This is a genomic window from Salinimonas profundi, assembly GCF_014750655.1.
Lineage (GTDB): Bacteria > Pseudomonadota > Gammaproteobacteria > Enterobacterales > Alteromonadaceae > Alteromonas > Alteromonas profundi_A.
In genome coordinates this window covers 57672-115342 of record NZ_JABBXD010000004.1, presented here as the reverse complement: position 1 = coordinate 115342, position 57671 = coordinate 57672, and the positions used below count along the sequence as shown (strand labels likewise).

Genomic DNA, 57671 nt, shown 5'->3' with positions numbered 1-57671 from the left:
AAGATCAAGAATGATTAAGTTCGGTTGTGTGTCCAATATACTGACAATTGCCTGCCGTGCGGTTTCGGCCCCAGTGCATACAAAGCCTTCTGCCTGAAGCGCGATGGTGAGCATTCGCCTTAAATGAAATTCGTCTTCTACTACCAAAATGTGTTTTGTCATACCGTATCTTTCAAGCTTGCGGGCAATGTGATGGTGACTACACAACCCGGGTTCGCCGATGCCATGGTGATTGCACCCTGATGCGCCTCTATAATTGCTTTGGCTACTGTCAGGCCAAGGCCCAGGCCACCTTCGCCACTGTCTTTATTACGAGAAGTGACAAAAGGCATAAACCATTGCTGCACCTCAGTTTTCGAGGCATTTTTACCACCGTCCCGCACGATAATTTTTACGTGACCATTTTCACCGGCTACCACTATTTCAACAGTCTTATTGTCAGGGCTGTAGCGAAGGGCATTATCAATAATGTTATACAGTGCCTGCTCCAGCACCGGTGCAAAACACAATACAGTCAGTTCATTTTGTAATGTGTTGGAGACGTTCAGGCGACCGGTCCGGAACTGACTGGTGACTGTGTTGATGAGCGTATTAATACATACCTTATCTTGTTGTTCTTGTTGTTCTTGTTGTTCTTGTTTTCCATCATGGTATGAACGGCTGGCTTGCAGCAAGTTTTCGATATAATGGTGTAGTCGCTTGCTCTCGCTCAGCGCACCCTCAACGAGTTCAGTGTGTTCAGATGCCGGGAGCTGTCTGCCAAAGTGTTTAAGCGTATCCAGTGAGCCGATAATGGTGGAAAGCGGCGTACGCAAGTCATGAGACACAGACATAAGCAGGCTATTTTGACGTTGCGCACGGCGTAACGCACTTTGCTGATTGCGGTAAACCTGAGCCAACTGTGAGGCAAGTAGTGAGGTAATGATAAAAATCGCCAGGTTGCCGATATCCTCGGCCTGATTCATCACAAGAGAGTAGTGTGGCTCGGTGAACAAAAAGTTGAATGAAAGAGCGCCTAACAATGCCGCAAATAGTCCACAAATCCGATCGTACATTAACGCAACGATGATTAACGCAAGTTGCAAAACCAGCAGAAAACCACTCAACGGCGCTGACACCAGGGATAACAGAGAGCAACTTGCGGTTGCGCCCGCCATAATGGCAAAGGTGATCAGAATGCGATTAAAAAATGACGATGTTTCAGTAGTTAACACGGAACGGAACGATATTCATCTTAAACCTGACAACACTTTAACAATCTATCTGCCAGAAGTAGCGTAAAAAAACCGTAAAAGACTTATCGCATCACAGAGCGGGTTTATGCATAAACATTTCCTCCTTATCATATTGTTACTTTTTTTGGTCAGCGGTTGCTCCAGCGGCGACTGGCGTACGGCAAGTCGTGAACCGGCGGGCATTGCACCGGCACCGTCACAGACCCCCCAGGCGGTTATTGAAGTGTACGCGGCTGATGCGTTTAGCTGGAAAGGCTGGTTTGCAGTGCATACCTGGATTGCCACAAAGGCACCGGATGCTCAGGAGTACACGGTATATGAAGTGGTGGGCTGGCGCACCGATCGCGGATTGCCAGCGCTTAAGTCCTATCGGACTACGACGCCTGATCGGTTCTGGTATGGTGCAAAACCAGAAAAAATACTGTCATTAAGCGGTGATAAAGCAGCATCGCTGATTCCTGACATTGAGCAGGCGGTGAATGCCTATCCCTGGGCTGATGAATATCAGGTGTTCCCGGGCCCTAACAGTAATACGTTTCCGGCATGGGTGGCGCGTCAGGTGCCTGAGCTGGGGCTTGAAATGCCGTTTCGGGCCATCGGCAGTGGCTATGCAGACAATTAAAAAGGGAGTAATTACTCCCTTTTTTGTTACCGGATAAATTTACTTCAGTGACGTAATGGTCATGTGAGGTGAGCGGTAAACAATATCATCGTTTAACTCAATGCCTAGTCCGGGTGTATCCGGTGCGCTGATGTATCCGTTCTCTGGCTGGAAATCCTGTATACACAATTCCCGGTTCCAGTGCTTGGTAGCATAGGTGTGATGCTCGTGAATCAAAAAATTCGGAATGGCGGTTTCCAGATGCAGGGCGGCGGCGGTGGCTACCGGCCCGCCACACACGTGGGCCTGAATGCGAACATCGTAAATATCGGCATAGTCACAGACTTTCTTGGTTTCGGTGAAGCCACCACACAAACCAACATCGGGCTGCAGTACATCCAGTGACTGGTCTTCCAGATAAGGGCGGATATCCCAGCGATTGTATAGACGCTCACCACCGGCAATAGGCACATTCACGCGGCGCGCTACCTTGTCATGCAGTTTGGCATTCAGATAATTGACGGGCTCTTCATAGTACAAACAGCCGATGTCTTCAACGATATCAGCAAGTTGAATGGCGGTTGATGCACCCAGCAAGCTATGACATTCAAATATGATGTCGCCTTCATCACCCATAGCATCACGAATGGCCTGTAGTCTGGCACGAAACAGCTTCATTTCCGCTTTTGTGAACAACTTAGTACGATCAAAATGGGTAACGCCGTCTTTGTCATAAACAATCGGGTCAACTTTGATGGCATCGTAACCCTCGGCCATCGCTTTTTCTGCCGCGCGACCATAGTCTTCGGGGGCATTCAGTTTGGTGATTTCTTTATCCCAGTCGAACTGAAGCTGACTGGCATAACAGCGAAGCTTATCAATTGTACGTCCGCCTAATAAGGCATAAACGGGCACATTCAGTGCACGGGCACGGATATCCCAAAGTGCAGTGTCTATCGCGCTCATGGCTGCATAGATAACCGGACCGCCACCCAGACCCCAGAAGCTCTCACGCAACATACGGCTCCACAGGTGCTCGGTATTAAACGGATCCCAACCAATTAACATGGCTTCAGCAATCTCTTTAATCATATGCGCAGCAGCACTATGCCCCAGGTCATAGGCAAGGCCGGCCTCACCCACACCGGTAATGCCCTCGTCAGTATAAATTCTGACAAACACAGGATTCCATGGCGGGCGGTCGGGGCATTCAATATCAAAAATTTCTACTTTGGTAACTTTCATTTTTTTATCCTGTTTTACTGGGCGTTAGTCACAAAAACCGGGATCCATCTTCCACACTTTTCTTAGCATTGCCGGCCAGGCTTTTTGTCCACCGGTCTGACCCGAGTGTACCTTACTGGCCTGTTCATAAATGCCATCAACAATGCATTGCGGAACAGGAATGACCTCGCGGCCTGAATTCATCAGCTCTACCTGGATTTCACAGGCGCGCTGTAAATCATAAAAACGCATAAACGCGTCGCCTACTGTGGTCCCCAGTGTCAGGCCACCATGATTGGGCAGTAGCATGTGGTTCGTATCGGCCAGATTCTGTTGTAATCGCTCGCGTTCATCATCATTCACCGCCAGTCCCTCGTAATCGTGATAACTCAGTGAGGGCAGGGAGAACAATGAATACTGGCTCCATGGCTGCAGACCACCTTTAACCGATGCCACTGTAATTGTTGCCTTCGTGTGCAGGTGTACAATGCATTTGGCGTCGCTGCGTGCCTCGTGAATAGCGCTGTGAATGGTAAATCCCGCCGGATTAATCGCGTAAGGGGTATCGTCATGAATATTGCCCTGCAGATCAACTTTCACCAGATTTGAGGCCGTCACCTCATCAAAGGTCAGGCCAAACCCGTTCACCAGATAAAACTCTGTGTCAGGGACTTTGGCAGAGATGTGGGTGTAAATTAAATCGCCCCATCCCATGTCTGCGACCAGGCGATAACAGGCCGCCAGATCTACCCGGGTTTTCCACTCGGCATCACTCACTTTGCCTTTCAGGCTAAAAGAAGTTAACTCAAACACTTCCGGAACTCTCTATGATGATCGATAAGGGGTATAACGCTACCAGAGGGCAGAGGCGTTAACAATTAGCAATGACGGGATGGGATAAAGTACAGCGGATAAATGATGTAACAAGCAACACAGTTGTGTTGCGCGGCACAGGGCCGCGCAATCGATATACTTACTTCGCCTGAGCTTCAGTTGTAATACGTAACATCACCTCATCAGAGACGTTCGGAACATATTTGTCCAAACCGAAATCTGAACGCATGATCGTTGTCGTGGCGTCAAAACCGATGGCCTGCTTCTTGGTCATTGGGTGCTCGCCCTGTTTATTCAGGGTCACATCAAATGTCACCGGCTTGGTGGTGCCTTTAATAGTCAGGTCACCGTGCACTTTGTACTCGTCGCTGCCGGTCTCTTCCACGCGGTTACTTTTAAATGTCGCTTCGGGATACTCATCAACATTGAAATATTCTTTATTCATGAATTCGTTGGTGAGCTTTTTCACATAGGTATCAACGGTGTCTACCGGAATCGTGACATTGATACTTGATGCACTGGTATCTTCGTCGTCAAAGGTAATCGTGCCTGACGCATCATCAAACGTTGCTGTTGGGTTTGAAAAACCAAAGTGGCTCCACGTAGCGATAACGCTGGTATGGTCAGGATCGATATTATAGGTTGTTGACTCAGCAAAAGCGGCTGGTGTCATCAGCACGGCAGACATTGCTGCTGCCAGAAGCGGTTTATTTATTTGTTTCATCCAGTATTTCCTTTTGGTTAACCTGTGGGTCATCACACATTGATAACCAGACAATACCGTTTCGGTTCAGTAGGGAAATCTCAAGTTTTGGGATAAAACGTTTCAATAAGACGAACTTATGCTTTTGGGGTTAGCCGCCATACATTCACCTTCGCCTCACACTGGCCTTTCAGACCGCCTTTTACCTCAGAGTCCTGAACCTGATCGAGCTGGTAAAAGGGAGCATACAGCACCTCAATTTCGGCCGCAGGAACACTAAATGGAGGGCCGTCCATTTGATTTTGATCATAGGTAAAGGTGATGACAAGCTGAGGGACAGTATCAGTGATCGTTCGCAATAGTTCGGCATATCCGGTTCGCATGGCGTACGGGAGCGCTACCAGGGCTGCACGGTCATATATTCCATCAATGCGACCAATACTGTTTCCTGTTAGCTGAAAAATATCACCGGTAAAAACCTGAATGCCGGGTGCCGTATAGATTTTGCCGGTGGCAGTATCTTCAACTGCCGGTTGCTTCTTTAGCTCCTCAAAAAGTTGTTTTACCGCAAGCTCGCTAAGCTCCGCGCCTACGACTTTAAAGCCTTCATTTAACAGCCAGTGAATATCCCGGGTTTTGCCACACAGTGGAACAAATACCCGACTGCCTGATGGTAAACCAAGCCCGCCAAAATGTCGGGTCAGGCCTGGGTTGTAATCTTTTTCGTGAAAGCCAATCTCATTGGTTTCCCACTTATTGTGCCAGAATGTCGCTTCCATCTTGCGCTCCTTATCGGTTTGGAACGAGGATAGCGCGAATTTGCCGGCGGCTGAAGATCGCAGAAAAAATAGCAGATGATTGAGGTAAAGTAACGGAATGTCAGCGTTACACGCTGTGTTGGAGAGGCAGGTACAGCAAGGCCCCTGCATGTATGTGATTAAACGACTTACTCGGTGCGTGGTAACATTTCCTGCAACAGTACCGTGCTCATGATTGTGCGGTACTCAGCACGATCGCCACTTTCGTTTTCCATTTTTTCCATGCTCTTTTTGGCCCATTCCATATATTCGCCGCGTCGCTTATCATTTTCATCTTCTGACGCCCAGTCTTTAAACTGGCGAACGATATAGATATCCGGCTCATCAGCACGTGCATGTACGTTATACAGTACGGAATAACTTTCCAGCCAGCCTTTGGAAACCGCAAACTCCATACTCTTACGCCACTCACTTGCTAACCATTTACTATATTTAAGGCCCGCACCATCTTCAGTCTTGATGCCCGTTACCTCCCAGTAGTTTCCGCCTTTAAAGGGGGGCTGATGGTCATCAGCATAAGTATTTTGAATAGTTAAAAAACTAAATACACAAAATAAGACACCTCCAATTATATGTTTTTTCATCGTTGTATCCTCATTTCAGACCTGCAAAATGACAGGCTGAACTACAAAAATAGTTAGATATATTAGAAATGTCTAATTTTGGCTGGTCTGACTGACCGTCAACGCGATAAATGCTGCTAATGTTCGCGTCAGTATGATGAAAAAGGGCGAGGAAGTTTTGCAGTAAGGACTCAGGCTTTCAGCAGCATCGGAATGATAATGCACAAACCAAGCAGCACGAAGGACCAGCAGACCAGCGCCCCCAGTAAAGATGTGCCGGCGCCTTTCACTGAAGGCAAGGTTTTGGGTATGGCCTCGGGGCGCACCGCCGCAATCAGTAAGGCAATAACAACCGTGACTGTAAAGCCGATGACGTTCCACCAGAACCAGAATAAAGGGATATCAAGAAGCCACAGCAGGATATTGCCAATCACGCCGGCAGATAGCCCGACATTGACCGCAAAGGCAGACGTACGGCGAGTATGAATACCCAGCAGAAATGTAGCCAAAACCGGACCGTAGAAAACCGAGCCAATTTTATTAATTGCTTCTATGACGGTGGGCGCGATATCGCCAGCATATAGCGACAGGACCAGGGTAATAATACCCCAGCCAATGCCCGCCAAACGTGCCTGACGAACATATTCCTGGCTCTGGGGACGCCTGCCCCTTAACCGATAAATATCTTCCACCGACACGGCAGCCAGGCTGTTTATGGCTGAACTTAACGACGACATAGCCGCCGCCATGATGGCCACCACCAGAAAGCCGACTAATCCGCTGGGCAAATACTCCACAATGAAGATCGGCATCATCCAGTCTGGCTTTCCATCAGGCACCTGATTCATCAATTCCGCGTTATTTAAAAACAACACTCCAATGACCAGGCCGGTGAAGCAATAAAGCAGGGTGATGGGAAAACGAAGCAGCGCAACGGCAACCAGCATCTTTCTTAAATCACTGAGGCTACGGGTTGATAGTGCGCGCTGGGCTTCTGACTGATCACAGCCATAATATGAGGCATAAAGAATGACACCGCCAAACAACATGGGCAGTAGGCCGAAATCTGAGCCCGACATGCCGGCAGATTCTGTGTTAATTGCCTGCAGCCGCTGCGGCTCGACCAGTGAAAGCACATTACTGACCCCGCCCGCTGCCTGTAAGCCGACGAAAAGGCAAATGGCAGCACCACTAACAATCAGTATCATCTGTAAGGCATCGCCGTAAACAACCGCACGCATGCCACCCATTGCCGAATAGATTAACGTGATCACGCCGATTAGCACGATGGCGTGATACTGATTCAGGCCAATAGTACCCTGCAAGATTAATGATATCGCGTAGATCATGATGGCGGTGGCAAATGAGCGGCTAAGCTGAAAAACAAAGCTTATTAGCAAGCGGGTGGAGCGGGTAAAGCGTCGCTCCAGATAGTCATACACACTGACTACGCCCGCTTTATGTAAAGACGGCAATAATCGCCAGAGCATGATCGCGACGGCAGCGGGTAAGGCTAGTTCGTAAGATAACCAGATAAGTCCGCCACCTTCTCTTATGCCCACGAACGCCGGCGCAGAAATAAAGCTGATAGCAGAAAGCTGTGTAGCCATGACAGAAAGCGTAATCGCTGGCCAGGATAATGCGCGTCCTGCCAGAAAATAATCACTTCCCCCACCGTGTCTGCGATAAAGTGCGCCAAGTAGTAACAGACCAACCAGATAGGTGGCAATGATTGTGTAATCAAGGGTTGTCATTACTGACTGTCCGTCACCGGCCGTTACCCCACAGCAGATTATCGGGGCGCTTCATAATGCCATTTTCAATAATAAAGCCGTCCGGGCGATCTTCTGCTACCAATACCGGGCCATCCAGGTCGACATAATCAGCGCCGCCAGCCAGCAAATAGGCTGGCGCCATAGCCAGTGAGGAGGCGACCATACAGCCCACCATAATATCCAGGTCGTAGAGCCTGGCTGCTTTCATCAGCGATCGCGCTTCAGTGAGTCCGCCCGTCTTATCCAACTTAATATTGATGGCCTGGTATTTTCCTATCAACTGTTTCAGCGAGGCAGTGGTATGACACGACTCGTCTGCACACAGCGGAACAGGGCACTGATAATCCGCTAAGCCATTATCGTCATCCGCAGGAAGAGGCTGTTCAATCAGCGCAACATTCATTCTGGCTAACTGCGGCGCGACTTCCTTTAAAAGTGCCAGGCTCCAGCCCTCATTAGCATCAATGATAAAACGACTATCCGGGCATACCTCATGAATCGCGGCGACCTTTTCAATGACATCGTCAGGGTCAAGTTTTACTTTAATCAGCTCACTGTTACTCAGTGCCTGCGCGTCCTGTTTCATTTTGCTGGTACTGGCAACGCTGATTGTCTGGGCAGTGACACAGGACTTTATTTCCTGCAATTCAGCCAGTTGCGCGACGGGTTTGTTGTTAATTTTTGACTTCAGATCCCATAAAGCACAATCCAGAGCGTTTCTGGCGGCGCAGGCCGGTAAGGTTGCATTTAGACGGCGATGATCATCAATATGTTTAATTGCGGGTTTGGCACATTTGATTTTATTGAGGGTGCCTTCGATACTTTGCCCATACCGGGCATAGGGCACCGACTCTCCCCAGCCGGTGAACTCACCGTCGGTTACAGTGACTACCACAACATCAGCCTGTGTTTTGGCCCCACGGGAAATAGCAAAAGTTTGCGCAAGGGGAAGGGATTCGTGATGTGCTTCAATGGTTAACTTCATAGGTTCTCCAGCAATGCAGTCACATCATGACGGACCGGATCCACACACGGTAAATTGAATGTTTCACTGGTTTTACGGCACCACTGGGCAGCTTCGCTATCACCTACCGCAGAGGTGTTTACCGCAATCCCCGCCACATACACATCCGGGTTGGTCAGTTTAGCCGCATTGAGGTTGGCCTCAATGGTTGCCTTAAGAGAAGGTTGTGGCACGTGTGGCAGGCCGCGCATGTGGGTGCGATTCAGAGCATGACAAACAATCAGTGCGTCGGGCTGAGATCCGTGTAATAAGCCTAAACTGACTCCGGCGAATGCCGGATGGAATAACGAGCCTTGTCCCTCAATAATATCCCAGTGCGCAGGGTCGTTGTCCGGACTCAGTGACTCGGCCGCGCCTGAGATAAAATCCGCCACCACGCAGTCTATGGGTATGCCCTCACCAGCGACCAGGATGCCGCTTTGTCCGGTTGCCCGAAATGTTGCCTGTCTGCCTTGCGCTGACATCGCCTGCACCAGACTCAGTGAGGTATACATCTTTCCGACTGAACAATCGGTACCTACAGTGAGCAGGCGTTTTCCTGTTCGCTTCTTGCCTGTGCCGGTGGAAAGGCGCAGGGTAGGGTGACGGATATCTATCAGACGCACGCCCGCCTGTTCTGCTTTTTCAACAAGCTCAGGATAATTGGTAAGCTTATCATGCAGGCCACTGACAATATCCATTCCTGACTCAATGGCGTCGATAATATGCGGCAGATACCGCTCATCCAGATGCCCACCACTATTGGCAAATCCTAAAATGAAGCTCTTTGCGCCTCGCTCGGCAGCTTGTGCGATACTTAACGACGGACATCCGGTTGTTACCTCGCAGCCTGATAGCCGGTATTCACCCAAACATTTGTGTGCCCGCCAATCGGCTACGCTACGGGCCATCTTGATACTTAACGGGTCGGTGGCATCGCCAATAAAGAGCAGATAAGGCGCCTGAATCACATCATTTCCTTGATCACGGTTGGTTTGTAATAGACACCCTTAGATACGCACGTCTTTTAAGATGGATTATTCAGGCATGTAAGCGATTTGGATATCGGCTTAGCGTCGATACATCTCAATGTGCGGGATACCATCCTCATCATAGGCCTCACCTTCCCGCTCAAATCCGAAACTTTCATAAAAAGCAGCGAGGTGAAGCTGCGCTGAAATGCGCATGGCGGTGGTGCTGAACGTCGTTTCACTGTAGGTGAGGGCTTCATCAACCAGCTTACGCCCCAGTTGCTGTCCGCGAGCCTGCATTGAAATAAGCACACGACCCATCGCAGGCTCTGCGTATTTAATGCCCGGGGCTAGCAGCCGGGCGTATGCTGTGAGTTGACCGCCCTGCCAGCCCAGTAAATGCCAGGCTTTTTCGTCCAGCTCATCAATATCAGGATAAAGACATGTTTGCTCCAGAATAAAGACATTCTGACGTAGCTGATACATTGCGTGCACATCCGTTGCCCCTAACGCTTCAAGTTTTGCCCACTGCCATTGCATACTCATTGCCCCCTAAATTTTTTCAATCTGTAACCTAGCGATAAACGGTCATAAGGTAAACCACCAGACACAAAAAAGCCCGCAACAGCGGGCTTTCAAAACGTTCTCAATATGCTTATTCGTCCAGGAAACTGCGCAGCTGCTCAGAGCGGCTTGGATGGCGCAATTTACGCAACGCTTTGGCTTCAATCTGACGAATACGCTCGCGCGTTACATCAAACTGCTTACCAACTTCTTCCAGCGTGTGGTCAGTATTCATATCGATACCGAAACGCATCCTCAGTACCTTCGCTTCGCGGGCCGTTAATCCGGCCAGTACTTCCTGCGTCGCCCCTTTCAGGCTTCCACCAGTGGCAGAGTCCAGCGGCTGAATAATGGTACTGTCCTCAATGAAATCACCCAGATGCGAATCTTCGTCATCGCCAATGGGCGTCTCCATAGAAATCGGCTCTTTGGCTATCTTCAGTACCTTACGGATTTTGTCTTCAGGCATAAGCATGCGTTCTGACAATTCTTCCGGGCTTGGCTCACGCCCCATCTCCTGAAGCATCTGACGAGAGATACGATTCAGTTTATTAATGGTTTCAATCATATGAACAGGAATACGAATCGTTCGGGCCTGGTCCGCAATAGAACGGGTGATCGCCTGACGAATCCACCATGTGGCATACGTTGAAAACTTGTAGCCGCGACGGTATTCAAACTTATCCACTGCCTTCATCAGACCGATGTTACCTTCCTGAATCAAATCCAGGAACTGCAAACCACGGTTGGTGTATTTTTTAGCAATTGAAATAACCAGACGCAGGTTGGCCTCGACCATTTCTTTTTTCGCGCGGCGGGCTTTTGCCTCGCCAATCGACATACGGCGATTAATATCTTTAATATCTGCGATGATTAAGCCTGTTTCCTGCTCAACCTGCGTCATTTTAGACACACTACGCTCGATATCTTCTTTATGCTGTGCCAACGCATCGCTGTAAGCATGACCGCCGTTAATCGCTTCGCCTAACCATTCAGTAGAGGTTTCATTACCAGCGAAAGCTTTGATGAAATCCTTCTTCGGCATTTTAGCGTTGATGACGCTGTACTTCATGACCAGACGTTCCTGGATACGTACTTTGTCCATCATATCGCGCATGTTTTTAACCATGCGATCAAACTGCTTAGGCACCAGGCGGAATTCTTTAAAAATTTCGCTTAATGCTTCAATTTCTTTGCGTGAATCCGGGTGTGCACGGCCCTGCGTTTCAATGACGTCGCGCGCCTTGCCATACTGATCACGCAATTCGGCGAACTTTTCACGCGCCTGCTCCGGATCTACACCGCTGTCATCTTCATCAGAATCGTCGTCGTCGTCCTTGTCATCGTCATCTTCATCTTCCAGTTCTTCTTCTGAAAGTTCGGAGCCGATGTGCGTTGCAGTGGGAGCCATATCACGGTCATCATCAGGGTCTACAAAACCAGAAATAATATCGCCAAGGCGTATTTCTTCGGCTTCATACAGATCCCACTGCTCAAGCAGATAGGTAATCGCCTCAGGATACTCTGCGACAGAGCACTGAACCTGATTAATACCATCTTCAATGCGTTTGGCGATTTCAATTTCGCCTTCACGAGTCAGAAGCTCAACCGTACCCATTTCACGCATATACATGCGTACCGGGTCGGTGGTGCGGCCTATTTCACTTTCTACGGTTGCCAGAGCCTGAGCTGCGGCCTCTGCGGCATCTTCGTCGGCGGTTGTTTCCTGCATGAGTAATTCGTCAGAATCCGGAGCGGATTCTGAAACCTGAATACCCATGTCATTGATCATGCGAATGATATCTTCGATTTGATCAGAATCGACTATGTCTTGCGGCAGGTGGTCGTTTACTTCTGCAAAAGTTAAGTAACCTTGCTCTTTACCTTTTGCAATCAGGAGTTTAATCTGAGATTGCTTGCTTTGCGCCATAGAACCTACACTTCTCACAATAATAAATTAAGCAAAAAAGCATGACTAAGCCAACGTCTGAATCCATTGCTCATTCATGCTTGCTGTCGTCTTGTTACCGCACCTGTCAGGGCCTCTGACCCTCTTTTTCGGCTGAAAAATCGTCCTGCATTTACTTACGTAAGCTTGCAGCGAATTGACCAGTATAACAGATTACACGCTGCTTGTACTAGGCTACCGGCATGTTTTTTAACCAAAAATAGTTGGTGCTTTTCCCTGCAACACTGGTCTGATGGCTCAGTGTATTGACTGACGCTCTTTCATCAGCATTGTCAGCTCTTCTTTCTCGGCCCGACTGAGCGGTTGCACCCGGGAGCGAGAAAGTAACGTTTCGATGCGACTATCAAAATGCCAGTCAAGAAGGCGGGCAAAGCTATCGGTGAATACCCGCTCTTCATCCGCGTCGTTTACCAGATGTTCCTGCTGCAGTAACTTTGCGATGGTAGATGAATGGGGATGCTCGCGGAAGTTTTCAAGAAGCTGGGCTGTGGTGGCGTGTTTGTTTTTCACACAATACTGGTGAATGTCAGTCAGTAGCTCTATGCCTGCGATACCACTGCCGGCTAACAGCGATGGCATAACTTCCTCGCAGCGATTTGCCAGCGAAGGTGAGTCAAGCAGCAGGCGCACCAATGTGCGGACCGGGGATAAACGGGTTTTTTGCACGGCGTGGCGGGTACTGCTGCCGCCCGGCCGTGATGATTTCTGATTGGCCTGTGCAATGTCTTGCTGCAATCTGAAACGATCATACTCACCAGTATGTTTGGCAAGCTCTTCGGCAAGCATCGCGCGCTGACTCTCCCCCAGTACCGAATCAATCAGGGGCTGCGCTGCTGCTTTTAAGGCCAGCTTACCTTCCGGGGTGCCCACTTCGTGCTCTTTGAGCAACGTTTCGAAGAAAAAGCGCGACAGCGGTAATGCATCCTCGGTGAGCATTGCCAGCAGGCTATCAGCGCCGACCTTGCGTACCATGGTGTCAGGATCTTCGCCGTCAGGCAGAAACAAAAATGTCAGCTTTACACCATCCTTTAGCGCGGGAAGGGCGTTTTCCAACGCCCGCCAGGCGGCCTGTCGTCCGGCGTTATCGCCATCGTAGCAACACACAATATGATTGGTAGAACGCATCAGTAAATTCAGGTGGTCCGGTGTGGTTGCAGTGCCCAGCGCCGCTGTAGCAATATTAATGTCGAACTGACTGAGCGCAACGACATCCATATAGCCTTCAACGACCATGATCTTATCCAGATGCCGATTATTCTGGCGGACCTGGTAGTATCCGTAGAGCTCCTGGCCCTTATGAAAGATGCGCGTTTCCGGCGAGTTCAGGTATTTCGGCCCGCTGTCGTTTTCCAGCACGCGGCCGCCAAAACCCACAACTCGTCCACGTCTGTCCCGAATCGGAAACATTATCCGGTCACGGAAAAAATCGTATTGTTTGCCACTGTCGTTCTGATTGACCAGTTTAAGGTCGATCAATTGTCGTATACGCTCATTAGTGGTGCCAAACGTGCTTAGTACGCCGTCCCACTCACTGGGGGCATAACCAACTTCCCATTGTTTGACAACATCACCGGATAAGCCACGGCCTTTCAAATAGCTGATGGCTTTTTGACTGTTAGGGTGGCTGCGTAACTGATGCTGAAAATAACGGGCGACCTGTTCCATCAGGGTATGATCATCTTCCAGCTGCTGCTTTTTAGCCTGAGACATCGCCGGCGGCCCGCCTTGCTCTCGGGGCACATCCAACCCATGGAATTTAGCGAGCTCTTCAATTGCCTCAACAAACTCAAGACGATCGAACTCCATCATAAAAGAGATAGCATTGCCGTGTGCACCGCATCCGAAGCAGTGATAAAACTGTTTGTCCTGACTGACAGTAAAGGAAGGCGTTTTTTCGTTATGAAAGGGGCAGCAAGCCTGATAATTCTTGCCAGCTTTTTTTAACTTCACCCGACTATCTACAATATCGACAACGTCGGTTCTGGACAGGAGATCATCAATGAAATCCCGGGGTATTTTTCCGGCCATGAATTCAGATTACAGGAATAAAGGAGTTACTTTAACAAGATAGGAAAAAGGCGCAACAATGATTCGCTGCGCCGAAGTCGTTAGCCGTTAAGGCGGCTTTTAATTTTTCCGCTCAGCGCGCCCATATCAGTGCGACCCTGAACTTTAGGTTTAAGTTGTCCCATCACCTTACCCATGTCCTGCATACCGGTTGCGCCGGTTTCAGTCATGGCTTCATCGATTAACGCATCCAATTCAGCATCGGTAAGAGGCTGGGGCAGGAAGTCTTCAATGACAGCGATTTCAGCACGTTCTGTTGCCGCAAGCTCTTCGCGACCAGCATCGTCATACTGTTGCGCTGCATCCTGACGTTGTTTAACCATTTTGGTCAACACTGCCAAAATGTCTGCATCAGTGAGTGTTATCTGATCATCAATTTCACGCTGACGGATGGCTGCAATTGCCATACGAATTGTGCCCAGGCGAACTTTGTCTTTCGCCCGCATTGCATCTTTTTGTGCTTCTTTTAATTCGTCAATTAATGCCATGAAAGGACCTTTTAAAAAAACCAAGCCTTAGAAACGACAAAGGTGCCTTCAGGCACCTTTGAGAATAAACACTATCTTAGTAGAGTTTTACGCGACGTGCGTTTTCGCGAGCCAGCTTTTTCAGATGACGTTTCTTCGCGGCAGCTTTCTTGCGTTTACGTTCCCAGGTCGGCTTTTCGAAAAATTCACGACGACGAACTTCTGACAGAACGCCTGCTTTTTCACAAGAACGCTTGAAACGACGAAGCGCGACGTCAAACGGCTCGTTTTCTCTAACTTTAACGATAGGCATTAAGTACTCACCTCAAAATTATCACGGTTGAACCGGGCAAAATATGCTCACAAAAAGGGCACCCGGGTTAAAAATGGTGCGAAATTCTAATCATTCGCGGGGCAAATGTAAAGACAGAATTGCTAAAAAATAGCCAGTTTCTGACAAAATGCGTGATCCGCCATTCCCACCTATGATGATAAACGGTAAACTCCGGCCCACATTTTTTACCAAGTCGGATCACCTTATGCGCATTCTGGGAATTGAAACATCCTGTGATGAGACCGGTATTGCTGTCTACGATGACAAGCAGGGCCTATTGTCTCATGAATTGTACAGTCAGGTAAAATTACATGCTGATTACGGAGGCGTGGTCCCTGAACTGGCTTCCCGGGATCATGTGCGCAAAACCCTGCCGCTTATCGAAAAAGCTATGCAGGATGCCAATACCACACCGGCTGAGCTGGACGGTATTGCATTCACGCAGGGGCCAGGACTGGTAGGTGCGCTATTGGTAGGCTCTTCCGTTGGCAGGGCACTGGCTTATGCCTGGAATGTGCCAGCGGTAGGTGTACATCATATGGAAGGGCATTTGTTAGCGCCGATGCTTGAGGATAACGCGCCGACATTTCCGTTTGTCGCACTGTTGGTGTCCGGCGGGCATTCAATGCTGGTCAATGTTGCAGGTATCGGGCGGTATGAAGTATTGGGCGAGTCCATTGATGATGCTGCGGGTGAGGCATTTGATAAGACCGCCAAGCTACTAGGCCTGGACTATCCGGGCGGGCCGCTGCTGGCTAAACTGGCAGAAGAGGGCGAGGCCGGACATTATCAATTTCCACGCCCGATGACCGACCGTCCTGGTCTGGATTTTAGTTTCAGCGGCTTAAAAACTTTCGCAGCAAACACGATACGTGACGCCGCTGATGACAGACAGACCCATGCTAATATTGCCTACGCCTTTGAAGAGGCGGTGGTTGATACGCTGATGATTAAATGTCGGCGGGCATTAAAGCAAACCGGATTGAAGCGTCTGGTCATTGCCGGTGGCGTGAGTGCGAACAAGCGGCTGCGTAATGAAATGGAAGCGATGATGCGTAAGTTGAAGGGCGAGGTTTATTATCCGAATCTGGCATTTTGTACCGATAACGGCGCTATGATTGCCTACGCCGGCATGCAGCGGCTTAAAGCGGGGCAGACTGTATCGCTTGGGGCGACGGCCAATCCACGCTGGCCGCTGGATTCGTTGCCCAGTGTTGGATAGTGAGCGCACGTCAGCGTTGAGTAATGTCATCCCTGTGTCATAACAAACCGCTATTTATGGAAAGCCTGCAGCTAACGGGAGTAATGAGTGTTACGATTTTTACCGGTCCTGTGCCTGATATTTTTAAGCTCACTGGCTACGGCAAAACCAGCCAATAATCAACATGTGGTTCTTATATCTGTCGATGGATTGCGCCACGACTATATCGAAAAGCACCAAGCCAGTGAACTGTCCCGTATCGCGGCTCAGGGCGTGCGGGCAGAACGAATGACGCCGGTTTATCCGGCTAACACATTTCCAAATCACTTATCATTGATTACCGGTCGCTACCCGGTGAATCACGGTATAGTCAATAATCGGTTTACTGATAAAACCCGGAGTGATGGGAAGGACTTTGCCAAATACAGTATGGGCAAAGGCTTTAAAGATAGTACATGGGTCAACGGCACACCATTGTGGAATCTGGCAGAGCTCAACGGCGTGAAAGCTGCTACGTATTTCTGGCCTGAGTCTGACGCCCGCGTAAATGGCCGCACGCCGACCTACTTCTATCATTATTCCAAGTATGCAGATTATCAGGCCCGTATTGACCAGATTATTCAGTGGTTGCGTCTGCCGAATAACGCTCGTCCAAAATTTATCGCGGGATATTTTTCACTGGTTGATAGTCAAGGCCACAAGTATGGACCAAATGCGCAACAGACTCGTTTAGCGGTTCAGGAAGTAGATGCATTACTTGGACAGCTCTTTGACCGTCTTCAGAGCTTCGACTTTCCGGTTAACCTTATCATTGTCTCTGACCATGGCATGCAATCTACTGATAAAGATAGCAGAGTGCAGGTCGATTCATTGGATATAGATACCACGTTATTTGAAATTGTGAATCAACATACGCAATTACACATTTATGCCAAAGAGAATACATCTTCACAGGAGATAACCGCGTTGAAACATCGGCTGGACAGCCAGTCAGACCAGCGCTTTACCCTTTTAAATCAGCAATTACGCAAAAAATATCATTATCCGGTGACTGCTCGAACCGGCGATATCTTATTGCAGGCATCCTCAGGTACAGTATTCACTGAGGATAAGCAAAGTAATGTGATGCCCGGAAGTCATGGATACTGGCCTGATGCGCAAGCTATGGGGGCGACATTTGTTGCCGTCGGTCCTGCCTTTAAAAGTAATGTGCAGTTACCTGTAATGAGTAACCTTGAGGTGTACCCCGCTATCGCTCATATTATGGGTTTATCCTTGTTAGGAAACATTGACGGAAAAATGGATGTAATCACGCAAGGACTTCGCTAAATACTAACGTGCACGTGGCCTTGCGACATCGTTCGCTGAGTTTGCTATTTAACCTGAGTAAGTATGGGATCAGGGCTGGCTGTCCGATTTCAGTTTGCCCTGCTTGTTCCACACTTTAGATTCCTCGCCCTTTATCAGTCTGACGATATTGGCCCGGTGCCGCGCGATAATCAGGATTGAAAGCATAGCTACAGGCAGGGTGTAGAGCGGCTTGATAAACCATACATAAAGCGGTGCCAGTGCAACTGTGATAATGGCGGCAAGCGACGAATAGCCCCAGATAAACAGCGCGACTCCCCAGGTTAGTATAAGCAGCCCACCTAGCTCCAGACCAATGGGAAGCATCGCGCCAAAAGCCGTTGCTACAGCCTTGCCCCCCTTGAAGCCAAAATAAAGCGGAAAAATATGCCCAAGGCAAGCGGCTATAGCAATGACACCGAGCGCCACCGCATCTATTCCAATCCAGTAACTGATATACACCGGAATGGTACCTTTAAGAATATCCATGACCAGCACCAAGACCGCCGGAATACGACCGCCTAAACGATACACATTCGTTGCACCAGGGTTCTGTGATCCTGCCTGGCGTGGGTCAGGTAACCGGTATAGGCGGCTGATGACCACGGCGCTGGAAAGTGAGCCGCACAGGTAAGCCACACTTACCATTAAAATAATAGTTGCAATCATGTAATACGGCCGAGGTTCAGGTTACACTTGCCTCACACTACTAAAAAGCGCGTAAATGCGCCAGTCGCATGCGTTCAGATGCGTCTGGGCGAGAATACGCCAGATGAAAAAACTGGCTGAAATATATGGATCAGATACACATCCGTGAGTTAAGCGTTGATGCGCTTATTGGCGTTTATGACTGGGAACGAACGCAGAAAACGCGCCTGTTGATTGATGTCAGTATTTTTGCTGACCTGACAGATGCCCGCACCAGCGATAAGGTTGCCGATACCATCGACTACGCGAAACTTGCTACCTTTATCCAGGAAAAAGCGGGGGCGACGCAATTTGAATTGTTAGAGGCATTGGGCCACTTTTTGTGCCAGGCCGTACTGTCTGCCTTTGCGGTTTCTTCGGTATCTCTGGCGATTACCAAACCCAAAATTCTGCCGGATGCCCGGGCTGTCACTGTCACTATTTCTGAATCGAAAAGTAATGCTCAATAAAATTCTTATCAGTATTGGCTCGAACATTGAAAGAGCCAGGCATACCCGCGGAGGTGTTGCCGCACTTAAAACGTACTTCAGTGATGTGCAGTGCTCATCAGTGTACGAAAGTGAGGCGGTCGGCTTTGACGGGGAAACATTCTACAATCTGGTCGTCAGTGCTTATACCGATCTTGATGTGGCGCAAGTTAACGACATACTAAAGGCAATTGAACAGGCGCACGGACGTACGCACAGTGAGAAAAAATTTTGCTCGCGGACATTAGACCTGGATCTTTTAACGTTTAATCACGTAGTGACTTCGCAGCCTGTCACGCTGCCCAGAGAAGAGATTCTGTATAACGCATTTGTATTGCGCCCATTAGCTGAATTGGTGCCGGATGAACGCCACCCGATTGAGAACAAAACCTATCAGCAGCTGTGGCAGCAGTTTGAGAATAAAGACCAGCCATTGTGGCCCGTAGTATTTGACTGGAGAGACGTTTAAGCAATGACGCTTTTTGAAATTATTATTCTGGCAATCATTCAGGGAGTCACAGAATTTTTGCCAATCAGTAGTTCCGCCCACCTGATTCTTCCCGCTGAGTTATTAGGTTGGGTCAATCAGGGGTTGGCGTTCGATGTGGCCGTGCATGTAGGTAGTCTGCTTGCTGTTATGATTTATTTTCGTGAAGATATTCTTCGTATGGCGGGTGCCTGGCTAACCAGAGGGTTTTCATCTGATCAGACACAAGACAGCAGGCTGGCGTGGTATGTCATACTGGCAACCATTCCTGCGGTCATTGCCGGCTTCCTACTGAAAGACTGGATTGAACTTAATGCACGCAGCGCGCTGGTCATTGCCGCGACCACTATTATTTTTGGTCTGCTGTTGTGGTACGCGGATAAGGCTGCCAGGCATACCAAAGACTTGTCGGCAATGGGCCTGAAGGGCGCCGTGATTATCGGCCTCGCGCAGGCTTTGGCACTGATTCCAGGCACTTCGCGCTCAGGCATTACCATGACCGCTGCGCTGATGCTGGGCTTTAACCGGGAGAGCGCTGCACGCTTTTCGTTTTTGCTGTCTATCCCGGTTATTCTCGGGGCAGGCACACTGGCAGTGCTGGAACTGGTTGGCTCCGGCGAGCAGGTCGACTGGAGTGCGCTTTTTTACGGTGCGGCGTTTTCCTTTGTCAGTGCTTACCTTTGTATTTATTTGTTTTTAAGCTGGATTTCCCGTATCGGAATGTTGCCGTTTGTGATTTATCGACTGATACTGGGCGCAGTATTGCTCTGGTTTGTGTTCGGGTAAGGGCAAACTGAGGGTTGCCCTTCATTCACATAAAAAAAGGATTCGCTATGTCTGAAACTATTTTTACTAAAATTATCAATCGCGAAATCGATGCTGAAATTCTTTATGAAGATGAGCTGGCTCTGGCGTTTAAGGACATTAACCCCCAGGCACCGGTGCACTTTCTGGTAATTCCTAAAAAGGCCATAGCAACGATCAATGATATTGCCGAGCAGGACAGAGAGTTAGTCGGTCATTTATCCATTGTCGCTGCCAAGGTGGCTGACGAAATGGGTATTGCTGAGGAAGGGTATCGTACAGTGATGAACTGCAATGAGTTTGGCGGGCAAAGTGTTTACCACATACATTTACATGTGCTGGGTGGTAAATTACTGGGCTGGCCGCCTTACACGGACAAGCCCAAGAACTTAGAATAATCACCAGTGATGATTACGCAGAGCGGCATTACGCCACTCTGCGTTTGATAATTACAGACCTAACAGTTCTTTACCCTGATTGAAGTGGATATCTACCGGGATATCGGCTTTTTCCAGTTTCGCCAGATCACTGGCCAGTTCGGGCTTAATCACACCCATTTTTTCCACCAGCTGGCTGACGCCTTTATAATCACCGTCTCCCTGTAACGTCAGGATTTTTTGAGACAACGATTTTACTGCCGCCTGCATTTTGTCCATATTAACGCGGTACATGCCTTTCTCGGATTTCTCAAAGGCACCTTCCTGGGCAAAATAATTGAATCGAATCATATTAGCTTTACCGTGGGCACTGGAAGCACCAAAGCGTACCGAGCGAAAAATGCCGGCCATGAAGGTCACGTAATAATCCTCCAGCGTTCCTTCGGTGATTTCACCTTTCTCCAGCAGGCTTTGCACCATATACAGGCCAAGAATATCGGCTTTACCTTCTTCTAATGCCGATGCGTGCTCTTTTAACGCTGCGCGAACGGTACCCTTGCCATCCAGCGTGTTTTTGATGCCCAGGCCATGTGCGACTTCATGGAACATCGTGTTTGCAAAGAACGCATCGAAGGTAATGTGCTCACGCTGCTCTGGCACAATCAACGCCTCAGAAATAGGCATCAGGATTTGATCAAATTTGGCACGCATAGCATTTTTCAGTTGCAGACGGCGTGTACCTTTTTCCAGCTGAACCCGTTCGTCATTAGGCAGGTTAATCGCAATTGTTTTACTGCCGGCATTAGAGTGACCGGCATAATACACAACATCATATGCGCCTAAATCAGCATCAGAACCCGGCATCTGCGCCTTGTATTCTTTCGGTACCGGCAGGCCTTGTTGTAATTCAGGCAAGAATTGCGCATAACGCGACAGTTTATCGCTCCATGCTTTATCCTTGATAAGCACGTAGGCTTCGAACGCGGCGCGATAACCAAACAGCTGATCTTCATAGGTTTCAATAGGGCCAATGACCAGCTCTACCGGATTGGTTTTCATATCCATCCATGCCATATCTGAATCAAGGTATTCATTGCTAACTAACGCTTTTGCACGCAATGTCAGATAATTTGCAAAGCCTTCGTCTTCAGCAAGTTCAGCCGCCTTGGTTAAAAGCTCTGCCGCTTCGTTCAGCTGCGCTTTATAGGCTTCTGAATAGGGAATAGTGTAAAGTTCGCCCTTGTCGTTGCGACGAACCAGCGAGTAGAGACCTTTCTTATCGTCAAAATCTGCTTTTTCAAACTCTTCTTTAGTCATGTCTTCAGGATAAAACTGCGCACCCTCAGGTTTGCTGTCAACATCGGATAAGAATGCTGCATCACCATTTAAGCGATCCCAGGGACCATAATTAATTTGCGCAAAATGGGCAATCTCGTCATCGTTCAGGCGATTAAGAAACGCAGATTTTTCTCCCCCGAATGCCTGTTGCCAGAACAGGTCATCCATAATTTTTGCTGCATCGATAAGCAACGCCACCATTTTTTGCTGATTGTCGCTCAAATGACTAATGTCTGCGTCGAGATCCACGGGTTGATAGATAGACAGTCTTTTGCGATCAATGGTTAAGTCTGATTCCTGGTTCTCAATATTGCCTGCGGATGCAACCGTTTGTTGCTCCGCTGTGCCAGAGGCTGTTTCATTCTCAGGTGCGTCACTGCAGCCGGTATTCAAAAACACTGCCGCGGCAACCGCGACTGCTGTTATAGTCATTCTGCTTTTAAACATAGTTCTCTTATCAATTGTCATGTTAGCGGGTCATTTTTATTATCGGGACTTCTTAATCCCTTGTCTGTAGAGCGGTTGACTGTGCTACCCAACCCTGTGGGTCAAGCATAACCATTCCTGGGCGGCAACGCTATAGTATCCAATACGTCCGACTATTTTCACACACGTGCGCAATGGTAAATTGGCTGATATAGTTAATCAGCAGGGAAGTGCTGATGCCATGTTGAAGCTATTGAAAAATAAAGCGGCCTTTGTCCTCCCATTTCAAATAATAATGATTCTCTTGCCGTAAAAGGACAGTCTATGTCTACAGAAAATGCACTACTTTCCATCCTTGTAGAAAAAATCAACAACGATACGCTGGTATTACCTACTTTGCCGGCTATTGCCTTGCAGGTGAGGCGTACCGCTGATGACCCGGATGTGAATCTGGGGAAGATGGGTGACGTGATCAGTAAGGATCCGTCACTGGCAGCCAGGATTATTAAAATTGCCAACAGCGCCTATCTTGGACGGACCGTCAAGGTAAACTCTGTCAGTCAGGCAGTTACCCGAATCGGTCTGCAGCAAATTAAAAATATTGCGACGGCACTTGCGATGGAGCAATTGTTCGTATCAAAAAATACACTTGTAGGTGAATATCTTCGTAAAGAGTGGGCCGATACCATAGAGGTGGTTGCCAATGCGCTGGCAGCGCTACAGACCTATGCCAATAAATCTAATAAGCGTGAAATCAGTGTGGATACCATGACGCTGACAGCACTGGTTCATAATATCGGTGTGCTACCCATTCTCACTGAGGCCGAACGCAACGAAGATGTGTTTGCCAATCCGACGTTTTTAGATGAAGCAATTCAAAAAGTCTCCGGTCCTATCGGAGGCAGCATCATGCGGGAATGGGGCTTTGGGCCGACGTTTGTCAACTCTGCCGAACACTGGCGGGATATTTCTATGGTGCCCAAAACCCTTGGCTATCTGGACTTTGTCCGGGTAGGCGCAGCCCTGGCCGGTCGAATGGGCGACAAGAAAGAGGTGGTGCTAACACGTGCGATAGAACGCGGCGCGCTCGGCGGTATTGAAGATGTCGAAACCGACGCGTTTGCCGAATTACGGAATAACGCGCGTCAAATCTTCGCCTGATCACTGGTTATTAACCTGTGTATTCGCTGCAGAAGCTATCTTTTTGTAGCGAGTACGCTCCAGTGTGATCATCAGTAAACCCAGCCCTAATCCCCATACCGGTGCACCCAGTTTAAATAAGGTCATTCCCGACGCTGTACATACCAGTGTCATCAACGCTGCTTTTCGGTAACGCTCCGGCATCATGCTGTTAAACAACGCGCTTTGTAGTGTGCCCAATAAGGCGAGTCCTGCCAATAAATGAATGACAACGTCAGGCATATGGGTAAACAGGGTGACCACAAAGCCTGCCGCCAGACCTAAACCGATATAAGCGCCTCCGGCGACCACTGCCGCCAGGTAACGATGCTCTCGCTTGTGTCCGGCATCTTCACCCATACAGATAGCTGCCGTAATAGCGGCGTAGTTAAAGGCAAAACCTCCCAGCGGCCCAAGCATGATTTGTAGGGCGCCCAGTCCGCTGAGCACGGTTTTGTGATCAGGCTTAAAATCATAACTTTTCAAAATTGCCATGCCAGGCACATTCTGCGACAGCATGGTGATCAGAAATAACGGCAGACCAAGGCTTATTGCAGAGGCAACAGAAAAGTCCGGTGAGACCCACACCGGCGTCGCAATACCGGCCTGCCAGTTCAGTTCGGTCAAATCACCTAACCAGATGCTGTATCCCACCCCCAGCACCAGCAAAAGCAACATCAGATAACGAGGGATAATGTGGCCGGCGATGATGTACGTAGCGACAAAGATGGCAGTGACCAAAGGCGCCTCAGTCACATCAACAAAGATATTCAGACAAATCGGTAACACGATCCCCGCCAGCAGCGCGGAGGCGATATTGGTGGGGATGTCGGTAATTAATCGGGTTAGTGCACGACTTTGCGCACAGGCCAGCGCGCAGAGACCGGCGACGATAAACGCCCCGATCACTTCACTTAGCGGAAACGCCGCTGCCGCGCTAAGCAAAAACGCCGCGCCAGGCGTTGACCAGGCGGTCACTACCGGAATTTTGTAGCGCAGGGAAAATACAATGCAGCTAAGCCCCATGCCAATGCCTAACGCAAATAACCAGCTTACAACCATGCCTGGTGAAGCACCGGCGGCACGTGCAGCCTCAATGACCAGTACCACGGCACTACTGTAACCCACAACAACCGCAGTTAGCCCTGCGGCAATATGACTGACACTGAGTGATTTAAACACACGGGCTCCTTTACGCATCGGATCTGACTGGTACACTGTGCGTTAAAACGCACGGTAAAAGATAGCATTGTGCGTTATAGCGCACAAGAGGCAAATTGTGAAAGAGTCAGCACATATCACGCAGCAAATTGCTGCTCAGCTAAAATACACACGTAAACAGAAAGGATGGTCACTGGATAAAACGGCACAGGCTACAGGCGTATCTAAAGCCATGCTTGGTCAGATTGAGCGGGAAGAATCGAGCCCGACCATTGCGACGCTGTGGAAAATCGCGACAGGGTTGGATGCCTCATTTTCGTCGTTTATTAGCTCACAAACTAGCGATGCTTATGTGCTTAGTCAGCAACGGCAGGCGGCGTTTACCCATGATCCTGATATGCAGGTGACAACCTTATTTAAGTTTAACCCGGTCACCCGGATGGAAACCTTTGAAATTACCCTGACCAATCATCACGAGCAGCGCTCATCGGCACATGCTTCGGGCGTGACTGAACATATACATGTATTAAAAGGGGAGCTGGCGGTTTATCAGCAAGACGTTTGGCATACAGTCAAAGCCAACGAGCAATTTATTCTGCAGGCAGATACAGCGCACGGCTATCGGGATGAAACCGGTGAGACCACGTTTATCGATATCATTTGTTATCCGTGACGGACCGCTATAAAAAAGCCGGGCAATCAGGCCCGGCTTTATGACAATGCTAAAAAACATTGAAGTGCATTAGTCTTCTGTCAGTTGCAGTGTTTTACGCATATCATCCAAAAAGACACAAAGTTCAGACGACATCAGCGTAAATTCAGCGTCAAGTCGGGCCGATGCCTGATCTTTTGGAATATCGTCCATCTCTTCTTTCATACGATCAGTAAACTTGATGCGCTTAAAAGAACCATCTTCGGCAATAAGCGCTGTTAGCGTATCCTGCCACGCAAAACCGATTTTTTGTACCAGCTTGCCTGAATCGAGATGTAACTGAATCTCTTCACTGTCCAGCGGTTGATTCTTGCAGCGAATCACGCTTTCCAAATCGTCGGTAGACTTAAGCTCAGCCTCTTCAAGCAGCTCGATATTGTCCGGGGCACCGTCTGTCAGCCAGTGAGTAAGCTCCGATTGCAGACTACGGCGCGCCAGCGGCACAACGGGCAATGATGTGATGGCTTTTCGGACCATGGCCAGAAACCCTTCGGCTTTACCATCTGATGAGCTGTCAACAACAACAAGATTGTCAGGCAGCGAGATAAAGCCATGGGTATAGCTGTTTTTGGTAAACGCGCGAGGCATCAGTTGGGTAATGATTTCCTGCTTAAGATCGCTTTGCGCTTTCTTGCCAACAGGTGAGCCTGTCTCCGCTTCAATTTTCGCGACCTTCTCAGCCAGCTCAGCATTGACAACCGTTGAGGGCAGAATGCGCTCCTGCTTTTTGATGGTGATCCAGTAACGTTCCTGAACTTTATGGAACATCATGGTTTCCTGACCCACCTGAGCGAAAGGAGAAACAAATCCGCTGGTCGCCAGATCCTGACTGCCGCATGGCCGGAATGTGAATTCACTTAACGCATTTTGCAGGTCATCGTCGTCCAACGATAAAGGTTGGGTTATTTGATAGGCTTTTATATTTTTAAACCACATTGCCACACGCTACTTTCAAAATTACGGGCGGCAAGCGTACCAATCGGACACCCTTCGCGCAACGGCCTTTCGGGGTAAATTTACTAACGACGCAGCGGGAAGCGAATATGATAGCTCAGGCCCTTACCGGGGGCGCTGGTGGGCGTAATAGTGCCGTTTAGTGCCTGTGTCACCAGATTATACATGATGTGCGTGCCCAGGCCGCTGCCGCCTTCACTGCGACGCGTGGTGAAAAAGGCATCAAAAAGCTTATCAAGCTGGCCCTCTGTGAGTCCTTTTCCATTGTCACTGTAGTCCATAATGACCTCGTCACCCTCCACAAGCACCGTCAGTTGTACTCTGCCATTGTGGATACCGTCGAAGCCGTGAATCAGTGAGTTCATCACCATGTTAGTGATGATTTGGGCAATGACGCCCGGTGCACAGCGAATGACCAGATCATCCGGGCACTCAATATTGAATTTATGCGTAGTATGCTTAAAGCTGGGTTTCAGTGACTGCATGACCTCATCGATATACTCACCCAGATTGAACTTGCGCTCAGCGTCACTGGTTTGGTCCACTGATATCTGCTTGAACGATTCGATAAGCTCACACGCACGCTGCAGGTTTTTCATTAACAACGATGTGGTTTGGTGTGATTCGTCTAAAAAGTTTTCCATCTGGCCTGCGGTCAGCGTCTTGTCTTCAAACTGCTTTTGCAGTTTATTCAGCCTGTCTTCCAAAAAGCTGGCTGCGGTCACACTTACTCCGATGGGTGTATTCACATCATGGGTGATACCGGCTACAAGCCCACCCAATGTGGCCATTCGCTCAGACTCCAGCAGCTGGTCTTTAGCCTGATTCAGTGTATCCATTGAGCGGGCCAGTTCGGTGTTTCGCTTTCTCAGCTCATTTTCCACACGCTGCCGGTTTTCTATTTCAGCGCGTAACTCGCGCTGGTTTCCAATCAGCTCATCTTTTTGCTGTTCAAGATCCAGCATAATTTGCGACAGCGATGCTGTCTTTTTGGCAACTTCCTGCTCCAGTAACAGATTTTGTTCATCAATTTGCTGGTAGCTGCGCTCCAGCTTCATTTGCGTACCGCGCAACTTATTCTGCGAGGCAATCAAATCATCTATGACCTGGTTATAAGAAAACTGTAGCTGGCGTAACTCGTTATCATCTTCGACAAAAACAGATATTTTGGAATCTTTAGGGTGTTCCGGGTCAAAGGCGCTCATTTGTTCAGTAATGCTGGCCAGAGGCTCTGACAACAGACGGCGGAAGGCGGTCATAAAAAGAAAAACCAGAAACGCGGTTTTAACGATGGCATTACCAATTAAAAAGAAGATGCCGATTTCAATCCGGCTGTAGATAATATCGAAACTGGAATACAGGGTGACGTCGCCGACATGGGACGCGCGGCCGGAAAACTCAAAAATAAGCGGAAAGCTGTAACCAAACACACCACCGGGGTGGTCCTGCATCATGCCGCTGTTAATAGGTTGTCTTGGCTGGTCAGCCGTATTCCCGAGATTTGCAATGTACTCGCCGGTTTCATCACGGATCTGCACGCCTTCCACAATCGGCAGTTCCATCAGTCCGCGGGCAATAGTCAGTGCCTGCGGCGTATTCAGCTCCCATATTGCACGGGTCAGACTGGTAGAAAATGTGTTTTTGAGGGTTTGCAGTTCGCCTTCAATATTCTGCTTGGTGCTGAAATACTCGGTGAAAATCTGGCCCAGAGTCACAATAAATGTCAGGATAAAATAAACCGACAGCACGCGAGTCAGCAATTTTTTCGACAAGCCGGTTTTTACTGGGGTCATGTGAACCACATATCCTTTCCCTGATTCATTTCCTCATGCCCAAGAATATGCACAAATTGGTGTTTAAACAAGCAGAATAATGTAAAGCCCACTTTGCAATGGTTTGGTCAAAAACTTGACATATAACTGTAACCCATTTAATAAAACTGTCACAGATTCAATGAATAATGGCGGCGTTTAAAAATGAGCAGGAAACAGTCTATGTCTCGGACAGTCTTATTGGTAGAGGACGAAGCGCCAATTCGCGAAATGTTAAAGTTTGTGCTGGAGCAATCAGGGTTTAATACCGTAGAAGCGGAAGACTATGATATTGCTCAGGAAAAAATCTGTGAGCCATATCCGGATCTGATTCTACTGGACTGGATGTTGCCGGGCGGTAGCGGGGTTCAACTGGCAAAAAACCTGAAACAACACGAGTTTACCCGTGATATTCCGGTCATCATGCTTACTGCACGTGGCGAGGAGGACGATAAAATCCGTGGGCTGGATGCCGGCGCCGATGACTATATTACCAAGCCGTTTTCCCCAAAAGAGCTGGTGGCACGCATAAAAGCAGTGATGCGACGTGTTACTCCAACCTCTAAAGAAGAGCCAATCGAGTTTAACGGACTGAAACTGGAACCGACGTCCCACCGTGTGTCTGCTAATGATGAAGCGGTGGATATGGGGCCGACCGAGTTTAAACTTTTACACTTTTTCATGACCCATCCGGAGCGGGTTTATTCCCGCGAGCAGCTTCTGGATAACGTATGGGGGACGAATGTGTATGTAGAAGATCGTACCGTAGATGTTCACATTCGCCGACTTCGTAAGGCGATTGCCAAGCACAGCCACGATGCGATGATTCAGACGGTGCGCGGCGCAGGATATCGCTTTTCCACAAAATAACTTTCCTTACAGGCACAGTTCTCTACACTGTGCCTTTTGATGCTCATCTGCCCAACCAAGGTTCAATGCGTTAACTATGTACTATCCTTTCTCCTGGTTAAAAAGCCTGCTGCGATTAGGCGGTTATTTACTGGTGTTTGCTGCAGTGGGGTGGTACCTGGATGATATGTTACTGGCAATAACGCTGGGTGCGCTGGTCTTGCTTACCATCAATTACTGGCAACTGCTTAAACTGAATCGCTGGCTGTGGCATAGCCGCAAAATGTCTCCGCCCACGGTAAAAGGGGTGTGGGAGCATATTTACGAAGGTATCTATTATCTGCAGCGGCGTAATCGTAATAAACGCAAAGAGCTGGGCGAGCTGGTAAAGCGTTTTCGTGAGGGCTCCGAGGCACTTCCCGATGCTGCGGTAGTAGTAGATGCCAAGGCAAATATCATATGGTGTAACCGTCTGGCGCGGCTTGATTTGGGGCTGAAGTGGCCGGCTGATGCCGGGCGGCGTCTGGATAACCTTATCCGGCATCCTGACTTTATCGCTTATTTCCATGCCGGTGATTTTGACCATCCCATCGAAGTGCCGGCTCCTACCAATCCGGGCAAAACATTCGAATATCGGATAATGCCATACGGTGAAGCGCACTTGCTGCTGATCGCCCGGGATATTACGCGGGTGTCTCAACTGGAAGAAATGCGCAAGGATTTTGTGGCCAACGTGTCTCATGAGCTGCGCACACCACTGACGGTATTGCATGGTTACCTTGAGTTGCTGCCAGCCGATGACCAGGTCGATCCGTTTCAGGCAAAAGCCATTAGCGAGATGTCAGCACAAACACAGCGCATGCAGAATCTGGTAGAAGACTTACTGGTATTGTCGCGTATCGAGGCAAGCTCAGAGCGCATTTATGAAAATATTGTTGATATGCCAGCGATGTTCCGGCAGTTGGAAGCCGAAGCCCAGGCATTAAACAAAGATAAGCATCACACCATTACTTTTCACATTAATGGGGAGCTGAAAGTCTTTGGGGTAGAAACCGAACTTCGCAGTGCCTGTTCCAATCTGGTTTTCAATGCGGTGCATTACACACCTGCCGGCGGGCAGATAGACGTTTACTGGGACACCGTCAGCGACGGGGCACGGTTTACGGTGGTTGATAATGGGGATGGTATTGAGCAAAATCATCTGGCCCGTCTGACAGAACGGTTTTACCGGGTGGACAAAGCCCGGTCGCGAAAAACAGGCGGCTCGGGGCTGGGGCTGTCAATTGTTAAACACGTACTGACTCACCACAACTCACGGCTGGAAATTGCCAGTACTGTCGGACAGGGTAGCGAATTTTCATTTTTGCTCAGTCAGGAACTAATAGCAGGAACATAATGCTTAAAACGATCGCTGCGTTATTTTGTTGTGTCGTATCGGGGGCGCTTATGGCTGCCACCCAGGATGTTCCTGAATATACTCGCCAGCCAGGTGTGGCAGGAAAAATCACCTCCGTGGGCTCTGACACTCTGGCTAACCTGATGACATTCTGGTCGCAGGAGTTTAAAACGCTGTATCCGCAGGTTAAATTTCAGATTCAGGCATCCGGCTCATCCACAGCACCGCCGGCGCTTATCGAAGGTACGGCGACGATAGGCCCGATGAGTCGGGCATTAAAACCCAGCGAAATTCGCGAGTTCACCCGTGCACATGGCTATCCACCTACTGTATTACGGGTAGCCATGGATGCCATTGCTATTTTTGTAGAGCGGCGAAACCCGATTGAAGGGGTCACGCTGCAGCAGGTCGACGCCATTTTCTCGCATACGCGCTTCTGTGGCGGGTCAGAACCCATCACGCGCTGGCATCAGTTGGGTGTGGATACCGGCATCAGTAACTCTCCCATTCGTTTGTATGGCCGTAACTCCGTGTCAGGTACCTATGGACTGTTTAAAGTGATGGCACTGTGTGATGGCGATTTTCGCGCTACGGTGAATGAGCAGCCCGGGTCGGCTTCTGTTGTGTTGTCGGTAGCAACCAGTCGAAATGGTATGGGTTACGCCGCGTACGGGTATAAAACCGCCGGCGTGAAGGCGCTGCCCATCGGCACGGATAAAGCACACCTTATACCGTTGACCAGCGATACAGTGCGCAATGAAACGTATCCATTTGCCCGTTTTTTGTATCTGGTGGTAAATAAAGCCCCTGACAAACCGTTACCCGTGCTTGAAAGAGAGTTTTTGCGGTTCATCCTGTCCCGTCAAGGGCAGCAGCAGGTCGCACGAGACGGCTACTTTCCGGTACGCGATGATGTACTGCTGCGACAGCGGCGGTTGCTTGATGGAAAATGACAGCGCGTCGATACGAATCCAGAAACGGCCGACAGCCAACCTTTTACTGTAGTCTAAAAATACGCTGTCAGAGCCAGCGTGGATGAAAAAGCGGCGAGCTACGCTCAAAACCAGGTTGCACGCAGCGCCTGTGTGTTTTCAACTCATTGATTTTAATTTGTTATTTTTTAGTTCCTGCGAAAATATAAAACTTTTGTGACAGTGTCATAATGTAACAAAAGTGTCATTAAGCTTATGTAGTCTTCTCCTGTCTTTTAAAAATACATAGTCCTGACGGAGAATCGAATGACTATTAAGCATCTGTTTCAAGCATCTGCAATTGCCAGCGCGCTAGTGCTTGCTGGTTGCGGCGGTGATATCAATATCAATGAAGGTGACGTAACTAACGAAGGCGGCACTGCTAACCCCACCCCGACTGATCCTCCGACAGATGGTGATGCTAACCCACTGGTAACTGCTGGTCTGGCATCAGATGTTTCAGCAAATTTCCCTGAAATCACAGACAAGCCGGTGTATCAGTTATCTTCAAATGTTGAATTTAATGAAGATGCGACATTGAGCGCCGACGCACACTGGGTGCTGGATGGTCGTACCGCAGTAGGTGGCGACAACGAAAACTCAGCGGTACTGACGATTGAAGCTGGTACGACTATCATCGGTCAGGCTGGTGAAGATTTCCTGGTGGTTCGTCGTGGTTCACAAATCATGGCAAACGGTACAGCTGAAGCGCCAATCACCATGACATCCATCCAGGATGTAACCGGTCAGGAGACTACCATTGGTCAGTGGGGCGGCCTGGTATTGTTAGGTCGTGCTCCGGCTAACTCATGTGGTGACCAGGTCGGTGAAACCACTGAGGATGAACTGAATAACTGTGGTGTTTCTGCTGAAGGTGACGCAGGTCAGTTTGGCGGCAACATGCCTGAAGATAGCTCAGGTAAACTTAACTACGTTGTCGTTAAGCACGCCGGTCGTACGCTAGGTAACGGTGATGAGCTAAATGGTATCAGTTTTGCGGGTGTGGGTTCAGGCACTGAGGTTGATTACATTCATGTTCACCAGAACCTTGACGACGGTATCGAGTTTTTTGGCGGAACAGTTAATGTGAAGCACATTGTTCTGACTGCGAACGGTGACGATTCTTTTGACTGGTCATTCGGCTGGACAGGTAAAGCGCAATATGTGCTTATCAAGCAAGATGCCGCAGATGGCGATAATGCGTTTGAATCCGACAACAGTGAATTTGATGCAGCGGCGACACCGCTGACAAACCCAACCGTTGCCAACGTCACTATTCTTGGCGCCGATGATGCCAACGGCGTTCGTTTACGCGCAGGTACTGCCGGTGCGTTATCAGGCTTTGTTATCACCGGTCCGGATGCCTACAGCAACTGTCTGCGTGTTAACGGTGCGGAGTCTCAGGCGAATGCCGATGCAGGTGATTTGACAATGACCAACTCTGTTGTGGCATGTGCTGAAGGCAATAACTTCAGTGATGACGAAGGCACCGAAGGCTTCACGCAAACATGGTTTGAAGGTCAGGAAGGTAACAGTGTTGTTGCACAGGATGGTCTTGGACTGGCAGACAATGGCTATCAGCCGGCGGAAGGTTCAGTACTGCTTGAAGGTAGCGTCAGCATTGACGACAGCTTCTTTGATGCCACTGACTTTATCGGCGCGATGGATGCGACTACTGACTGGACAGAAAGCTGGGTAACAGTAGGTCTGGAATAAGGCTTAGGTTATTAAGTCGATGAAAATGCTTAGGCGCCTGATTCGGCGCCTAAGCTGTTAGAAGCCCCCTAATTCCAGATTCAGCTCTAACGGAGTTTTATAGCATGATTTACAAAAGCCGTTCGATGCCATCAAAATCGAAGCTATGTTCAGCAGTGAGCTTTGCACTTATGGCGAGCGCACTTTCCTCTCAGGCAGCTCTGGCGCAGGAAGGTCAGACTCAGGCCGATGATCAGGAAGTCATCGAAGAAGTGGTAGCCACCGGCACACGACTTAAAGGCACAGCCGCCGCTGTTTTGCAGGAACGTCAGAATCAGGCATTCGTAGCAGACATACTGGGTGCTGATCAGATCTCACGTACCGGTGACGGCGATGCAGCATCTGCACTTCGTCGTGTGACAGGTCTTACCCTGGTTGATGGTAAATTTATTTATGTACGTGGTTTGGGTGAACGCTATTCAAGTACCCAGCTAAACGGTATGGGTGTACCCAGTCCGGATCCTACCCGCTCGGTTGTACCGCTGGATTTATTTCCTGCGGATATCATCGAAAGCCTGAATGTACAGAAGTCTTTCTCTCCGAATATGCCGGCGCACTTTGGTGGCGGTAACGTCAACATTCGCACCAAGTCCATCCCTTCTGAATTTGTTTTCAAGGTATCCGGTGGCGTTGATTATAATACTAACAACTCTACTGACGGTTTTTTCTATAGTGGCGGTGGCGATGACTGGACCGGCCGCGACGATGGTACCCGTGCGCTTTCTGGTATTATCCAGTCTAATCTGGATAAAGCGCAGGCTGATGATGGTATTGAAGGTTCGGGGACCTATCCGCTCACGCTTGAAGAGCGCAAAGCAATGCTGGGCTCAATGTTCTGGGATATTGGCCCGGACCCAAAAAATGTTGATCCCGCGTTTGATATTGGAGCGACATTAGGCAACCGCTTTATTACCGATGTTGGTGAAATCGGCTTTCTGTCGGCCATTTCTTACGAAAATGAATGGAATGTGGGCGAGGAAAAGTCGGGCACTAACCTGGGCACCGTAGGGTGTGCAAGCTTGCCTGACAGCGAAACCGCTAATGGTAAATGCTTCGCGCAGTCTTACGATGGTGTTGAAACAGAGCAAAGCGTTAGCTGGAGCGGCATGTTCAACGTGGGTTACGAATATAACAGTAATCACCGGTTGGAACTTACCAACGTGATTCTGCACGATATGAACGATCGTGTTCGTGTACGTGACTTTGTTGATGTTAACGAAACCATCTTTGGTACCCGTGAGCTTGAACGTGTGGATATGCTGTTTGAAGAGCGTCGCATGACGTCCAGTCAGATTAAAGGCACGCACAACTTCCCTGAGCTCAACTTCATGTACTTTGACTGGTATGCCGGTACCAGCCGCGCAAATCGTGACGCGCCCGGTGGTTTATCAGCGACATATCAGAACAATCTGAACAATGGTGAGCTTGTCTCTCAACAGCTGCAGGATGTGTCTGCGACCAACGTAAACCGTCAGTATCAGAGTCTGCGCGATGTGTCTGATACATGGGGCTGGAACTTAGGTTATCCCATTATGCTTGATGGCATTGACCTTGAGGTAAAAGCCGGTGCAGATTTCTTTGAAAAAGCCCGTAAAGCTGAAAACATCACTATTCAGGTGCCGCACCGTGCAATAGCCGATGACGCACTGTTTGGTGATCAGATTGATGAAATCTTTTCGGCTGATCAGTTAGCCAGTGACGACTTTTACGGCAGCGCAACAGGTGCCGGTATTCTGCAGTCGAATATGGCTGACGGTGACGAGTATGCTGCCGGCACCAAAATCGATGCATATTACCTGATGGCCGACGCCTTTATTAACAATAAGTGGCGTTTTTCCGGTGGTGTAAGGTACGAGGACTTCCGTCAGATTTCGGTGCCGTTTTCGGCCCATGCCAACACGTTCTCGGTAGAGCCTGACGAGATTGCCCAGCTGGCATTTATGGAAGATGATTTCTTCCCGTCACTGGCGGTGACTTACATCATGGATGATGAGATGCAGTTTCGCTTCAATATCAGTGAATCAGCCATCCGTCCGGATTTACGGGACATCAGTACTACTTTCTTCATCGACCCGCTGACAGAGTTCCTGGTACGTGGTTCACCACTGCTTAGAAGCTCGAAGCTACGCAACGCGGATTTTCGTTGGGAATGGTATCGTGAAGCCGGCAACAACCTGTCAGCAGCGATATTCTATAAAGACATCGAAAACCCCATCGAGCTGGTTGAACTGGGTACAGTAGGGGGCGCAGCGCCAAACCTGCTGACTGCCAATGGTGAGTCTGGTGAACTGTATGGTGTGGAAGTCGAATTCCTGCAGGATCTGAGCATTATCGATAACCGTTTGGTCGACTTCTTCGTTACCGGTAACGTGACGGTGTCCGACTCAGAAGTTGTCATCGGTGCTGCCGATGATGATCGCACCAGTCTGTTTGAGCGTCAGTTACTTGATGCGCTGGATGCGACCAGTGCCTCGAATATTGTTACCAACAATGTTCGTCGTCTGGTAGGTCACTCAGAATGGGTGCTGAACCTGCAAATGGGCTATGACTCGCCTAACGGTGAACATTCAGCCACATTGGTTTATAACGCCTTTGGTCCGCGGATTATCGTACCGGGTACACGGGGTAATGAAGATGCAGAGGAGCAGACGTTCCACTCCATCGATTTTAATTACTCGTATTATCCGGATTTCAATTCGCAGATTAAATTCAGTGTGAAAAACCTGCTGGATCAGGAAAAACGTATTGAACAGGAAGGCCTTGATTTGTTGCGTGAAGAGCGCGGCATCGAATTTGGCCTAAGCTATAGCTACACGTTCTAAATCCCGCTAAGAGCCGCATGCTGCGGCTCTTTTTTTATCCTCAGAAAGAAACCTCCAACTGCGTTTATATATGACAGTCATGTAATAAAACTGTCACAGAAAACTCCTATCCTACGCGCAGTTTCTATTCTGGTCGGTGCATACCGATTTTTTTAAATTAAAAGGTTTGAGTGTATGAAGCTTTTCAACTCCTTGCTACTGGCAAGTGCCATGATGGCATCCGCTGCTATGGCGCAAGATGATGAAGATTTAAAACCCGTGGTGGATGAGGCGGCCAAGATCAATGAATCGGCGGCGCAGTCACAGGAAAAAATCAATAAAATCACCAACCAAATTGACAGTAAACTTCAGCAGTTTAAAACCCTGAATAAAGAAATTGAGGGCCTGGAAGTTTATAACGCGCAGTTGCGCAAACAGATCGAAAATCAGAATCAGGAAATGTCTGATCTGAACGACTCTATCGATGAAGTATCGGTGATTGAGCGTCAAATCACGCCATTGATGATTCGCATGATTGAAGGTCTTGAGCAGTTCATCGAACTGGATGTGCCGTTCTTACCGGAAGAGCGTGCGAACCGCGTAGCTGATCTGAAAAACCTGATGGATCGCGCTGATGTTGCCGCATCAGAGAAGTTTCGTCGTGTAATGGAAGCGTACCAGGTAGAAATGGAATATGGCCGCACCATGGAAGCGTATAACGGCATCCATGAAATTGACGGTCAGGAGCGTGACGTTGAGTTTTTACGCTTAGGTCGTACAGCACTGATTTACCAGACGCGTGACGCCAGCAGTCAGGGTGTCTGGAATAAACAGACTCGCCAATGGGAAGAGCTGGACAGCAGCTACCGCACCCAAATTACCAAAGGCCTGAGAATGGCGAAGAAACAACTGGCACCAGACATGCTGATGCTGCCAGTGGCAATGACAGAGTAAGAGGTTGATGACCATGTTTAAACAAATGAAAAAACTTGTAGTTGGTCTGACTGCCGTTGGCCTGAGCTTCGGCGCCGTGGCCCAGAGTGACCGCGCGCTTGATCTGGACGCGTTGCTTAAGCAACTGGAAGAAGGGCAGTTTACGCAAAGCCAGCAGAACAAGCAGCGTGAAGAGCGTTTCATGCAACAGCGCGCGCAGCAGGATCAGATTCTGGATGACACACGTGCCAAACGTGATCAGTTGTTACAGCAATCTGAAAAACTTGAGACCCAGTTCGAAGAAAACGAATTTAAACTGGCAGACTTAAACGGTGCGCTGGATAACCGCATGGGCTCACTCAAAGAGTTGTTCGGTGTGTTACAGCAAGTCGCTGGTGATACCAAGAGCAAGTTCCAGAACTCAGTGATTTCAGCGCAAATCCCGGGCCGTTCAGAATTTTTGGATAACATGGCGCAGGAAATGGGCAAAAGCTCAAAGCTGGCCTCTATTGAAGAAATCGAGCGGGTCTGGTTTGAAATTCAGCGTGAAATGACCGAATCAGGTGATGTTGAAGCGTTTGAGACCTCAGTGGTTGAAGCGGGCGGTGAGAAAGTTACTAAAGAAGTGGTTCGTATTGGGCCTTTTGCGCTGGTATCAGACGGTAAGTACCTGGATTACAACGGTACTACCGGCACGGTTGCAGAGTTAGTACGTCAGCCGGCTGACCGTTATCAGGATTCAGCGTCTGCGCTGCAAAACTCAGACGGTAACATCGTTGAGTTTGGTATTGACCCTACTGGTGGTTCCATCCTGGGCTTGCTGGTACAGGCACCAACGCTTAAAGAGCGTGTTGAACAAGGTGGTGTGGTTGGTTACATCATTCTTATTGTGGGTGCATTTGGTCTGTTCCTGGCTATCTGGCGCTTAGTGGCACTGACTATCACTAAAGCAAAAGTCGATAAGCAGCTTAAGTCTAAAGAAATCAAAACAACGAACCCGCTGGGTCGTGTACTGAAAGTACGTGATACGTATCCGCATGCGGATACCGAAGCACTGGAGCTGCACCTGACCGAAGCCATTTTGGGTGAAGTGCCTAAACTGAGCCGTAATCTGACCATCATCAAGATTATTTCAGTTGTTGCGCCGCTGATGGGTCTGTTAGGTACCGTAACCGGTATGATTAACACCTTCCAGGCCATCACACTGTTTGGTACGGGTGACCCTAAACTGATGGCCGGTGGTATTTCAACCGCACTGGTTACCACGGTACTGGGTCTGGTTGTGGCGATTCCGATGACGCTGCTTTACGCCATGCTTAATACCCGTAGCAAAAACATCGTTTACATTCTGCAGGAACAAGCTGCAGGGGTTATCGCAGAGCGCGCTGAGCGGAGCTAATCATGTTTGAGTTTCTCGAAGCAATTCGCGATTTCACAGAAACAGGTGGCCAGGTTCTCCTGGTCATCGGTCTGCTGATATTCGTTATGTGGCTTTTGATCCTCGAACGTGCGATGTACATCCTGGTCTGGCACAAAAGTAAGAAGAAGCAGGCTATTAAAGAGTGGAAAGCCCGCTCTGATCGCTCTTCGTGGTATGCCGAGCAGGTAAGACAGAAAAAGATTTCGACCCTGTCTATTCAGTTGAATGGCAGTATCCCGATTATTCAGGCTCTGGTGGCGCTTTGTCCGCTGCTGGGTCTGCTGGGAACGGTAACCGGTATGATTGAGGTTTTTGATGTCATGGCAATCTCTGGTTCAGGGAATGCACGTTCCATGGCTTCAGGGGTGTCCAAAGCAACGATTCCGACAATGGCCGGTATGGTTGGTGCACTGTCCGGGGTATTTGCCTCAACCTGGCTAAACCGTCAGGCGAAATCTGAACGCACGCATCTTGAGGATGCAATCATCATTGAACGTAATGTCTGATAAGGCATTAAGTTAAGGTATCAAATTATGAAGCAGCATTTTCAAAACCTGGTCGACGAAGAAGAAGCACAAATCGATATGACGCCCATGCTGGACGTTGTTTTCATCATGCTTATTTTCTTCATCGTTACCGCGTCGTTCGTTAAAGAAGCGGGCATTGATGTGAACCGTCCTGAAGCGTCAACCGCCGTCAAAAAGGATCGTGCCAATGTGCTTATTGCGATTTCTGACACTGGCGAAATCTGGATCAACAAACGCCGTGTTGACGAGCGTGCAGTACAGGCCAACATCGAGCGCCTGCACGCCGAGAATCCGCAGGGCACAGTGGTCATTCAGGCTGATAAAAAAGCTACCACAGAAACACTGATCAAAGTGATGGATGCTTCGCGCGCCGCGGGTGTTTACGACGTTTCAATCGCAGCACAAGAGCAGTAAGTCATGCCACGATTTATTATTGCATTCTTCGCTTCTCTGGCGATCACGTTAGGCCTGTTCTTTTTGATGCAGTCATTGATCAAAATGGGTGGCAGCGCACTGACGGAACCGCCCAAGGGTAGCGTGCTTGATTTTGTAAGGGTCAAGCAGGAGGAGACGGTAGAGCAAAAAGATCGCAAGCCGCGTAAACCGCCTAAGCCGGAGCAGCCACCACCGCAAATGCAGCCGCAGCAAATGGATTCACCTTCGCCAGACGCAGAAGGCACCTCCATGGACTTCAGCTCAGATGTAGGTGCAGAAGGTGGTCTTGATGGTGGCTTAGCCCTGGACTCGGGGGATGGTGAATATTTGCCTATCGTTAAAGTGTCACCGGTATATCCGCGTCGTGCCTTGCAACGTGGTATCGAAGGTTTTGTTATCGTTGAATTCACTGTGACCAAACAGGGTGCGGTTCGCGACCCTATGGTGGTTGAAGCTAATCCCGAAGGCATTTTTGAACAGGCAGCCGTGGATGCGGCGATGAAGTTTAAATACAAGCCTCGTGTTGTGAACGGTGAAGCCACGGAAGTGTCCGGTGTGCAAAACCGTATTACGTTCCAGATAGACGGGTAATTCGATATGCATAAATCATTATCAAAACGCCTGTTAGCTGCAGCCATCGTGGCATCGGTATACGGTGCCGCTGTGCCAGCAATGCTGGTTTCAACAGATGCTGTAGCGCAGCAGAAAGCCAGTGATAAGAAAACCCGGAAAGTGCCCACATTGCGCTCCAAGGTTTACGACCAGCTATCACGGGCACAAACCGCTGCTGATGAAGGTAACATCAAAGAAGCCATTTCTATTCTTGACGAAGTTGAGGGTAAGAAAAGCTCTATGAATAGCTATGAGCAGGCGATGATGTACAACTTCTATGGCTTTATTTATTACAACGACGAACAGTACGAAAAAGCGCTGGAGTCGTTTGCCACAGTGGTCGAACAGCAGCCAATTCCGCGCAAGTTCGAAATGTCGACGTTGTTTTCGCTGGCGCAGCTTCACCTCATGCAGGGTAACTATACCGATGTGGTGAAATACCTTGAGCGTTGGGAATCACTCAATGAAGGTGACATCCCGCCTAAAAACAAGGTGCTGAAAGCCCAGGCGTTGTACCAGAACAAGAACTACGAAGAAGCGGCAGGTTATATCGACCAGGCTGTTGCTGAACATGAAGCCAAGGGCATGATCCCGGATGAAGGCTGGCTGATTCTGCAGCGCGCGGTGTATTACGAGTTAAAGCGCCCCGAAAAGGTCAAAGATATCCTGGTTAAAATGGTGAAGTTATTCAACGAGCCAAAGTACTGGATTCAGTTAGCGGGAATGTTTGGCGAGCTTGGCGAAGAGCGTAAGCAACTGGCAATCATGGAAACAGCCTATCAGCAGGGGTATGTGCAAAGTGCCGCCGATATTTTTAATCTGGCGCAGCTTTATTACTACCATCGCGCCCCTTATAAAGGCGCCAGACTGATGGAGCAGGCACTGGCTGATGGTACGCTGGAGAAAAACCTGCGTAACTGGCGTTTTCTGGGACAAAGCTGGCAGCTTGCCAAGGAAAACGAGAAAGCCATCCCGGCATTATCTGAAGCCGCCGCCTTGTCAGAAGATGGTGAGCTGGATGCGCAGCTTGCACAGATTTATCTGAACGCTGAAAAGTGGCAAAAAGCGATCAGTTCTGCCGAACGGGCGCTGGAAAAAGGACAACTTCGCAACGAAGGGATGCCACATCTGGTAAAAGGCATGGCGTTGTACAACACGGGTCAGTATGCCAAAGCGCTTAACCAGCTGGCTGAGGCGGAGAAGTTCCCCAAAAGCCGCGGCATTGCCCAGCAGTGGAAGAAGTTTGTACAGTCTGAAAAAAGCAGTAAAGAACAGCTCGATGCAGGACTCTCATCCTGATAAATAAAAAAACGCCGCATGATGCGGCGTTTTTTTATTCTTGTCTCAATTGCTTGCTTTGAAAATAACCGTACAGGCTGGCAAAGAGCATCCCACCGATTGCACCGGCCAGGCACTGCAGAGCAATACCTGACGCCTCACGTGCGCCGGCTATTAGTGTCACATTCATTATTGGTTGCATTGCCAGTAACATAACCAGCATGGCAATAGCGCCAGCCAGACAAGTCCAGGGTGCGACGTGAGCGCGACGTCGCGTAATAATTACCGCCACCAGTTGGGCAATGAGCAATGCAAGTGCAATGGCGCTGCCGTATTTAGGCAACAACCCGATGATGTCATCCAGGGTGGTGCTGACACGATCAGCCAGGCTAATTACTACATCAAGTTCGGCCAGTTCATGTAAAACGCGTTGCGTGTGGAAAATACTGGCTAACAGATAAGTGATAATCCAACTGACAAAATACGCTTTAAAGAACGGCAGGGCGCTGTGAATTTGCATGGAAAAAGCAGCATAAAAATAAGATGATACGTCAGTGTAATGACTCTCTGTTGAATAATCCAACAGTTGTTAAGAAGGTTAAGTCACTGTAACTTTATCTGATACCGTTTAAGTTAACCCGGAGTTGCAATGAGATACGCCTGGATGCTGGTGGTACTGGTAAGTGTTGGTGCCCTAGCCGCGCCGCAGTCCTATTCAATATCACCCTATACAGATTTTACCTTGAATCGGCCCTGGGCGCTGGTGGCACTACCTGACAATCAGTTTATCGTGACAGAAAAGCAGGGCGCGCTGGTGCTTATTGATAAAAACGGTGAGGCGACACGTCAGCAGCAAACATTACCGTCGCTTTACAGCGGAGGGCAGGGCGGCTTGTTAGATCTGGCGTTGACGCAGGATTACGCCACCTCTCATCGCGTACTTATCAGCTATACCAAAGGCACCGCCGATAGCAATCAACTGGTTGTTGCCGGTGCAACACTGGAAAACGGCACGCTTACTAATATCGAACAGGTACTCGCGGTCACACCGGCCAAAGACACCCCGGTGCATTTTGGTGGCAGGCTGGCGGTGCTTGATGATGGTACCTGGCTGGTGACTACAGGCGATGGCTTTGACTATCGGGAACAGGCGCAGGTAAAAACCAGCCAGTTAGGTAAGATTCTGCATTTCCGGGAAGATGGCAGTGCACCCCAGTCGCCGCCCTTTGCTGAAGCGCCTTATGTTTACTCGCTGGGCCATCGGAATACACAGGGCTTAATTGTAAAAAATAATCAGGTTATCGCCCACGAGCATGGTCCGGCAGGCGGTGATGAAATTAACCTGATAAAAGAAGGGGCAAATTATGGCTGGCCGGTGGCTACCATGGGCGACGATTATTCAGGTGCCCGCATTAGTCCGTTCAGAAAGTACCAGGGGATGAAATCTCCTTTGGTGAACTGGACGCCTTCGGTGGCCCCCTCAGGCATGATCGACTACAGCGGTGAGCAGTTTCCCTATCTGTCAGGAAAGTTATTAGTCACCACACTTAAAGAAAAAGCCTTACTGGCGGTCGACTTGCGTGAATCTCCCCCTCAGATTGAAAACATATTCAGCGACATTTCACAGCGCTTACGTGATGTAAACGTGACGGCGGACGGGGCAATTTTGCTGCTGACTGATGGCGAAGAGGCCACCCTATTGAAAGTGTCGGCCAATAGTCAGTAATTATAAGCCCGTGTATGGGCATTGACCGGCTGAATACCGGTCATAAAAGATTGAAAGGCCTTAGTCATTCAAAAAAGTTCATTAACCCGCTATAATCCCCGCGTTTTTATTTAGTCACGTCCTGTCGCCAAGACCGTTAACTTCACCGGCAGGATTAACCATGAGGAAGAAATCGTGTTAGAAGAGTATCGTAAACACGTAGAAGAACGTGCTGAACAAGGTATCCCTCCCAAAGCACTGAACGCCGAACAGGTTGCCAGTCTGGTTGAGTTGCTGAAAAACCCACCTGCAGGCGAAGAAGATTATCTGCTTGAGCTGATTTCAGAGCGCGTTCCTCCTGGTGTAGATGAAGCCGCTTACGTAAAAGCCGGCTTTTTAAGTGCTGTCGCCAAAGGCGAAGACACCAGCCCACTGATTAGCCGTGAAAAAGCGGTAGAGCTGTTAGGTAACATGCATGGTGGTTACAACATCGCCACGCTGATTGAGCTGCTTGACGATGACCAGCTTGCGCCACTGGCTACAAAAGAGCTGAAGCACACTCTGCTGATGTTCGATGCGTTCCACGATGTGGAAGAGAAACATAAAGCCGGTAACAAATACGCGACCGAAGTGATTGAATCATGGGCAGAAGGTGAGTGGTTCACTTCACGTCCAAAAATGGATGATAAAATCACCTATTCCGTATTCAAGGTAACCGGTGAAACCAACACCGATGATCTGTCTCCTGCACCGGATGCATGGTCGCGTCCTGATATTCCTTTACACGCGCTGGCGGCATACAAAATGACCCGTGACGGTCTGGAGCCGGAAGAGCACGGTGTTAAAGGCCCGATGAAGCAAATTGAAGAAGTGAAAAACCAGGGTCACCCGGTTGCCTTTGTTGGCGACGTGGTAGGTACCGGTTCTTCACGTAAATCTGCGACTAACTCTGTACTGTGGTTCTTCGGTGAAGATCTGCCTGGCGTGCCTAACAAGCGCGGCGGTGGTGTATGTATCGGTTCTAAAGTTGCACCAATCTTCTTCAATACAATGGAAGATGCCGGAGCGTTAGTATTTGAAGCCGACGTCGAAAAAATGAACATGGGTGATGTCATCGACATCTATCCGTTTGAAGGCAAGATCACGAATCACGAAACGGGTGAAGTACTGGCTGAGTACAAGTACAAGTCAAAAGTGATTCTGGACGAAGTACGTGCCGGTGGCCGTATCAACCTGATCATTGGTCGTGGTCTGACTGAAAAGGCGCGTGAAGCACTGGGTCTGGGTCCAACGGATCTGTTCCGTAAACCTGAACAGCCTGCTGACAGTGGTAAAGGTTACTCACTGGCGCAGAAAATGGTAGGTAAAGCATGTGGTGTTGACGGTATTCGTCCAGGCACATACTGCGAGCCTAAAATGACCACGGTAGGTTCTCAGGATACCACTGGCCCTATGACCCGTGACGAACTGAAAGATCTGGCGTGTCTTGGCTTTACTGCCGACCTGACCATGCAGTCTTTCTGTCACACAGCGGCCTATCCTAAGCCGGTTGATATTGAAACTCAGCACACACTGCCTGACTTTATCATGAACCGTGGCGGTGTAAGCTTACGTCCCGGCGACGGTATCATCCACAGCTGGCTGAACCGCATGTTGCTACCTGATACCGTTGGTACCGGTGGTGACTCGCACACGCGCTTCCCACTGGGTATTTCATTCCCGGCCGGTTCCGGTCTGGTGGCCTTTGCGGCAGCAACCGGTGTTATGCCGCTGGATATGCCAGAATCGATTCTGGTTCGTTTCACGGGCAAGCGTCAGCCTGGTATTACGCTGCGTGACCTGGTGCATGCGATTCCTCTGTACGGTATCAAGCAGGGTCTGCTGACGGTTGAGAAGAAAGGTAAGATCAACCAGTTCTCAGGTCGTATTCTTGAGATCGAAGGTCTGGAAGATCTGACGGTAGAGCAAGCGTTCGAACTGTCTGATGCCTCGGCTGAGCGTTCTGCGGCCGGTTGTACCATCAACCTGTCTGAAGAATCTATTGCTGAGTACCTGCGTTCTAACATCACCATGCTACGCTGGATGATTAACGAAGGTTATGGCGATCCGCGTACTCTTGAGCGTCGTGCGCAGAAGATGGAAGAGTGGCTGGCGAAGCCTGAACTGATGCGTGCTGATAAAGATGCAGAATACGCAGAAGTTATCGAGATTAATCTTGATGACATTAAAGAGCCAATCGTATGTTGCCCGAACGATCCTGACGATGCCAAGACACTGTCAGATGTTGCCGGTGACAATGTTGATGAAGTGTTCATCGGCTCTTGTATGACTAACATTGGTCACTTCCGTGCTGCTGGTAAGCTGTTAGACAACTACGGTAAAACGCTGCCAACCCGTCTGTGGATTTCTCCACCGACTAAGATGGATAAAGCGCAGCTGATGGAAGAAGGCTATTACAACATCTACGGCCGTGTAGGTGTGCGTACGGAAATGCCAGGTTGTTCACTGTGTATGGGTAACCAGGCGCGTGTTGATGCCGGTGCGACGGTACTGTCTACCTCAACGCGTAACTTCCCTAACCGTCTGGGTGATGGTGCAAACGTATACCTGACATCTGCCGAACTTGCTGCTGTGGGTGCCATCGTAGGCCGTATTCCTACTGCTGAAGAGTATATGGAGTACGCTGGTAAGATTGACTCAATGTCAGCTGATGTTTATCGCTATCTGAACTTTGACAAGATGGAAAGCTTTAAACAGGCAGAAGAAGACGCGAAGGCGAATATTATTCCAACACTGAATATCGCCTGACAGGTCATTGATTGACCCGACCTAAGACAGGTTGACAGTTTAAAGGCCAGCTCCCAGAGCTGGCCTTTTTTGTTGCGCAGCTGAATGGGCGTAGCTGTCATAAAGATGAAACGGCATGTTATCTTTCTTAGCCTCCACCGCTCAGAAATAACATTTTAAAGGCATCAGTATCGGCTCGTTGAAGTAATCGCGATACGTAAAATTTAACGTGGTGATTCCAGGTGGTTTGATAAATCAATTGTTAGCATTGCTTACTATTCGGCATGAATGCACGCCTTGTAGTTCGTGAGACTCGCTTTAGCGATTCTGCATATGAGAAGTGTTAGTACCTCTGTAAATTGTTAAATCAAAGTTAATTATAAGAACGTTTGAGTAACTATTTTCATTTACAGGACACTAGGATTTACGGATGCACAAACTCAATGCGATAGCAGTTGCAGTGGTCATTGCCTTTTCATCATCGATCGCTGCTCAACAGACGTCTGACGACAAATCTGAACCACGCACAGAAAATACCAACGACAATGCGCTGGAAATTATTTCTGTCACCGCCACCAAAAGAAAAACCAGTCTGATGGAAACGCCTGTGGCTATCTCAGCGTTAAGCGCAGATACCCTTAAGCAGAACGGCGTAAACAATGTCAGGGATATTGCCAACTTAGTACCCGGGCTTGATATTTCTACGGCCACCGATCAGGCGGCGCCGGTTATCTCTATGCGTGGTGTGCGCTCAACGAATATTACTGAGCTCGGTGACCCTGCCGTCGGCGTACACTTAGATGGTGTTTATTCGCCGCGCATGCAAGGTGCTCTGGCGCTGATGTACGACGTTGACAGGGTTGAAGCCTTAAGAGGCCCGCAGGGTACGTTGTTTGGCAGAAACTCTACCGTAGGCAGTATCAATGTTATTACCGCAAAACCCGATTTTATGGGCAAATTTGGCAGCCTGAATCTCGAAGCGGGAAAGTACGACAGTAAGGTGGCAGATGGATTTATTAATCTGCCTGTGAACGACGAGTTTGCCGTGCGTATAGCCGGGAAGGTGCTGAAAAGAGATTCCTATCTGGAAGGCTACTTTGATCCTAACCAATATGATACCCGTCGACTAAGCAGTGATATTCTGAACGCGCCGGTGATTTCTGATGATTCTTATCAGGGTATCGGCCAAACGGTCACTCAGCGGGAGAACTGGTGGATTGATAATGCCGGAACCAACCCTGATGCACAGCGAGTACGTGCGTTAACGCCAGCGGATGAGTCGAATTTCTACAACAATGCTGATGAATACTCGTTTCGTGTAAGTACCCTGTGGGAGCCGTTAGACGGCAACTTCTCAAATCATACGATTTTTCAAAAGTATGTAAATGACAGCGGCAATAACCTTGACTTGGTAAACTGCGACAAGCTGCGTGGAAGACCTGCAGAGTATGGCGGTGACTGTTCATCCTTTTTGCCCAGTGATAATACATATCAGGCAGTTGTGAATGTGCCTGGTGAACTGAATCTGGATATTACCTACCTCAGAAATATCTTTGATTACAGCATCAGCGACGATTTAAAACTGGTATGGATTCTGGGCTATGAAGACATGGAACGGTCATCGGCGCAGGACAGTGAGGTTGGACTGGATCCCTGGGATGGCGCCACTTACTTTCTGAACGGCACCGGCGCTGAATCTTATTCGACTGAACTCCAGTTGCAGTCAGGCGACAACAGTGACCTTGTCTGGATTACAGGGTTTAATTATTTCCATGAGCAAACCAGCACACTGGGATATTACGATAACCCAATGGATGACAAATCCTTCTGGGATCAGCCCGATCGTTCCACCGACGCTTACGCACTGTTCGGGCAGGCCACCTACGACCTTACCAGTGATCTGCATCTGACGCTGGGTTATCGCTTTAGCGATGAAACCAAGGAAGATGACGGCGGTCGTACGTATCGCTGTTCAAACGCTGGCGGTTGTGCGCCGGGCTGGCTTAACAGAACCACGCTTAATGAACTCCCTGTCGATTATTTTGAAGATCCCGCAATTTATGAATCCTATTTCGCCAATGACAACAAAGGCAGCTGGACTCATCATGATTTTCGGGTTGGGCTGGACTATGACCTGACTGATAAAACCATGATTTACAGCTACGTCGCCTCAGGATTTAAGGCCGGTGGTATTGGTGATGTCTATGAAGTGGTTAATGATCGCACCGGCGACACGACTCGATTTGAAACCACCTTTGATCCTGAAGAAGTGCTGACCTGGGAAGTGGGGGCTAAATCCAGTCTGTGGGATGACTCATTAAATTTACAGGCGGTCTTTTTCTATACAGACTACACCGATATGCAATATGCGTCGGTTGGCTCTATCGGCAATGTCGAGCGTCTTTCGCCAGTTGAAGATGACTCAGGGGCGCCTGTTCTGGATGACAACGGTGAACCTGTGCTGGATTATCAGAACCAACCTGTCATTGCGTATTACACGCAGAATGTACCGGGCTCTACAATCAAAGGGATTGAACTGGAATTTGACTGGAAGCCTTACCCTAATGGCCGTGTTACAGGCTATCTGACCTGGACTAAGGCAGAGGTAATGGACGACTGGATTACGAAGTGGGACTACGATCCGGAATACCTGTTCGATATTTCGTACGAAGAGTCCATCGATCCGACCAACGATACGCTTACCACAAATCTTAAAGGCAACAATCTGGCAATGACGCCGGAGTATAGTGCGAATATCAGCTATACACACAGTTTCAATCTGGGCGAGTATGGCTTTATTCACGCATGGACTAACGTGAGCTGGAAAGATGACTCATACTCTACCGTCTGGAACGTGGATAAACATCTTGATGATATGGATTTTACAGTACCTGATGAAGCCACCGCCTATATTGATGATCATCGCGATGCATTTGCTGTGGTCAACGCTTCACTGAAATACGAGCCACAAAATCAGAACTGGTATGCCGAAGCTTTTATCAATAACGCAACCGATGAGATTGTTCAGTATTGGAATAACACCAGTAAGGGGTTTGCGAAAGGAAGTTTTGGAATGCCACGCTATTACGGGGTCAGAGCCGGACTTAAATTCTGATTCCAGTAATCCGCTCAGTAACCGTTGCCAGTCTGCTGATTCTGTCAGGCTGGCACTTACTGAGCGGATTAATTTTATCTATGTCTGTTTGAGAATATCGATATGAATAAATTAACGTCAGCCGCGGGGCAAACCTGCGCGCTGCTTGTACTGTGTTGCTTTAGTCAGTTGTCATTGGCGCAGCAGTCAAACGTTGACTGGTCCGTAGAGGATAAGCCTGATCTTAGCGATGAGAAAATTGAACGTCAGATTGACGATTTGCTGTCATCAATGACATTGGAGCAAAAAGTAGCACAGATGATACAGCCGGAGATCGGCTTTCTGAGCGTAGAAAAAATGCGTAAGTATGGGTTTGGCTCCTATCTTAACGGCGGCAATACTGCCCCTTATGGAGAAAAGCAGGCCGATATCAAAACCTGGCTCAGGTATGCCGACGAGATGTATGTTGCATCAGTGGATGCATCGGTTGATGGCAGTGCCATTCCTACCATCTGGGGAACCGATGCTATGCATGGTCACAGTAACGTGTTTGGCGCGACATTGTTTCCGCATAATATCGGTCTTGGTGCAGCCCGGGATGCCGATATGATTGAAAAGATTGGCACAGCTACGGCCAAAGAAGTGGCTGCCACCGGCATTGAATGGAGTTTTGCGCCTACCGTGGCGGTGGTGCGTGACGATAGGTGGGGCCGAACCTATGAAAGCTACTCAGAAGATCCTGACATCGTGGCTGAGTATGCAGGCAGAATGGTCCGGGGACTCCAGGGCCATCCGGATGACGACTTTTTGCAGGGCTTTCGTCGTATCGCCACAGCCAAACATTTTATTGGCGATGGCGGCACACAGGGCGGTATTGACCGGGGCGATACACGCCTGGATGAACAAACTCTGCGGGATATTCATGCGGCCGGCTATGTGTCTGCATTGCAGGCTGGCGTGCAGTCGGTTATGGCATCGTTTAACAGCTGGAACGGTAAACGGGTGCATGGCGACAAATATCTGCTGACCGATGTACTAAAAGGCAAGATGGGCTTTGACGGCTTTGTGGTCAGCGACTGGAATGCGCATAAATTTGTAGAGGGCTGTGACCTGGAGCAATGCGCTGCTGCCATTAACGCTGGCGTGGATGTGCTGATGGTGCCTGAGCATTTTGAGGCGTTTTTCCACAACACAGTAAAACAGGTTAAGGATGGTATTATTGCTGAAACCAAAATCGATGACGCGGTCAGACGTTTTCTCAGAGCAAAAATTCGCTGGGGTGTGTTTTCCCGCGGTAAGCCTTCTCAGCGACTGGGGGCCGACCATCCGCAATGGCTAAATGCCTCTGAGCATAAAGCGTTAGCACGCGACGCGGTAAGAAAATCATTGGTGTTGCTAAAAAATAATGACACCACTTTACCGGTGGCGCCTGATGCATCAATTCTGGTGGCTGGTGACGGCGCAGACAACATTGCGATGCAGACCGGTGGATGGAGCGTGTCATGGCAGGGTACCGACAATACAAACGCTGATTTTCCCAATGCAACCTCTGTCTATGCCGGCATCAAACAACGTGTAAATGCTGCTGGTGGTTCAATTCAGTACAGCCAGGATGGCAGTTACGATAATAAGCCGGATGTGGCCATTGTGGTGCTCGGTGAACAGCCTTATGCCGAATGGTTTGGCGATATTCAGACGCTGCGTTTTGCGCAAAACGAAAAAAGCCTTAAGTTGCTGAAAAAGCTCAAATCCGCAGAAATACCGGTTGTCACCGTATTTTTAAGCGGCCGTCCGCTGTGGATTAACCCGCTTTTAAACGCGTCCGATGCCTTTGTAGCGGCATGGTTACCCGGCTCAGAAGGGCAGGGTATTGCAGATGTTATCTTAAGTAAGCCAGAAGGTGGCATTAATGTTGATTTTACCGGTACGCTAAGCTTTTCGTGGCCCAAATTTGATGATCAGTATGTGCTCAACAGACATGATGACAACTACGATCCCCTTTTTGCTTATGGCTATGGGCTGACGTATCAGGATGATACACAGCTTGAAAACGTCAGCGAAGCCATCTCTACGGATATTAACCAGAAGCCTCAGGACACAAAGCCGCTGTTTGTTCGAAACCTTAGTGACGATGTGAAATGGGGGCTGTCTGATGGCGGGAAGCAAACAGCATTAATGGAGACACCCTCTGGTGTAAGCCCGGATGGCAGCTCACTGACAATGCAGTCTGTGAATTTGGCGTATCAGGAAGATGGGCGCAAATTTAGCTGGAAGGATGCCGCATCCGGTAGTGCCGTGCTGGCCTACTCTCAAGCGCATGAAACCAATGTGGCGTTTGATGCCCGTTACCTGAACCTGAAAATTCGTCTTGACGACTGGCAGTCGTCCTCACCGGTGACACTGCAGGTACAATGTACAGACGCGACCTGTCAGAACGTTGCTTCGATAGCTAAACACGCGTCAGTGTTGCAGGAGGGGCAGTGGGTTGGTATCAGTATTGCGGCGCATTGTCAGAACAGTGATAAGACAGATAGCAATCCAGATTCAGCGCTTCAGATATCGGCGCAGGGACCGCTGAGCCTGGCGGTAGCAGAAATTGCTTTAGCGAAAGCGCCAGCAGCTACGTATAATGTGATTTCTTGTCAGGCGAACTAAAAACAGCAGGCAGGCAGGCAGTCTGCCTGCCTTATCTATTAAAAGCAGTATGATGATAAATTTAAGCAGGCGACCTCATCTGTTCTGGCTGTGTCAATGCAGCGGCTGGGCTGTTTATGCGCTTCTGACTGAAGTGATGATAAAGATCCCCAGCGATGAGCCATGGCATATCCAGCTTCCCCATCTTTTCTTAGATACGCTGTGTGGGTTTACCATTACCCTGGTGCTCAGGAATTTATATTTCAGAGCTTACCGGTTAAAAAAGTACGTTGTTACCGCTCACATTGTGCTGCTGGTACTGGCCTCCTTTACCTGGACGCAGTTTAAATGGGTGTCGTTACAGTGGTTATATAATAACCCCTGGAAACTGATGTCCTGGTTTGATTTTGGTACTTGGACCACGGCTTCCTTGACGATGCTGGCAACCTGGACGGCAGGCTACTACGGCATCAAAAGTTATCTGGATGTCGTCGAGCAAAGGGAGCGGGCGGAAAAAGCCACGCATCTTGCCAAAGAAGCCCAGCTTAAGATGCTGCGGTATCAATTGAACCCGCATTTTATGTTCAACAGTATCAACGCCATCAGCACATTGATTCTAAAGGAAGAAAATCATCATGCGGTGTCGGTGCTGGAGAAACTGTGTGACTTCCTGCGCTATGGTTTGTACACCGATCCTTTGAAGAAAATTCCGGTGTCAGAAGAGGTAACGATGTTACGCACCTATGTCGATATCGAAAAAGCGCGCTTTCGCTCAAAACTTAATGTGAAGATTGAAACAGATGCGCAGATTGAATCGTTACTTATTCCCTCCATGCTGGTTCAGCCACTCGTAGAGAATGTGCTTAAACATGGCATGCAACCTAATCAAACTGTATCTGTTACGGTCGAATTCTCGCAGATGGATGACGGGCTCTCTATCGTAGTAACGGATGACGGCAATGGATTTGAAAATCACGAAAATTGTAAACGCGGAATAGGGCTGACCAATTGTCGGGACAGGCTTCGTCTGATGTATCAGGGCAAAGCACGGCTGGTGACTGAAAACAATGCCAGCGGTGGAGCCAGCGTAACGGTTTTCATACCGCACGAAGAGACACTGCAAAATGACACCATTAAAAACGCTGCTGGTTGACGATGAGGAAAGTGCGCTGGAGGGCCTTTCCCTGCGGCTTAAGCATTTTTCTGATATCGACATTATCGGCCAGGCATCAAGTGTTGATGAAGCCATTGCGCTGAGTCAACATCAGATGCCTGATTTAGTGTTTCTGGATATTGAAATGCCAGGGAAATCGGGGTTTGAATTATTAACGCAATTTCAGCCAGAAACCTATCCGGCGATTATTTTTATCACCGCGTACCATCAGCATGCTATTAAAGCGTTTGATGTCAGAGCGCTGGATTACTTACTCAAGCCGGTTAAACAATCCAGACTGGAGGAGGCAGTGGTGCGAGCGCGGCAAACCATCTCGTCAAAGCAACACATGCTGGACTCTGGTCGCATGCTGGCAATGTCAAATGGCGAAAGCGCGGAAATTGAAACGTATAGCGTAGGTCACGATAAACTTGTTATACAGGATGGAGCGGGGCCTGTTACTCTTGTGCCATTTGAGGATGTATTCTGGATTGATGCAGCCGGCGACTACATGTGTGTTCACACTGAAGCCGATACGTTCGTTATGCGTGAAAGAATGAAAAATCTGGTCAATATTGTACCGTCGTACTTTCAGCGTATCCACAAATCCACCATGGTAAATATTAGGTACATTGAACAGCTTGAGCCACTCAGAAACTCCGAATATCACGTTCACCTTTTCAATAATAAAATATTGAAAGCCAGCCGCACATTCAGCAGAGCACTGAAAGACAGAATTATTGTTAAATAGTCCCGTTCACCGGCAATACAATCGCATCAGCGGTCCGAATACATAGCGTTAAGTGCGTTTCTCTACAAATCAGACAAATCAGACAAATCAGACAAATCAGACAAATAAGATAAGCCGGATGCACAGATACGTAACAGTTTGTGTGTTTTAATTCTCGTCTAAATTTAACAGGATATTAACTTATAAATGAGGTCCTTGGATTCTGTAGAACATGCGCAAGACAACGCCACTATCAACGCGAAGGGAAGATCTACCCTGCTTAATCCTGTTAGCTTTTCTTCTTGGGCTCACGTCATGTAGCAATCAGAGCACTGCATCCGGGGGCGGAATAAGCCAGGAAAATTCGTCACCCACTGAGTTTGACAACCCCATTATCAAATACGATACCGATGATCCGACCCGTAAAAAGGGGGACATCATTTATACAGCCGATCCTGCTGCGATGGTAAAAGATGGTACGGTTTACCTCTACACCACCCATGACCAGCAGTATAAAACCGGAAAAGACTATCGTATGTACGATTACCGGCTCTGGACGTCTACCGATATGGAAAACTGGGAAAACAAGGGCGCTGTACTTGAGTACTCAGATTTTGACTGGGCGCGGGGAGACGAAAAAACGGGAAATGCTTATGCACATCATGTGGTGCATCGAAAAGATAAGACCGGAAAAGACCGTTATTATTTTTACGCTACCGTTGAAGGCGGCCAAACGAACGAGGCATTTGGCTTTTCGATTGGCGTTGGCGTGTCCGATAGTCCGGATGGCCCCTTTGAGGATCCTCGCGGTATGCCGATGATTTTACTGGAAGATACCGCCCGGCATAAGAGTCATACCTGGCGTAATATCGACCCGGCTGTCTTTATCGATGATGACGACAGAGCGTATCTTTACTGGGGAAATCAACAGCTTTGGTGGGTAGAGCTTGAACCAGATCTGATTCATTTAAAAGGCGAAAAATATTCAGTCAGTGACGACGGTACGATGCAAGACCGGGATACCAGCGATGTTGAGATTCATACAGTTGACACGCTCCCCAATTTCGAGGAGGCGCCTTATGTATCCAAACATAACGGTCTCTATTATCTGGTTTACGCTGCCGGATTTCCCGAAAGCCTCGCATATGCTACCAGCAAGTCTGTGACGGGCCCCTGGGAGTATCAGGGAATCATCATGGAGCCGTTGCCAAACACAACGACCATCCATCCGGCGATGTTTGATTTCAACGGTGCCACCTATCTTGCCTACCACAGCGCCGAGCTGCCCGGCGGCGGAAGTTATCGTCGGTCGGTGTGTATCGACAGAGTTTATTTCAATCCAGACGGCAGCATCCAGACCATTAAACGCACCTTTACCGGTTCACTATCAAAGTCTGCAGAGAATTGATGCGCTTGTATCGAAAAGGCATGTACACATCAAGGCGTCATAAAACTGGGTAATGAGTGTCTGCAATGCACGGCACAGGTCAGGCCATCTTTTTACCTTTGTGTGTATTTCAGACATGGTCAAATCTATAAAAAGGAAGCCATAACGATGAGCGCAATGTTTACCTCGAAAATGATTGATTCTAAAAAACTGAGCACACCGCGTGTTTCAAGAAGCAGGGACTCGGGAGGTTTAAGATTCAGATTTGCTACTGTGTTGAGTCGCACCTTTCAACATGCAGTTATATTCACTTTATGTGTAAGTGCACTTGAGGTACTTGCAGATACGCCGGATAAGATGACCGAGATTGCGACACCGGCGCAACCTGACGCGATTGAGCTGAAAACGGGGGGCCTGCCGGATGCAAAAGCGAAAGAGGCCTGGCACTCTCAGTACGGTAGTACCTTTGCAAGAAATGTTACTGATGCCACACTAACGCCGTTTTTACCGGATCCTGACAACGCCAGTGGGGCAGCCGTTATTGTTGCACCGGGCGGCGGATTTCGAACATTATCGATGGAGAACGAAGGATGGGAGGTTGCAAAAGCGCTGGCAGAGCGTGGAATAGCAGCCTTTGTATTAAAATACCGCTTAAATCAGACGCCTGCTGATCTTGAAGGCTTCAAACGCTCGATGGACGAGATGTTTTCCAATATTGAAAATCGCCCGCCGCGACTTGGTCCGGCACAAATGAAGGATCAACTGGCGCTGCAACTGCAAGATTCGCAGGCCGCACTGGCGCTGATTAGACAGCGGGCAAAGGAGTGGAATGTTGAATCTGACCGCATCGGCATGATTGGGTTTTCAGCCGGCGCAATGCTAACGATGACAACGACTTTGGTTGCCGAAGATGCTGATCTTGCCTTTATTGCCAATATCTACGGGCCGATTTCATCAACTGATGTGCCAGATGATGCGCCGCCTCTGTTTGTTGCTTTGGCAGCAGATGACCCGTTTTTTGCCAACGACAATTTTGGCTTGATTGAAAGCTGGCATGCAGCCGGTAAACCGGTTGAGTTTCATTTTTACGAGCAGGGCGGCCATGGCTTTGGAATGTATCCTAAAGAAACCACAAGCACCGGATGGTTTGATGCCTTTTTGAGCTGGTTGAAAATGCATAAAATGGTCAATTAACAGGATTATTTGGACAATGCATGCGCTGTAAATTGTATTGCAGGGGCAGACCTGTGAGACGAAAAAGCCGGGCAATACGCCCGGCTTTTTTTGGGCCTGTAGATAATCCACGCTGGCGCAGGTAGACTGCCATAAGCAACAAAATCACAATTAAGAAAAGAACCATGAGAATATCCTTACTTTTGCTTTGTTTTATGATGACCTGGGTGTTGAGCAGTTGCGCAAAGGCCAATGATTCATCCACGGTTAGCTTTGATGAAGTGACGGTGGCAATTGGTGGTGAACGCTATCAGTTTGAATATGCGCAAACCTTTGAGCAGCGTGCCCAGGGGCTAATGAACCGACGAAGCTTATGCAGTAACTGTGGCATGTTGTTTCGGTTTTCGCCGCCAAAGCAGGCCAGCATGTGGATGAAAAATACTTATATTCCCCTTGATGTGGCGTTTGTGAACAAGCAGGGTGTGATAACAGATATCAAAGCCTTGCAGCCTCACGATTTAACATCTGTAGGCGCGTCAGGCGTGGTAACGTACGCGCTGGAGATGAATCAGGGGTGGTTTGCCGCCCATGATGTGTCAGAAGGTGACACCATTGAAATTAACCCGCCATCAGACAATCAGGACTAAATGGAGGTCGATGTGACTCAGGCATTAACTATCGCCAAGTTTGGCGGTACCAGCGTTGCCAACTATGAGGCAATGCAAAAATGTGCGCGTATTGTACTGGCTAATGAAGCTACGCGTATTGTGGTGGTTAGCGCATCTGCCGGCGTGACCAATCACCTTGTCAGTATGGCTCACACTCCCATGACGCAAGAGCAAATCAGTGATGTGTGTGATGCGGTGGAAGAGATAGAAACGGCGATTTTATCCAAACTTGCCCAACCCGAACAGGTACAGGGCAAGCTTGAAGATTTGCTCACTGAAATGCGTGAACTGGCCTTCCATGAGGAAATTCTGCATCGCGACGATTTAAAAGACCAGTTGCTGTCAATGGGCGAACGCATGTCGTCCTTGTTATTCAGTGCCGTGGTCAACGAACAGCACGACGCGGTGATCAATTTTGACGTGCGTAAAGTGTTGCGCACGGATAGCGAGTTTGGCGAAGCCGTGCCACAGCTCGAAACAATTCACGAACTGGCAGAGCTTCTGCTGCGTCCTGAAATTGAAAAGGCCATGGTCATTACCCAGGGCTTCGTCGGCGCTGACGAGCAGGGCCGGACGACGACATTGGGACGTGGTGGCTCGGATTTTACAGCAGCACTTTTGGCAGAAGCGCTGCAAGCTGATGTGTGTGAAATCTGGACCGATGTGACCGGTGTATATACCACCGATCCGCGTATCGCACCGAACGCTCATCCGCTACCTGAATTAAGTTTTGAAGAAGCCGCTGAAATGGCCACCTTCGGGGCAAAAGTACTGCATCCTGCCACCATGGAGCCCGCGCTGCGACAAGACATCAAGGTATTTGTCGGTTCCAGCCGGGAGCCTGAAAAAGGCGGTACCTGGATCATGCGCGATTGTGAACATGAGCCGCCTTATCGTGCGATAACGCGCCGGAAAGAGCAGGTAATGGTCACGGTAAAAACACCGCAAATGATGTACGCGCAGGGCTTTTTGCAGCAGGTATTTACCATTATTGCCAAGCATAAGCTCAGCGTGGATCTGGTCACCACGTCGGAAATTTCTGTCTCTTTCACATTAGATAACCCGGCAAATTCTGTTGCCCAGCGGCTGAATAAACAAACTATTGCTGAACTGGAAACCTTCTGTGATGTGAAAGTGGAGAGTGGCTATGATTTGGTCACCGTGGTGGGTAACCATATGCAAAGTGCAAAAGGGGTATCAAGCAAAATTTTTGCTGCGGTGTCTGAGTATAATTTAAGAATGATTTGCTTTGGCGCAAACCCG

Annotated in this window: 51 protein-coding genes (2 of these 51 cut by a window edge); 30 read left to right on the top strand and 21 right to left on the bottom strand. The window is 48.9% G+C overall.

Annotation, left to right across the window (positions count from 1 at the left end):
- Both HHX48_RS09415 and HHX48_RS09410 read right to left on the bottom strand, forming a co-directional pair.
- A protein-coding gene (locus tag HHX48_RS09415) for a response regulator transcription factor (protein ID WP_191024478.1) crosses the window boundary here: on the bottom strand, positions 1–162 show its beginning. Its footprint begins 534 nt before the window's first position; the window shows 162 of its 696 coding nt (coding positions 1–162); the start codon lies at positions 160–162; the stop codon falls past the left edge of the window.
- Positions 159–1214, bottom strand: coding sequence for a sensor histidine kinase (locus HHX48_RS09410; RefSeq protein WP_191024476.1), 1056 nt, complete (start codon positions 1212–1214; stop codon positions 159–161). The genes HHX48_RS09415 and HHX48_RS09410 overlap by 4 nt, the downstream gene beginning before the upstream one ends.
- A gap of 106 nt (positions 1215–1320) precedes the next feature.
- Between HHX48_RS09410 and HHX48_RS09405 the strand changes: the two genes are divergently transcribed.
- Entirely contained in the window at positions 1321–1857 is a 537-nt protein-coding gene (locus tag HHX48_RS09405) for a DUF3750 domain-containing protein (protein WP_191024474.1), read from the top strand.
- Between the two features lie 39 nt (positions 1858–1896).
- Here the strand turns inward: HHX48_RS09405 and HHX48_RS09400 are convergent, their stop codons facing one another.
- The 13 genes from HHX48_RS09400 to rpsU form a co-directional block, all read right to left on the bottom strand.
- The gene (locus tag HHX48_RS09400; RefSeq protein ID WP_191024472.1) at positions 1897–3081 is read right to left on the bottom strand and encodes a mandelate racemase/muconate lactonizing enzyme family protein; all 1185 of its coding nucleotides are present in this window, start codon (positions 3079–3081) and stop codon (positions 1897–1899) included.
- Between the two features lie 24 nt (positions 3082–3105).
- The gene (locus HHX48_RS09395; protein ID WP_191024470.1) at positions 3106–3873 is read right to left on the bottom strand and encodes a class II aldolase/adducin family protein; all 768 of its coding nucleotides are present in this window, start codon (positions 3871–3873) and stop codon (positions 3106–3108) included.
- Between the two features lie 160 nt (positions 3874–4033).
- Positions 4034–4618 carry a YceI family protein gene (locus HHX48_RS09390; protein WP_191024468.1) on the bottom strand — a complete coding sequence of 195 codons (585 nt, stop codon included), beginning with the start codon at positions 4616–4618 and terminating at the stop codon, positions 4034–4036.
- A 116-nt stretch (positions 4619–4734) separates the two neighbouring features.
- Entirely contained in the window at positions 4735–5376 is a 642-nt protein-coding gene (gene tmpT, locus HHX48_RS09385; protein ID WP_191024466.1) for a thiopurine S-methyltransferase, read from the bottom strand.
- A 167-nt stretch (positions 5377–5543) separates the two neighbouring features.
- Positions 5544–5999: a hypothetical protein gene (locus HHX48_RS09380; protein ID WP_191024464.1), complete on the bottom strand. Its 456-nt coding sequence runs from the start codon at positions 5997–5999 to the stop codon at positions 5544–5546.
- Between the two features lie 170 nt (positions 6000–6169).
- Positions 6170–7732, bottom strand: a complete 1563-nt coding sequence (locus HHX48_RS09375) for a sodium:solute symporter family transporter (protein WP_191024462.1) — start codon at positions 7730–7732, stop codon at positions 6170–6172.
- A gap of 13 nt (positions 7733–7745) precedes the next feature.
- Positions 7746–8738: an N-acetyl-D-Glu racemase DgcA gene (dgcA, locus tag HHX48_RS09370; RefSeq protein WP_191024460.1), complete on the bottom strand. Its 993-nt coding sequence runs from the start codon at positions 8736–8738 to the stop codon at positions 7746–7748.
- Entirely contained in the window at positions 8735–9727 is a 993-nt protein-coding gene (gene dgcN / locus HHX48_RS09365; protein WP_317983497.1) for an N-acetyltransferase DgcN, read from the bottom strand. The genes dgcA and dgcN overlap by 4 nt, the downstream gene beginning before the upstream one ends.
- A 99-nt stretch (positions 9728–9826) precedes the next feature.
- Positions 9827–10273, bottom strand: a complete 447-nt coding sequence (locus HHX48_RS09360) for a GNAT family N-acetyltransferase (protein WP_223858227.1) — start codon at positions 10271–10273, stop codon at positions 9827–9829.
- Between the two features lie 109 nt (positions 10274–10382).
- Positions 10383–12221 (bottom strand): RNA polymerase sigma factor RpoD, encoded by a 1839-nt coding sequence (rpoD, locus tag HHX48_RS09355; RefSeq protein WP_191024458.1) that lies wholly within the window; start codon positions 12219–12221, stop codon positions 10383–10385.
- A gap of 276 nt (positions 12222–12497) precedes the next feature.
- Positions 12498–14288, bottom strand: a complete 1791-nt coding sequence (dnaG, locus tag HHX48_RS09350; RefSeq protein WP_191024456.1) for a DNA primase — start codon at positions 14286–14288, stop codon at positions 12498–12500.
- Between the two features lie 80 nt (positions 14289–14368).
- Positions 14369–14815, bottom strand: a complete 447-nt coding sequence (locus HHX48_RS09345) for a GatB/YqeY domain-containing protein (RefSeq protein ID WP_191024454.1) — start codon at positions 14813–14815, stop codon at positions 14369–14371.
- A 76-nt stretch (positions 14816–14891) separates the two neighbouring features.
- Positions 14892–15107, bottom strand: a complete 216-nt coding sequence (gene rpsU, locus HHX48_RS09340) for a 30S ribosomal protein S21 (RefSeq protein WP_012517258.1) — start codon at positions 15105–15107, stop codon at positions 14892–14894.
- 226 nt (positions 15108–15333) lie between these two features.
- On the opposite strand from rpsU, the gene tsaD reads away from it, so the two are divergent.
- A complete protein-coding gene (tsaD, locus tag HHX48_RS09335; RefSeq protein WP_191024452.1) occupies positions 15334–16350 on the top strand; it encodes a tRNA (adenosine(37)-N6)-threonylcarbamoyltransferase complex transferase subunit TsaD in 1017 nt (338 codons plus the stop codon).
- A gap of 87 nt (positions 16351–16437) precedes the next feature.
- Complete coding sequence (locus tag HHX48_RS09330) at positions 16438–17658, top strand: alkaline phosphatase family protein (protein WP_191024450.1); 1221 nt, start codon at positions 16438–16440, stop codon at positions 17656–17658.
- 69 nt (positions 17659–17727) lie between these two features.
- Here the strand turns inward: HHX48_RS09330 and plsY are convergent, their stop codons facing one another.
- Positions 17728–18345, bottom strand: a complete 618-nt coding sequence (plsY, locus tag HHX48_RS09325) for a glycerol-3-phosphate 1-O-acyltransferase PlsY (RefSeq protein WP_191024448.1) — start codon at positions 18343–18345, stop codon at positions 17728–17730.
- Between the two features lie 125 nt (positions 18346–18470).
- On the opposite strand from plsY, the gene folB reads away from it, so the two are divergent.
- The 4 genes from folB to HHX48_RS09305 are packed head-to-tail and all read left to right on the top strand — an operon-like array spanning position 18471 to position 20540.
- A complete protein-coding gene (gene folB / locus HHX48_RS09320) occupies positions 18471–18833 on the top strand; it encodes a dihydroneopterin aldolase (protein WP_191024446.1) in 363 nt (120 codons plus the stop codon).
- Entirely contained in the window at positions 18823–19320 is a 498-nt protein-coding gene (gene folK / locus HHX48_RS09315; protein WP_191024444.1) for a 2-amino-4-hydroxy-6-hydroxymethyldihydropteridine diphosphokinase, read from the top strand. Before folB ends, folK begins: the two co-directional genes overlap by 11 nt.
- Positions 19321–19323: 3 nt before the next feature.
- A complete protein-coding gene (locus tag HHX48_RS09310; protein WP_191024442.1) occupies positions 19324–20124 on the top strand; it encodes an undecaprenyl-diphosphate phosphatase in 801 nt (266 codons plus the stop codon).
- Between the two features lie 47 nt (positions 20125–20171).
- Positions 20172–20540 carry a histidine triad nucleotide-binding protein gene (locus HHX48_RS09305; protein ID WP_191024440.1) on the top strand — a complete coding sequence of 123 codons (369 nt, stop codon included), beginning with the start codon at positions 20172–20174 and terminating at the stop codon, positions 20538–20540.
- Between the two features lie 51 nt (positions 20541–20591).
- Here the strand turns inward: HHX48_RS09305 and HHX48_RS09300 are convergent, their stop codons facing one another.
- The gene (locus tag HHX48_RS09300) at positions 20592–22304 is read right to left on the bottom strand and encodes a dipeptidyl-peptidase 3 family protein (protein ID WP_191024438.1); all 1713 of its coding nucleotides are present in this window, start codon (positions 22302–22304) and stop codon (positions 20592–20594) included.
- A 303-nt stretch (positions 22305–22607) separates the two neighbouring features.
- On the opposite strand from HHX48_RS09300, the gene HHX48_RS09295 reads away from it, so the two are divergent.
- Positions 22608–23444 (top strand): HDOD domain-containing protein, encoded by an 837-nt coding sequence (locus HHX48_RS09295; protein ID WP_191024436.1) that lies wholly within the window; start codon positions 22608–22610, stop codon positions 23442–23444.
- Here the strand turns inward: HHX48_RS09295 and HHX48_RS09290 are convergent, their stop codons facing one another.
- Entirely contained in the window at positions 23445–24644 is a 1200-nt protein-coding gene (locus HHX48_RS09290) for a benzoate/H(+) symporter BenE family transporter (protein ID WP_317983496.1), read from the bottom strand.
- A 97-nt stretch (positions 24645–24741) separates the two neighbouring features.
- Between HHX48_RS09290 and HHX48_RS09285 the strand changes: the two genes are divergently transcribed.
- Positions 24742–25296 carry a helix-turn-helix domain-containing protein gene (locus HHX48_RS09285; protein WP_317983495.1) on the top strand — a complete coding sequence of 185 codons (555 nt, stop codon included), beginning with the start codon at positions 24742–24744 and terminating at the stop codon, positions 25294–25296.
- A 69-nt stretch (positions 25297–25365) separates the two neighbouring features.
- On the opposite strand, the gene rdgC is transcribed toward HHX48_RS09285, so the two are convergent.
- Both rdgC and HHX48_RS09275 read right to left on the bottom strand, forming a co-directional pair.
- Positions 25366–26271 carry a recombination-associated protein RdgC gene (rdgC, locus tag HHX48_RS09280; protein WP_191024433.1) on the bottom strand — a complete coding sequence of 302 codons (906 nt, stop codon included), beginning with the start codon at positions 26269–26271 and terminating at the stop codon, positions 25366–25368.
- 83 nt (positions 26272–26354) lie between these two features.
- Positions 26355–28082: a sensor histidine kinase gene (locus HHX48_RS09275; RefSeq protein WP_191024431.1), complete on the bottom strand. Its 1728-nt coding sequence runs from the start codon at positions 28080–28082 to the stop codon at positions 26355–26357.
- Positions 28083–28283: 201 nt separating this feature from the next.
- Here HHX48_RS09275 and phoB point away from each other — a divergent pair, with 201 nt between their 5' ends.
- The 11 genes from phoB (at position 28284) to HHX48_RS09220 (ending at position 41098) form a co-directional block, all read left to right on the top strand.
- A complete protein-coding gene (gene phoB / locus HHX48_RS09270) occupies positions 28284–28970 on the top strand; it encodes a phosphate regulon transcriptional regulator PhoB (RefSeq protein ID WP_191024429.1) in 687 nt (228 codons plus the stop codon).
- A gap of 76 nt (positions 28971–29046) precedes the next feature.
- Complete coding sequence (gene phoR / locus HHX48_RS09265; protein WP_191024427.1) at positions 29047–30345, top strand: phosphate regulon sensor histidine kinase PhoR; 1299 nt, start codon at positions 29047–29049, stop codon at positions 30343–30345.
- Entirely contained in the window at positions 30345–31298 is a 954-nt protein-coding gene (locus HHX48_RS09260) for a PstS family phosphate ABC transporter substrate-binding protein (protein WP_191024425.1), read from the top strand. The genes phoR and HHX48_RS09260 overlap by 1 nt, the downstream gene beginning before the upstream one ends.
- A gap of 285 nt (positions 31299–31583) precedes the next feature.
- On the top strand, positions 31584–33032 hold the full coding sequence (locus HHX48_RS09255) for a hypothetical protein (protein WP_191024423.1): 1449 nt from the start codon (positions 31584–31586) through the stop codon (positions 33030–33032).
- A gap of 104 nt (positions 33033–33136) precedes the next feature.
- Complete coding sequence (locus tag HHX48_RS09250; protein WP_397541079.1) at positions 33137–35893, top strand: TonB-dependent receptor domain-containing protein; 2757 nt, start codon at positions 33137–33139, stop codon at positions 35891–35893.
- A 174-nt stretch (positions 35894–36067) separates the two neighbouring features.
- Positions 36068–36826: a DUF3450 domain-containing protein gene (locus tag HHX48_RS09245; protein WP_191024421.1), complete on the top strand. Its 759-nt coding sequence runs from the start codon at positions 36068–36070 to the stop codon at positions 36824–36826.
- A 25-nt stretch (positions 36827–36851) separates the two neighbouring features.
- A complete protein-coding gene (locus HHX48_RS09240; RefSeq protein ID WP_397541078.1) occupies positions 36852–38204 on the top strand; it encodes a MotA/TolQ/ExbB proton channel family protein in 1353 nt (450 codons plus the stop codon).
- Between the two features lie 2 nt (positions 38205–38206).
- The gene (locus HHX48_RS09235) at positions 38207–38731 is read left to right on the top strand and encodes a MotA/TolQ/ExbB proton channel family protein (protein ID WP_191024417.1); all 525 of its coding nucleotides are present in this window, start codon (positions 38207–38209) and stop codon (positions 38729–38731) included.
- Between the two features lie 27 nt (positions 38732–38758).
- Positions 38759–39166, top strand: a complete 408-nt coding sequence (locus tag HHX48_RS09230) for an ExbD/TolR family protein (RefSeq protein WP_139757279.1) — start codon at positions 38759–38761, stop codon at positions 39164–39166.
- Between the two features lie 3 nt (positions 39167–39169).
- Positions 39170–39778 (top strand): energy transducer TonB, encoded by a 609-nt coding sequence (locus tag HHX48_RS09225; RefSeq protein ID WP_191024415.1) that lies wholly within the window; start codon positions 39170–39172, stop codon positions 39776–39778.
- A 6-nt stretch (positions 39779–39784) separates the two neighbouring features.
- On the top strand, positions 39785–41098 hold the full coding sequence (locus HHX48_RS09220; protein ID WP_191024413.1) for a tetratricopeptide repeat protein: 1314 nt from the start codon (positions 39785–39787) through the stop codon (positions 41096–41098).
- A gap of 34 nt (positions 41099–41132) precedes the next feature.
- Here HHX48_RS09220 and HHX48_RS09215 read toward each other — a convergent pair whose 3' ends face one another.
- Positions 41133–41597 carry a hypothetical protein gene (locus HHX48_RS09215; RefSeq protein WP_191024410.1) on the bottom strand — a complete coding sequence of 155 codons (465 nt, stop codon included), beginning with the start codon at positions 41595–41597 and terminating at the stop codon, positions 41133–41135.
- 129 nt (positions 41598–41726) lie between these two features.
- Here HHX48_RS09215 and HHX48_RS09210 point away from each other — a divergent pair, with 129 nt between their 5' ends.
- From HHX48_RS09210 to lysC, 10 genes are all read left to right on the top strand, one after another.
- On the top strand, positions 41727–42803 hold the full coding sequence (locus HHX48_RS09210; protein WP_191024408.1) for a PQQ-dependent sugar dehydrogenase: 1077 nt from the start codon (positions 41727–41729) through the stop codon (positions 42801–42803).
- Positions 42804–42977: 174 nt separating this feature from the next.
- On the top strand, positions 42978–45590 hold the full coding sequence (gene acnB / locus HHX48_RS09205; protein ID WP_191024406.1) for a bifunctional aconitate hydratase 2/2-methylisocitrate dehydratase: 2613 nt from the start codon (positions 42978–42980) through the stop codon (positions 45588–45590).
- 409 nt (positions 45591–45999) lie between these two features.
- The gene (locus HHX48_RS09200; protein WP_191024404.1) at positions 46000–48684 is read left to right on the top strand and encodes a TonB-dependent receptor; all 2685 of its coding nucleotides are present in this window, start codon (positions 46000–46002) and stop codon (positions 48682–48684) included.
- Between the two features lie 102 nt (positions 48685–48786).
- Entirely contained in the window at positions 48787–51318 is a 2532-nt protein-coding gene (locus tag HHX48_RS09195; protein ID WP_191024402.1) for a glycoside hydrolase family 3 protein, read from the top strand.
- A gap of 49 nt (positions 51319–51367) precedes the next feature.
- Positions 51368–52450, top strand: coding sequence for a sensor histidine kinase (locus HHX48_RS09190; RefSeq protein WP_223858224.1), 1083 nt, complete (start codon positions 51368–51370; stop codon positions 52448–52450).
- A complete protein-coding gene (locus HHX48_RS09185; RefSeq protein WP_191024400.1) occupies positions 52422–53201 on the top strand; it encodes a LytR/AlgR family response regulator transcription factor in 780 nt (259 codons plus the stop codon). The genes HHX48_RS09190 and HHX48_RS09185 overlap by 29 nt, the downstream gene beginning before the upstream one ends.
- A gap of 211 nt (positions 53202–53412) precedes the next feature.
- Entirely contained in the window at positions 53413–54588 is a 1176-nt protein-coding gene (locus HHX48_RS09180; protein ID WP_191024399.1) for a glycoside hydrolase family 43 protein, read from the top strand.
- A 336-nt stretch (positions 54589–54924) separates the two neighbouring features.
- Positions 54925–55761 carry an alpha/beta hydrolase gene (locus HHX48_RS09175; RefSeq protein WP_223858222.1) on the top strand — a complete coding sequence of 279 codons (837 nt, stop codon included), beginning with the start codon at positions 54925–54927 and terminating at the stop codon, positions 55759–55761.
- 164 nt (positions 55762–55925) lie between these two features.
- Positions 55926–56387 (top strand): DUF192 domain-containing protein, encoded by a 462-nt coding sequence (locus HHX48_RS09170; RefSeq protein ID WP_191024397.1) that lies wholly within the window; start codon positions 55926–55928, stop codon positions 56385–56387.
- A 12-nt stretch (positions 56388–56399) separates the two neighbouring features.
- A protein-coding gene (gene lysC, locus HHX48_RS09165; protein WP_191024395.1) for a lysine-sensitive aspartokinase 3 crosses the window boundary here: on the top strand, positions 56400–57671 show its 5' portion. 78 nt of this gene lie beyond the right edge of the window; the window shows 1272 of its 1350 coding nt (coding positions 1–1272); its start codon is at positions 56400–56402; the stop codon falls past the right edge of the window.

What these genes read in the sequence shown, in the direction of transcription:
- HHX48_RS09345 (WP_191024454.1), bottom strand. Translation starts at nt 14,815, where the DNA reads ATGGCATTAATTGACGAATTAAAAGAAGCACAAAAAGATGCAATGCGG.
- HHX48_RS09250 (WP_397541079.1), top strand. Translation starts at nt 33,137, where the DNA reads ATGATTTACAAAAGCCGTTCGATGCCATCAAAATCGAAGCTATGTTCA.
- HHX48_RS09275 (WP_191024431.1), bottom strand. Translation starts at nt 28,082, where the DNA reads ATGACCCCAGTAAAAACCGGCTTGTCGAAAAAATTGCTGACTCGCGTG.
- HHX48_RS09195 (WP_191024402.1), top strand. Translation starts at nt 48,787, where the DNA reads ATGAATAAATTAACGTCAGCCGCGGGGCAAACCTGCGCGCTGCTTGTA.
- HHX48_RS09210 (WP_191024408.1), top strand. Translation starts at nt 41,727, where the DNA reads ATGAGATACGCCTGGATGCTGGTGGTACTGGTAAGTGTTGGTGCCCTA.
- HHX48_RS09180 (WP_191024399.1), top strand. Translation starts at nt 53,413, where the DNA reads ATGCGCAAGACAACGCCACTATCAACGCGAAGGGAAGATCTACCCTGC.
- plsY (WP_191024448.1), bottom strand. Translation starts at nt 18,345, where the DNA reads ATGATTGCAACTATTATTTTAATGGTAAGTGTGGCTTACCTGTGCGGC.
- rpsU (WP_012517258.1), bottom strand. Translation starts at nt 15,107, where the DNA reads ATGCCTATCGTTAAAGTTAGAGAAAACGAGCCGTTTGACGTCGCGCTT.
- rdgC (WP_191024433.1), bottom strand. Translation starts at nt 26,271, where the DNA reads ATGTGGTTTAAAAATATAAAAGCCTATCAAATAACCCAACCTTTATCG.
- HHX48_RS09305 (WP_191024440.1), top strand. Translation starts at nt 20,172, where the DNA reads ATGTCTGAAACTATTTTTACTAAAATTATCAATCGCGAAATCGATGCT.
- dnaG (WP_191024456.1), bottom strand. Translation starts at nt 14,288, where the DNA reads ATGGCCGGAAAAATACCCCGGGATTTCATTGATGATCTCCTGTCCAGA.
- folK (WP_191024444.1), top strand. Translation starts at nt 18,823, where the DNA reads ATGCTCAATAAAATTCTTATCAGTATTGGCTCGAACATTGAAAGAGCC.
- HHX48_RS09380 (WP_191024464.1), bottom strand. Translation starts at nt 5,999, where the DNA reads ATGAAAAAACATATAATTGGAGGTGTCTTATTTTGTGTATTTAGTTTT.
- HHX48_RS09175 (WP_223858222.1), top strand. Translation starts at nt 54,925, where the DNA reads ATGACCGAGATTGCGACACCGGCGCAACCTGACGCGATTGAGCTGAAA.
- HHX48_RS09225 (WP_191024415.1), top strand. Translation starts at nt 39,170, where the DNA reads ATGCCACGATTTATTATTGCATTCTTCGCTTCTCTGGCGATCACGTTA.
- HHX48_RS09215 (WP_191024410.1), bottom strand. Translation starts at nt 41,597, where the DNA reads ATGCAAATTCACAGCGCCCTGCCGTTCTTTAAAGCGTATTTTGTCAGT.
- HHX48_RS09405 (WP_191024474.1), top strand. Translation starts at nt 1,321, where the DNA reads ATGCATAAACATTTCCTCCTTATCATATTGTTACTTTTTTTGGTCAGC.
- HHX48_RS09255 (WP_191024423.1), top strand. Translation starts at nt 31,584, where the DNA reads ATGACTATTAAGCATCTGTTTCAAGCATCTGCAATTGCCAGCGCGCTA.
- HHX48_RS09245 (WP_191024421.1), top strand. Translation starts at nt 36,068, where the DNA reads ATGAAGCTTTTCAACTCCTTGCTACTGGCAAGTGCCATGATGGCATCC.
- rpoD (WP_191024458.1), bottom strand. Translation starts at nt 12,221, where the DNA reads ATGGCGCAAAGCAAGCAATCTCAGATTAAACTCCTGATTGCAAAAGGT.
- HHX48_RS09375 (WP_191024462.1), bottom strand. Translation starts at nt 7,732, where the DNA reads ATGACAACCCTTGATTACACAATCATTGCCACCTATCTGGTTGGTCTG.
- HHX48_RS09200 (WP_191024404.1), top strand. Translation starts at nt 46,000, where the DNA reads ATGCACAAACTCAATGCGATAGCAGTTGCAGTGGTCATTGCCTTTTCA.
- HHX48_RS09400 (WP_191024472.1), bottom strand. Translation starts at nt 3,081, where the DNA reads ATGAAAGTTACCAAAGTAGAAATTTTTGATATTGAATGCCCCGACCGC.
- HHX48_RS09360 (WP_223858227.1), bottom strand. Translation starts at nt 10,273, where the DNA reads ATGAGTATGCAATGGCAGTGGGCAAAACTTGAAGCGTTAGGGGCAACG.
- dgcA (WP_191024460.1), bottom strand. Translation starts at nt 8,738, where the DNA reads ATGAAGTTAACCATTGAAGCACATCACGAATCCCTTCCCCTTGCGCAA.
- HHX48_RS09310 (WP_191024442.1), top strand. Translation starts at nt 19,324, where the DNA reads ATGACGCTTTTTGAAATTATTATTCTGGCAATCATTCAGGGAGTCACA.
- HHX48_RS09260 (WP_191024425.1), top strand. Translation starts at nt 30,345, where the DNA reads ATGCTTAAAACGATCGCTGCGTTATTTTGTTGTGTCGTATCGGGGGCG.
- HHX48_RS09230 (WP_139757279.1), top strand. Translation starts at nt 38,759, where the DNA reads ATGAAGCAGCATTTTCAAAACCTGGTCGACGAAGAAGAAGCACAAATC.
- HHX48_RS09390 (WP_191024468.1), bottom strand. Translation starts at nt 4,618, where the DNA reads ATGAAACAAATAAATAAACCGCTTCTGGCAGCAGCAATGTCTGCCGTG.
- HHX48_RS09300 (WP_191024438.1), bottom strand. Translation starts at nt 22,304, where the DNA reads ATGTTTAAAAGCAGAATGACTATAACAGCAGTCGCGGTTGCCGCGGCA.
- HHX48_RS09235 (WP_191024417.1), top strand. Translation starts at nt 38,207, where the DNA reads ATGTTTGAGTTTCTCGAAGCAATTCGCGATTTCACAGAAACAGGTGGC.
- phoR (WP_191024427.1), top strand. Translation starts at nt 29,047, where the DNA reads ATGTACTATCCTTTCTCCTGGTTAAAAAGCCTGCTGCGATTAGGCGGT.
- folB (WP_191024446.1), top strand. Translation starts at nt 18,471, where the DNA reads ATGGATCAGATACACATCCGTGAGTTAAGCGTTGATGCGCTTATTGGC.
- HHX48_RS09170 (WP_191024397.1), top strand. Translation starts at nt 55,926, where the DNA reads ATGAGAATATCCTTACTTTTGCTTTGTTTTATGATGACCTGGGTGTTG.
- HHX48_RS09185 (WP_191024400.1), top strand. Translation starts at nt 52,422, where the DNA reads ATGACACCATTAAAAACGCTGCTGGTTGACGATGAGGAAAGTGCGCTG.
- tmpT (WP_191024466.1), bottom strand. Translation starts at nt 5,376, where the DNA reads ATGGAAGCGACATTCTGGCACAATAAGTGGGAAACCAATGAGATTGGC.
- phoB (WP_191024429.1), top strand. Translation starts at nt 28,284, where the DNA reads ATGTCTCGGACAGTCTTATTGGTAGAGGACGAAGCGCCAATTCGCGAA.
- HHX48_RS09240 (WP_397541078.1), top strand. Translation starts at nt 36,852, where the DNA reads ATGAAAAAACTTGTAGTTGGTCTGACTGCCGTTGGCCTGAGCTTCGGC.
- HHX48_RS09295 (WP_191024436.1), top strand. Translation starts at nt 22,608, where the DNA reads ATGTCTACAGAAAATGCACTACTTTCCATCCTTGTAGAAAAAATCAAC.
- HHX48_RS09190 (WP_223858224.1), top strand. Translation starts at nt 51,368, where the DNA reads ATGATGATAAATTTAAGCAGGCGACCTCATCTGTTCTGGCTGTGTCAA.
- HHX48_RS09220 (WP_191024413.1), top strand. Translation starts at nt 39,785, where the DNA reads ATGCATAAATCATTATCAAAACGCCTGTTAGCTGCAGCCATCGTGGCA.
- tsaD (WP_191024452.1), top strand. Translation starts at nt 15,334, where the DNA reads ATGCGCATTCTGGGAATTGAAACATCCTGTGATGAGACCGGTATTGCT.